This is a genomic window from Pirellulaceae bacterium, from assembly GCA_019636385.1.
In the GTDB taxonomy this organism is placed as follows: domain Bacteria; phylum Planctomycetota; class Planctomycetia; order Pirellulales; family Pirellulaceae; genus Aureliella.
Genome location: JAHBXT010000004.1, coordinates 230,685 through 288,355, shown reverse-complemented (window position 1 = coordinate 288,355; position 57,671 = coordinate 230,685). Strand labels below are relative to the sequence as shown.

At 54.8% G+C, this 57,671-nt stretch carries 43 protein-coding genes (1 of these 43 only partly in view); 11 read left to right on the top strand and 32 right to left on the bottom strand.

Annotation, left to right across the window (positions count from 1 at the left end):
• Positions 1–173: 173 nt before the first annotated feature.
• The gene (locus KF752_15650) at positions 174–1,400 is read right to left on the bottom strand and encodes a protein-L-isoaspartate(D-aspartate) O-methyltransferase (GenBank protein ID MBX3422989.1); all 1,227 of its coding nucleotides are present in this window, start codon (positions 1,398–1,400) and stop codon (positions 174–176) included.
• Between the two features lie 302 nt (positions 1,401–1,702).
• Here KF752_15650 and KF752_15645 point away from each other — a divergent pair, with 302 nt between their 5' ends.
• Both KF752_15645 and KF752_15640 read left to right on the top strand, forming a co-directional pair.
• Positions 1,703–2,239 (top strand): hypothetical protein, encoded by a 537-nt coding sequence (locus tag KF752_15645; GenBank protein ID MBX3422988.1) that lies wholly within the window; start codon positions 1,703–1,705, stop codon positions 2,237–2,239.
• Between the two features lie 370 nt (positions 2,240–2,609).
• Positions 2,610–2,927, top strand: coding sequence for a hypothetical protein (locus tag KF752_15640; protein ID MBX3422987.1), 318 nt, complete (start codon positions 2,610–2,612; stop codon positions 2,925–2,927).
• A gap of 78 nt (positions 2,928–3,005) precedes the next feature.
• Here the strand turns inward: KF752_15640 and bioA are convergent, their stop codons facing one another.
• The 7 genes from bioA to KF752_15605 all read right to left on the bottom strand — a co-directional run bounded on the left by bioA (position 3,006) and on the right by KF752_15605 (position 9,551).
• Positions 3,006–4,352, bottom strand: coding sequence for an adenosylmethionine--8-amino-7-oxononanoate transaminase (gene bioA, locus KF752_15635; protein ID MBX3422986.1), 1,347 nt, complete (start codon positions 4,350–4,352; stop codon positions 3,006–3,008).
• Between the two features lie 66 nt (positions 4,353–4,418).
• Complete coding sequence (locus KF752_15630) at positions 4,419–4,706, bottom strand: adenosylmethionine-8-amino-7-oxononanoate aminotransferase (GenBank protein ID MBX3422985.1); 288 nt, start codon at positions 4,704–4,706, stop codon at positions 4,419–4,421.
• Between the two features lie 9 nt (positions 4,707–4,715).
• Entirely contained in the window at positions 4,716–6,191 is a 1,476-nt protein-coding gene (gene gatB / locus KF752_15625) for an Asp-tRNA(Asn)/Glu-tRNA(Gln) amidotransferase subunit GatB (GenBank protein ID MBX3422984.1), read from the bottom strand.
• A gap of 57 nt (positions 6,192–6,248) precedes the next feature.
• On the bottom strand, positions 6,249–7,808 hold the full coding sequence (gene gatA, locus KF752_15620; GenBank protein ID MBX3422983.1) for an Asp-tRNA(Asn)/Glu-tRNA(Gln) amidotransferase subunit GatA: 1,560 nt from the start codon (positions 7,806–7,808) through the stop codon (positions 6,249–6,251).
• A 178-nt stretch (positions 7,809–7,986) separates the two neighbouring features.
• The gene (gene gatC, locus KF752_15615) at positions 7,987–8,274 is read right to left on the bottom strand and encodes an Asp-tRNA(Asn)/Glu-tRNA(Gln) amidotransferase subunit GatC (protein MBX3422982.1); all 288 of its coding nucleotides are present in this window, start codon (positions 8,272–8,274) and stop codon (positions 7,987–7,989) included.
• Between the two features lie 176 nt (positions 8,275–8,450).
• The gene (rpmB, locus tag KF752_15610) at positions 8,451–8,717 is read right to left on the bottom strand and encodes a 50S ribosomal protein L28 (protein MBX3422981.1); all 267 of its coding nucleotides are present in this window, start codon (positions 8,715–8,717) and stop codon (positions 8,451–8,453) included.
• 126 nt (positions 8,718–8,843) lie between these two features.
• Entirely contained in the window at positions 8,844–9,551 is a 708-nt protein-coding gene (locus KF752_15605; GenBank protein MBX3422980.1) for a hypothetical protein, read from the bottom strand.
• Positions 9,552–9,725: 174 nt separating this feature from the next.
• Between KF752_15605 and KF752_15600 the strand changes: the two genes are divergently transcribed.
• Together KF752_15600 and KF752_15595 are read left to right on the top strand one after the other, a co-directional pair.
• The gene (locus KF752_15600) at positions 9,726–10,745 is read left to right on the top strand and encodes a putative zinc-binding metallopeptidase (GenBank protein MBX3422979.1); all 1,020 of its coding nucleotides are present in this window, start codon (positions 9,726–9,728) and stop codon (positions 10,743–10,745) included.
• The gene (locus KF752_15595) at positions 10,742–11,764 is read left to right on the top strand and encodes an ATP-grasp domain-containing protein (GenBank protein MBX3422978.1); all 1,023 of its coding nucleotides are present in this window, start codon (positions 10,742–10,744) and stop codon (positions 11,762–11,764) included. The genes KF752_15600 and KF752_15595 overlap by 4 nt, the downstream gene beginning before the upstream one ends.
• 234 nt (positions 11,765–11,998) lie before the next feature.
• Here the strand turns inward: KF752_15595 and KF752_15590 are convergent, their stop codons facing one another.
• The 3 genes from KF752_15590 to KF752_15580 form a co-directional block, all read right to left on the bottom strand.
• Complete coding sequence (locus tag KF752_15590; GenBank protein ID MBX3422977.1) at positions 11,999–12,808, bottom strand: hypothetical protein; 810 nt, start codon at positions 12,806–12,808, stop codon at positions 11,999–12,001.
• A gap of 18 nt (positions 12,809–12,826) precedes the next feature.
• On the bottom strand, positions 12,827–13,555 hold the full coding sequence (locus KF752_15585) for a hypothetical protein (protein MBX3422976.1): 729 nt from the start codon (positions 13,553–13,555) through the stop codon (positions 12,827–12,829).
• 105 nt (positions 13,556–13,660) lie between these two features.
• The gene (locus KF752_15580) at positions 13,661–15,481 is read right to left on the bottom strand and encodes an ATP-binding protein (GenBank protein MBX3422975.1); all 1,821 of its coding nucleotides are present in this window, start codon (positions 15,479–15,481) and stop codon (positions 13,661–13,663) included.
• Between the two features lie 303 nt (positions 15,482–15,784).
• On the opposite strand from KF752_15580, the gene KF752_15575 reads away from it, so the two are divergent.
• Positions 15,785–16,543 carry a creatininase family protein gene (locus KF752_15575; GenBank protein ID MBX3422974.1) on the top strand — a complete coding sequence of 253 codons (759 nt, stop codon included), beginning with the start codon at positions 15,785–15,787 and terminating at the stop codon, positions 16,541–16,543.
• A 312-nt stretch (positions 16,544–16,855) separates the two neighbouring features.
• Positions 16,856–17,620 (top strand): hypothetical protein, encoded by a 765-nt coding sequence (locus KF752_15570; GenBank protein MBX3422973.1) that lies wholly within the window; start codon positions 16,856–16,858, stop codon positions 17,618–17,620.
• 374 nt (positions 17,621–17,994) lie between these two features.
• On the opposite strand, the gene KF752_15565 is transcribed toward KF752_15570, so the two are convergent.
• Positions 17,995–19,176, bottom strand: coding sequence for a class I SAM-dependent rRNA methyltransferase (locus KF752_15565; protein ID MBX3422972.1), 1,182 nt, complete (start codon positions 19,174–19,176; stop codon positions 17,995–17,997).
• A 379-nt stretch (positions 19,177–19,555) separates the two neighbouring features.
• Here KF752_15565 and KF752_15560 point away from each other — a divergent pair, with 379 nt between their 5' ends.
• Positions 19,556–20,401, top strand: a complete 846-nt coding sequence (locus KF752_15560; protein ID MBX3422971.1) for a PEP-CTERM sorting domain-containing protein — start codon at positions 19,556–19,558, stop codon at positions 20,399–20,401.
• Positions 20,402–21,062: 661 nt separating this feature from the next.
• On the opposite strand, the gene KF752_15555 is transcribed toward KF752_15560, so the two are convergent.
• Positions 21,063–23,081, bottom strand: a complete 2,019-nt coding sequence (locus tag KF752_15555) for an endonuclease/exonuclease/phosphatase family protein (protein MBX3422970.1) — start codon at positions 23,079–23,081, stop codon at positions 21,063–21,065.
• Between the two features lie 794 nt (positions 23,082–23,875).
• On the opposite strand from KF752_15555, the gene KF752_15550 reads away from it, so the two are divergent.
• The 3 genes from KF752_15550 (at position 23,876) to KF752_15540 (ending at position 29,136) form a co-directional block, all read left to right on the top strand.
• Positions 23,876–24,856 carry an ROK family protein gene (locus tag KF752_15550; GenBank protein MBX3422969.1) on the top strand — a complete coding sequence of 327 codons (981 nt, stop codon included), beginning with the start codon at positions 23,876–23,878 and terminating at the stop codon, positions 24,854–24,856.
• Between the two features lie 29 nt (positions 24,857–24,885).
• Complete coding sequence (gene ppk1, locus KF752_15545; GenBank protein ID MBX3422968.1) at positions 24,886–27,072, top strand: polyphosphate kinase 1; 2,187 nt, start codon at positions 24,886–24,888, stop codon at positions 27,070–27,072.
• Positions 27,073–27,189: 117 nt separating this feature from the next.
• A complete protein-coding gene (locus tag KF752_15540) occupies positions 27,190–29,136 on the top strand; it encodes an acetylxylan esterase (protein MBX3422967.1) in 1,947 nt (648 codons plus the stop codon).
• Positions 29,137–29,498: 362 nt separating this feature from the next.
• Here KF752_15540 and KF752_15535 read toward each other — a convergent pair whose 3' ends face one another.
• Together KF752_15535 and KF752_15530 are read right to left on the bottom strand one after the other, a co-directional pair.
• Complete coding sequence (locus KF752_15535; GenBank protein ID MBX3422966.1) at positions 29,499–30,662, bottom strand: hypothetical protein; 1,164 nt, start codon at positions 30,660–30,662, stop codon at positions 29,499–29,501.
• Between the two features lie 161 nt (positions 30,663–30,823).
• Positions 30,824–31,030 carry a helix-turn-helix domain-containing protein gene (locus KF752_15530; protein ID MBX3422965.1) on the bottom strand — a complete coding sequence of 69 codons (207 nt, stop codon included), beginning with the start codon at positions 31,028–31,030 and terminating at the stop codon, positions 30,824–30,826.
• 218 nt (positions 31,031–31,248) lie between these two features.
• On the opposite strand from KF752_15530, the gene KF752_15525 reads away from it, so the two are divergent.
• Positions 31,249–32,238: a DUF4339 domain-containing protein gene (locus tag KF752_15525; GenBank protein MBX3422964.1), complete on the top strand. Its 990-nt coding sequence runs from the start codon at positions 31,249–31,251 to the stop codon at positions 32,236–32,238.
• Between the two features lies 1 nt (position 32,239).
• Here the strand turns inward: KF752_15525 and KF752_15520 are convergent, their stop codons facing one another.
• The 17 genes from KF752_15520 to KF752_15440 all read right to left on the bottom strand — a co-directional run.
• The gene (locus KF752_15520) at positions 32,240–32,551 is read right to left on the bottom strand and encodes a hypothetical protein (GenBank protein ID MBX3422963.1); all 312 of its coding nucleotides are present in this window, start codon (positions 32,549–32,551) and stop codon (positions 32,240–32,242) included.
• Between the two features lie 637 nt (positions 32,552–33,188).
• Positions 33,189–33,389: a hypothetical protein gene (locus KF752_15515; GenBank protein MBX3422962.1), complete on the bottom strand. Its 201-nt coding sequence runs from the start codon at positions 33,387–33,389 to the stop codon at positions 33,189–33,191.
• 340 nt (positions 33,390–33,729) lie between these two features.
• Positions 33,730–35,250, bottom strand: coding sequence for a hypothetical protein (locus KF752_15510; protein ID MBX3422961.1), 1,521 nt, complete (start codon positions 35,248–35,250; stop codon positions 33,730–33,732).
• Between the two features lie 219 nt (positions 35,251–35,469).
• Entirely contained in the window at positions 35,470–36,804 is a 1,335-nt protein-coding gene (thiC, locus tag KF752_15505; protein ID MBX3422960.1) for a phosphomethylpyrimidine synthase ThiC, read from the bottom strand.
• 383 nt (positions 36,805–37,187) lie between these two features.
• Positions 37,188–38,345, bottom strand: coding sequence for a DUF3500 domain-containing protein (locus KF752_15500; GenBank protein MBX3422959.1), 1,158 nt, complete (start codon positions 38,343–38,345; stop codon positions 37,188–37,190).
• Entirely contained in the window at positions 38,317–38,811 is a 495-nt protein-coding gene (locus tag KF752_15495) for a hypothetical protein (GenBank protein ID MBX3422958.1), read from the bottom strand. Before KF752_15495 ends, KF752_15500 begins: the two co-directional genes overlap by 29 nt.
• A gap of 197 nt (positions 38,812–39,008) precedes the next feature.
• Entirely contained in the window at positions 39,009–42,212 is a 3,204-nt protein-coding gene (locus tag KF752_15490; protein MBX3422957.1) for an efflux RND transporter permease subunit, read from the bottom strand.
• Positions 42,213–42,223: 11 nt separating this feature from the next.
• Positions 42,224–43,723 (bottom strand): efflux RND transporter periplasmic adaptor subunit, encoded by a 1,500-nt coding sequence (locus KF752_15485; GenBank protein ID MBX3422956.1) that lies wholly within the window; start codon positions 43,721–43,723, stop codon positions 42,224–42,226.
• A gap of 874 nt (positions 43,724–44,597) precedes the next feature.
• Complete coding sequence (locus tag KF752_15480; protein MBX3422955.1) at positions 44,598–46,127, bottom strand: TolC family protein; 1,530 nt, start codon at positions 46,125–46,127, stop codon at positions 44,598–44,600.
• A 310-nt stretch (positions 46,128–46,437) separates the two neighbouring features.
• Positions 46,438–47,718, bottom strand: a complete 1,281-nt coding sequence (locus tag KF752_15475) for a hypothetical protein (protein ID MBX3422954.1) — start codon at positions 47,716–47,718, stop codon at positions 46,438–46,440.
• Positions 47,719–48,310: 592 nt separating this feature from the next.
• On the bottom strand, positions 48,311–50,017 hold the full coding sequence (locus KF752_15470) for a VWA domain-containing protein (protein MBX3422953.1): 1,707 nt from the start codon (positions 50,015–50,017) through the stop codon (positions 48,311–48,313).
• Positions 50,018–50,305: 288 nt separating this feature from the next.
• Positions 50,306–51,712: a magnesium chelatase gene (locus KF752_15465; GenBank protein MBX3422952.1), complete on the bottom strand. Its 1,407-nt coding sequence runs from the start codon at positions 51,710–51,712 to the stop codon at positions 50,306–50,308.
• A 147-nt stretch (positions 51,713–51,859) separates the two neighbouring features.
• A complete protein-coding gene (locus tag KF752_15460; GenBank protein ID MBX3422951.1) occupies positions 51,860–52,930 on the bottom strand; it encodes an ABC transporter permease in 1,071 nt (356 codons plus the stop codon).
• Between the two features lie 259 nt (positions 52,931–53,189).
• Positions 53,190–53,411, bottom strand: a complete 222-nt coding sequence (locus tag KF752_15455; GenBank protein MBX3422950.1) for a hypothetical protein — start codon at positions 53,409–53,411, stop codon at positions 53,190–53,192.
• Positions 53,412–53,967: 556 nt separating this feature from the next.
• Positions 53,968–55,482 carry a sugar ABC transporter ATP-binding protein gene (locus KF752_15450; GenBank protein MBX3422949.1) on the bottom strand — a complete coding sequence of 505 codons (1,515 nt, stop codon included), beginning with the start codon at positions 55,480–55,482 and terminating at the stop codon, positions 53,968–53,970.
• Positions 55,483–55,559: 77 nt separating this feature from the next.
• Complete coding sequence (locus tag KF752_15445) at positions 55,560–56,504, bottom strand: substrate-binding domain-containing protein (GenBank protein MBX3422948.1); 945 nt, start codon at positions 56,502–56,504, stop codon at positions 55,560–55,562.
• Between the two features lie 488 nt (positions 56,505–56,992).
• On the bottom strand, positions 56,993–57,671 hold the end of the coding sequence (locus KF752_15440; protein MBX3422947.1) for a glycine--tRNA ligase. It continues 926 nt past the right edge of the window; 679 of the gene's 1,605 nt are visible here — the last part of the coding sequence; its start codon lies beyond the right edge, outside the window — the gene reads right to left on this strand; it ends in the stop codon at positions 56,993–56,995.

Below are 57,671 nucleotides of genomic sequence, written 5' to 3'. Positions count from 1 at the left end.
GAGCTGGAATGGTAACTGAATAGGTAGGATAGCCAACAAAATGGTTTAATCAAGCGGTTTGGGGGGATTTTAACGGCAGTGCGACCAATGAGCACGTGCCGCTCTGGGTAGTCTAGCTTAGTTTTGACTATCAAGTACTAAGCGGCTGCAATTTTTCGCTCTGCCGAGCGTTTTCAGCGTTCGGTTCGAGCCGGTTCCAACACCACATTGTCAAACGCAGCGGTACCAGTGGCTCCAAAAAGTCCGATGGACACAATGGCCTCGCGTGTCTGGTCAGGAACGCTACAGAAGCGACTTTCCTGATGCCAGTTCTTAGTGCCTTTGAACGGCCCGAGAAACTGAGTTCCCAAGAGATTTCGTTGGTCGTCGTAGAACCGCACAGTAACCGCTGGCAATTCGTCGCGCTCCAAACCGGCGCGTACTTCTTTCACTCGTACACTGGCGGATAATGTGATTCGGCGTACTCGGCGGCCGTCGAGCGCTAAACCTTGCAGCAGGTGCGTTGGACGGCCTCGTACATCGTTGTTGAATTGGACGTAAGCGCCCTGCGCCGAGTTGGGTTTGATTGGCTGCGGGGGATCGTTCTGCAGGGTTAGCCCGCGCTGGTAGTACCAGCCCGGGATGTCCCCGCTTTCCAGAACTGGCTGCTCAAAGTCGCCATTGACGAGACTGGGCCGAGCCGGGTCAGCGTGAATGCGTCGTTGCGATTCGGCCTGGCCCGTCATGGGTACGAACAAGGTTGGGCGCAACGCCTCTCGCTGTAATTTCCCATCCCGCTTTCGCATCATGCACAGCATCTGCTGGTAACGCTCGCCTACGGGGATGATCATCAGACCGCCCTCAGCCAATTGGTCAGCCAGCGGTTGGGGAACATCTTCTGGACTGCAGGTCACGATGATGCGATCGAAGGGTGCGTGCTCTTCCCACCCCAAAAATCCATCGCCGGTTTTGGTGAAGACATTCGTGTAGCCCAAATTGGCAAGAACACGCTGCGCTTGCACAGCAAGTTTCTCCACGATCTCAATCGTGTACACCGCCTTGACCAATGGGCTGAGTACAGCAGCTTGATAACCGCTGCCGGTGCCAATTTCCAAGACTTTATGTTCAGGCTGCGGATCAAGTTCTTGAGTCATCACAGCCACGATGTAAGGGCTGCTGATGGTCTGTGACTCGCCGATTGGCAAAGCGCGATCTAAGTAGGCTTGATCGCGAACCTCAGCTGGCACAAAGTGATGCCGCTGAGTCTTGCCAATCGCATCCAGGACACGGCGATCGGTTATGCCTCCTGGAATTAAAACTTCGTCAATTAGCCGTTGTCGGGCTGCGGCGTCATTGAACGTCGGCGCAATGCCCACCTGCGCAGAACCAATTTCAAACAGCTTACCGGTCAGAATCAGCATCCCCAGTATTGCACGCCAGTCCATAGTTGGCCGGATAATCGAAAAAGTAAAGATTGTTGCCGACAACAGCTCATGGTCTAGTCTAACAGCTCTGGCGAGCCAGCGCAACGTTCCGGCAAACTTAATCACTATTTGCATCTTCAGAAAAGGCTATGCAGGCAGGATTATCCTCACAGTTTACGCAGCGGGCAATCGGCTTCACAGCTTCGCGTTTCAGCCGCCATGCCCGCCAACCGATGTTGCCATTAGGCAGAGATTGGCCAGTTGAACCCAGGAACGTGTGGACCATGGAGGGAATCATAATGCGAGCAATTCGATACCCAGCGGCTGTGGCGGTTGTGGCACTGGGCCGCGGGTTAGGTGTCCTTGTGGCGTTCGGCGCACTGGCCTGCAGTGCGAGCTACGCTGCCGAGCGTCCAACCTTCAACAAAAACACGTGTGATCCTCGGCCCGATATTCTGCCGGAACGCTGGCTAGACTGTTGGGACGATTATCGTAGCAATCACAACCGGCCGCGGCATTTTTCAGGTTGGTTGGCGCACGTAATCGAGCCCAGTAGCCAAGAGGCTATGGTGTGGTGTGAAGCCAAACGTTTGGGACTCTATCAGACCAAGCACTCGCCGCCACTGTGCCGCCGGTACATGCTGCCCAAGCCTTGGGAGCAACTGCAAACCGGTCCACAACCCAAGTCAACCCCAGTGGTACCTTTACCCTTGGCGGAAGTGGGGAATTCAGAAGGGCCAAGCCAACTCGAGTCTGGCGCAGCCTTGCTCGATAATACAGCCCGCCCGGCACCAGTTCAGCCGGCACTTGACTTCCAATTGGGGGCTTCGGACTAGGCTGCATTGGCGCATCCTCTAATCGACCGAGGTACGCCCACCGGCGTGGCGGTGGAACGGGTCCATGGTCTCAGGTTTCCAAGGCATACCAAACCCACATCTACCAGGTATGGATTGGCCAGTTATTGCACAACATTCTGTTGGCCATTCAGTAGCATGAAGCGTTGGTCATTTAGAGGTTGTTTCATTCTATTATCTCGATTCTTGGATTTTATCAATGCTTGGGACTTCCCATTTGAAGCCGCCTTATTAGGATACCGACCATGACACTCAAGTTCACGAGTTTTGTCAGTTCCTTCAGATTCGCCACATGCCTGAGACCGGAGTATATGCCCCAATGCGGACGAAAAAGACTAAAAAAGAAGTGGTAATGAATTACCTAAAGAAGAATCCAAAGGCCACGATGGTCGAAATCACAAAGGCTTGTCAGTGCAGCCAACCGACAGTTAGCCAAGTCAAGCGAAGTATGGGGCTGACGCGGATTCCCAAGCGTTTGAAGGCCGGCGGAAGCAACGGTGGGCTAAGCGAAGCCCAAATGGCACAATTGCACGCGACCATCAAATTGGTTGGTTCGAGCGATAAATTGATTAGCGTTATTGAAGCTATTGAGAGCGTGGGAGGCATTCATGCGGTGCGCGGCGCACTTCATACCTATCATCGACTGCAGGAAGTATTTGGAGGCAAATAGTATTACAACTCTGTGTTGTTACTGATCCCGCTGCGTAAGCCAAGAACGAATATTCGTCCTAGGCTTACGCAGCGGTTTTTATTTACTATTCGTAAACTGCTCAGCCAGCGCACGACGAATCGCTGCAACCAGAATGTCGATCTCGCTGCTGGTAATGCGCAACGGGGGCATGATGACCAGCACGTTGCCCAAAGGCCGCATCCAGACGCCATATTCCAATATTCGCTGGCACATCTGCTGGCCAACTTTGGCTTGCCAGGGAAAGCCGATTTTCAAGTCGCGATGCTGAACCAGTTCGATTGCTGCCGCCAACCCGCATAGGCGAACATCGCCAATATGCGGATGCGCTTTCAGTGGGGCCAAGCTTTCTGCAAGATAACTGGAATTCTTACGGACTTGCACCAATGTTTGTTCTTCATCGAAGACTCGAAGCGTAGCCAAGGCCGCCGCGCTGGCCAGCGGATTTCCAGCGTACGTGTGTCCATGAAAAAAGGATCGCGACTGACTATATTCACCCAAGAACGCATTCCATATTTCTCGAGTCGTCAACGTGGCGGCAATCGGCAAATAACCGCCGCTAAGTCCTTTTCCGGTGCACAGCAAGTCGGGTCGCACATCTTCCCACTGGCAGGCCCACATCTTGCCGGTCCGTCCCATGCCTGTCGCAATCTCATCGGCAATCAAGAGTGTTCCATAGTCTCGCGCCATGTTGGCCAAACCACGCAGGAACCCCGGCGGATGCAGGACCATTCCAGCAGCTGCCTGCAGCAGCGGTTCGACAATCACCGCCGCAATGCGCTGGCCAAAGCGTTCGAACAGCTTTCGGTATTCAGAGAGGTAGTATGTGGTCAGGTCCGTGGCTGACACACTTTCGGGGCCACGATAGGTGTCGGGGCAGGGGCCTCGCAGAACATCGAACAACAACGGCGAAAACATCGCATGAAAGCGCGCCACACCGCCAACGCTGACCGAACCCAGCGTATCGCCGTGGTAAGCACTGCCTAACGCCAGATAGAGGTCCCGCTGCGGTTGGGCAGGCTGAATCTGTCGCCAATACTGAAAGGCCATCTTCAGCGCGACCTCCACTGCGCTGGCGCCATCGCTGCTGAAAAAAACGCATTCCAAACCCTCAGGAGCTACCTCCACCAATTTCGATGTCAGCTCGATCGTCGTCGGATTGCTCATTCCCAACGACGTGACATGGGCAACGCGTTCTAACTGTTGTCGAATAGCTTGATCGATGACCGGATGGCGATGACCATGGACATTGCACCACATACTGCTGCAACCATCCAGCAACCTCCGACCATTGACATCCATCAGCCATACGCCCTGAGCCGAATCAATGATCAGCGGTTCGTACTCGGCCATCTGCGTGAACGCATGCCAATAGTGATGGCGATCGACGTGCTGTTGATCTGACATGTGCGTGGCGTCAAGTCCTGGTGCGTCAAGCTGCTGATGTGCGTATGTGGGATGGAGGTCCGCAGATTACCATTGAACTGAAACTGCTGCACCTACGGACACTCCGAGCATGGCTCGAGCGCTATCGCCGACCAACATGACCGTTAGCGGCTCGCCAGGAGCCACGATGGCGATCAGCGTCATGTCAGGTTGTCCATGGTCTGGCGCGAACAGGCCGAACGTTTCGTGTTCATCGACGGTCACTCGCAGTGAATCATCAGTCGGTGCAGATGTCAGTCTTTCGCTTGGAATGTCGGTAATCAAGTTGCCAGCCTGATCGACTTGAACGATGGTTCCCGCAATTTTGTGTGACACGATGGTTCCTCACATTGCCTGAATCAGTTTCTCGCACAATTCACGTACCTGTTTGGGATCGACGTTCGGATCTTTCTTCTTCGCGGCACCGACCAGGTAGCCTAAGGCTTTGGTATTCCCCTCACGGAATTGAACAACTACTTGTGGATTTTCCTGAAGCAGTAGCTGGCACAAGTCGGTCAGTTGACTGCTATCGATCTGTTTAATTCCCAAAGCCTCGATGGCCTGCGAAATCGAAACATCGTGTTCCAGCAGATATTGAAAGACATTCCTGGCGCGCGCGTTGTCCAGATTCCCTTGGTCAATCGCCTGTAGCAATTCGCCCAGTCGCTGACTGGAAATCGGGAATTGTTCGATGGACCAGCTGTGCTCTTTTAACGTTCGCAGCACATCCTGTTGTAGCCAACTACTTGCCCGCCGAGCGTCCGCGCCGCCACCGACCAACGCATCGTAGTATTGAACCACGGGACGCCCTTGAGAAACTATGACGTCGGCGTCGTAGGCCTTCAGGCCGAATTGATTCTGCAATCGAGTCCGCGCGGCTGCGGGCAGCTCGCCCATCAATTGCCGCTGCTGGGCGAGCATGTCTGCGGTGACTTTGAGCGGTACCAAGTCTGGGTCGGGAAAGTAGCGATAGTCAGCAGATTCTTCTTTTTCGCGTTGGGCCTTGGTAACACCAGCATTATCGTCCCAGCCGCGAGTCTGTTTGGGAGCGTCGTGGATCGTCTGGCCAGTGCGTTGCCAATGATCATACTGTCGCTGCGCTTCATAGGCCACGGCTCGTTCGACCGCTCGAAAACTGTTCAGATTCTTGAGTTCTACAATTGGGGTGGCGACAGTCTGGCCGTCGGCTTGTGGAATATGCAAGTTGACATTGGCGTCGGCTCGTAAGCTGCCCTCTTGCATATTGCAATCTGATACCCCCAAGTAGATCAGCAGCAAACGTAGGTCAGTCAAATAGGCTTTGGCAGCTGCAGGGCTGGAAATGTCGGGATAGGATACGATCTCCAAGAGTGGCGTGCCTGCGCGATTGAGGTCGATTCGACTGTCGGCTGTACCTGACGATTCGTCGTGCAGGCTCTTGCCAGCGTCCTCTTCCAGATGCGCGCGAATCAATCGCACAGTCAGTAAGTCACCTGGCGAATCGGGGTCGGGAAACTGCAAGTACCCCTCGCCGCAGATCGGCCGGTCGAACTGGCTGATCTGATATCCCTTAGGTAGGTCTGGATAGAAATAGTTCTTGCGATCCCACTTGGTGACCGGGTCGATTCTACAATTGAGCGCTAATCCCGTACGAATGGCCAGTTCGACAGCCCGGGCGTTCAATACCGGCAGCGCTCCGGGCTGAGCCAAGCAAACGGGACAAACCTGGGTGTTGGGCGGAGCGCCAAATTTCGTTGAGCAACTGCAAAACAGTTTAGTGTTGGTGGCCAGTTGCACATGGACTTCCAAGCCAACTACCAGTCGATAAGGTACAGCACTCATGTCAGCAGGGATCTCATTACGGTTCTTTACGACTCGGGCCAGCCCCCAGCCTTACGATCAGCCAAGCGGTGCAATCTGCGGCTCAAATAGGCCCGCGCGTTGGAGCTGATGCGCAGTAGCCAACAATCGCGATTCTTGTAGCTGGGGAGCCTGCAACTGAATCGCCAGCGGCAAGCCACTATTGCTCATGCCAGCCGGTAGCGACAAGGCAGGTAAGCCGACTAAATTGGCCTCCACCGTAAACAGATCCCCCAAATACATTTGTACCGGATCGTCAACCTTTTCACCGAGGACGTAGGCCGGAGATGGTGCGACCGGTCCCAGTAGTACATCGACCTGTTGAAAAGCCGATTGGTAGTCTTGAGCGATCAAACGGCGAACTCGCAACGCCTGTTTATAATAAGCATCCGCGTATCCAGCACTGAGTGCAAACGTGCCCAGCAGGATGCGACGTTTGACTTCATCTCCCAATCCCTGACTGCGGCTGGCGATCATCATCCGCTCCAGTGGCGATGGCTCGTTTGAACCTAAGTTGCTGGCGGATTGGCGGCCTGCAGCGTCTCTAATGGTCACGGATTGGTGATCGGAATTTTTGGGGGCGCGAAAGCCATAATGCGCTGCCTCATAACGTGCCAAGTTGCTGCTGGCTTCACAGGGCGCGATCACATAGTACGCAGCCACCGAGTGTGCGCTATGCGGAAGGTGAATTTCAACCAGCCTAGCCCCCAGCTCTTGCAGCAGCCTGCAGGCCTGCTGCACAGCTGACACGATTTGGCTGTCCAGCGAACCATGGTGCAGGTGTTCGCTAACGATGCCCACGCGCAGTCCATCCAGCGGTTGGTCAAGCTGCTGCACATAGTCTGGTAGAGCTACATTCAGCGAGGTGCTGTCGCGCGGATCGTGACCGGCCATAATTTGCAAGAGAGCGGCCACGTCTTCAACGTGATGGGCCATCGGACCGACTTGATCCAAACTGCTGGCATAGGCAACCAGTCCCCAGCGACTGATCAGGCCATAGGTTGGCTTCAGGCCACATACGCCACAAAAAGCTGCTGGTTGGCGAACCGAGCCACCCGTGTCCGATCCTATGGCCAGCGGCGACATGCCAGCCGCCAATACGGCTGCGGAGCCGCCACTGGATCCGCCCGGAGTGCGGTCGAGCGCCCAGGGATTGCGAGTCACACCCAACGCGCTGTTTTCCGTACTGGAACCCATCGCGAATTCGTCCATGTTGGTCTTGCCCAGCACGACCAGTCCCGCCTGTTGCAGCCGGTCGACGGCAGTCGCGGTATATGGCGGACGGTACTCTTTTAACATCCGCGACCCGCAAGTCGTTGGCCAGCCTTCCAGGCACAGCACGTCTTTGATGGCTACGGGTACTCCGGTCAGGGGCGACTGCTTCGCCAGAAAATTGTGAACTTTGCCAGACAAATGCTGATCGACACGTTGTGCTTCTGCCAATACGGCGGACTCATCCAGCAGGCTAATGTAGGCACCAACCTGTGGGTCAAGCTCTTGAGAGCGTTGGAGAAAGTAGGCCGTGGCCTCCCGGCAGGATATCTCCCGAGCAGCGATCTTCTTGCCCAATGCAACGGCGGATAGATTTTCAAGCTTCATAGGCAGCCAGCTTACGCGAGCCCGCTGGCCGCTGCAAGGACTGTGGCTACAGACGCCAGAATGCAGTTTAAAGAGGACCTGAGAGCCACTCTTTTAAAAGGATAGCTAGCGAGAAAGTATCCGCAGCTTTGATGGCAACGCGCTAACCTGTAGTACCCGTACAGCAGTGTCGCTGGGTTTATCCCAATACCGGAGGCACCAGGAAGAATTCGCCGTCGGTTTGTGGCGCGTTCCTGAGAGCTGCCTCGCGCGGCAACCCGGCCTGAATTTGGTCGCCACGAGTCACTGAATGCACGTCTACCGGGTGTGCCATCTCCTCCACGCCCGTGGTGTCGACTTGACTCAGCTGGTCGACTAATCGCAGTACATTCCGTAGCTTTTCGGCGACATCATCCAGTTGGCTATCGCTCAGCTCCAATTTGGCAAGCGCTGCTACCTTACGTACGTCATCACGCGAAAGCTGCATATTCGGCATTCCGACTAGTGAGTGTAGCGAGCGGTGCCATGTAGTTACCGTCGCTAGACGATGGAACTCACAGCTACCGTCCTCAGACGGTGGAGCTTGGGATTTCCCAATCTAATCCTTAAAAGCGCAATTCACGCTCTGGCGAGCGTAGCTACCGCATGGATATCGGCCTAAATCTATTTGGCCGCCGGCACTGCAAATGGCTTCTGCCTGACGACCTTGCGAACCAGGCCGCTACGAATACATTGCGTGCAGACCCTCAGCCGACGATGCTCACCACTGGGCAGTTCGACCCGAATGGACTGCAAGTTCGGCTTGAATCTACGGCGAGTAATCCCAGTTACCTTGGTACCGACGCCACCCAAGTACTTGGCCTTACCCCGAATTTCGACGCTGTTTCCGACAACTGGTTTCTTGCTGCAAATGGCACACTGACTGGCCATGTCTGACTCTCCAAAAATCAACTGAAATCAAGTTTGCGTGGGCGAACAAATATAGCCGGCCCGCCGGTTTCCACAACGGCAAATGATTCGCCAAGTTGGAGGCTACTTACCGTTCTTCTGGGTGGCTCATTCCGGGGCTAGGTCCGCTTTTTTCCAGCGATCCCGGTGGGGCTGGTCGATATGAACATGCAGTTCTGGCCGCCGATAACTCAGAGTTTTCCAGGCTGCCGGGTCTAGGTTACAGTCGTCCAAATAAAAGGACTGTAGCCCCTTGGTTTCAGCTATTATGTCGAGTGCCTGGTCCGATAAACTGGGGCCAATCAGGTGCAAACGCTTGAGTGACGGCAGTCGTGCCAGTTCAGCCAGGGCAAAATCGTCGATTTGGCCCCCACCTAAGCGCACTTCCTCCAGCAACCGCAGTTCCGCCAACTTCCTGATTCCGGCTACCGTCAATCGACATTGCGGCAAATTAAGGATGCGGAGATTTCTGAGTTTGCATAAATACACGGCACCAGGGTCGCCGATCGGGCTCAGCCGCAGTCGCAAATGCTCCAAGTCGGGGCATGATTGCACAATGAATTTCAGCCCCTCATCGGTTACTCGTCCGTCATCAATCAGGAAATTTCGGGCCGACAGGAGGGTGGGGAGGCGTTCAAGCTGTTGCCGCCCAATTTCTGCTCCCGACAGTTGGACGGTATCGCTCGTTCCTCGATAGGCTGGGCGTAGACAGTCGTCCCAGAGTCTCGCTGAGTCGGCCACGGACTGGGCCTGTACCGCCGAAAGCAGGCAGGCGGCCATTGCCGGCAATGCCAGGCAAGTGTCGAGAATCCTCATAAATATTTCCAGTGCTCCGGTGAGCGCCAGCGGCAGCGTAGATTAAATTGATTCCTAGGCTATAGTTGGCACATCCTGGTGGGCAAGCTAAGCTTCCAAAGCTGACGCAAAATTACGGTGGTTGATCGACGACAACAACGACGGGCAACACGAGTGGCTGTACAAAAAACGCGAATGATTAGTTCGCGGAAATTAGAGCGAATGACGGACGCCGAGTTGTTTCAAGTGCGTATGTGCGACTTGAAGTTAACATTGCGTGGCTCGATGGTCCAGCAGTGTCTCAAACAGCTTTACCAGGAGCTTGGCCAACGCGGGTTGCGGTTCCGCCCACACGTCTGGCTGTCCGATGAATGGTTCTCGCCGGATGGCGTGCCGGGCATCGCCATCCCATTCTACTTGGCACATCCGCGTTTGATGCGTCTAGAACGCAAGCAGATGTTAGAAGTCGAAGGCGGTAACAGCGAATGGTGCATGAAGATCTTGCGGCACGAGGCGGGGCATGCGATTGATACCGCCTATCGACTGAGGCGTCGCAAGTCTTATCGCCAGGTGTTTGGTCGCGTATCCACACCCTATCCTACATATTATCGGCCCAAACCGTACAGCCGCGACTATGTGCTTCATTTGGATATGTGGTATGCACAAAGCCATCCGACGGAAGATTTTGCCGAGTCGTTTGCCGTCTGGTTGCGTCCTCGATCGCGATGGAATACCCAGTACAAGAACTGGCCAGCACTGAAGAAATTGGAGTATGTCAATCAAATCATGGCCGAACTAGATGGTCGCAAGCCACTGGTCAACTCGAAGGTGCACATTGATCCGCTGAGTACAATCACTACTACGCTGGGCGATCACTATCACCACAAACGGCAGTATTATGGCGTCGATCATCCCAACTTTTACGATCGGGATTTGTTGCGCATCTTCTCCGACAAGAACGAGTATGCCAGTAAATCCTCGGCTTCGCAGTTTTTACGGCTGATTCGTACCGAATTGCGGGGCTGCGTGTCGAAATGGACTGGAGAGTCGCAGTACACCATCGACCAGGTATTGACTGAGATGATTGACCGCTGCCGCGATCTCCGGCTGCGGTTGACTGGTAGCGAAGCTGATGCGAAACGGGATATGATGTTGCTGTTGACCGTTCAAACGATGAACTATCTGCATCAAGGCTATCATCGGGTGGCCTTATGAAACCGCTCCGCGTGCTCACGCTGGTCAATGCCAGTTTCATTCCACCGGAAACGATGGATGGCAAGTCGGAGCGTGAAATCAATGAGTGGAAGACTGAATTTGATGTGGTCTCGACCCTCAAAGAGATGGGGCACGAAGTCGAAATTCTCGGTCTGAACGACGATATCTCGCCGTTGCGTCAGGCGATCCTCGAAAGTCAGCCGCACGTTGTCTTCAATCTTCTGGAAGAATTTAGCGGTGTCGTGACCTACGACAGCGCCATCGTCAGCTTTTTAGAACTGAAGCGCCAAGCCTACACGGGCTGCAATCCGCGTGGTCTCCTACTTTCCAAAGACAAAGCCCTGTGCAAGAAGATACTGTCGTTTCATCGCATACCATCTCCTCACTTCACGGTCTTTCCCATCGGTCGTAAAGTTGTTCGGCCGGTTCGCTTAAAATATCCCATCTTCGTCAAGTCCGTCGTAGATGACGCCTCACTGGGAATCGCCCAAGCTTCCGTAGTTAACAACGACGACGAATTAAAAACCCGCGTGGCCTTTATACACGAGCATACTCAAGCCGATGCATTGGCTGAAGAGTTCATCGAGGGCCGCGAACTGTACGTCGGCGTACTGGGCAATAAGCGCTTGCAAACGATGCCAATATGGGAATTGAAATTCACCAAGAGCGATACGCCGCTGATTGCCACACGCAAAGTCAAGTGGGATCGCAAGTACCAGGAAAAGCTAGGTGTTATTACCGGACCCGCCACAGATTTGACCGATACGCAACATCGCGAAATAGCTCGACTATGTAAACGCATCTACAATTCATTGGACCTCACCGGCTATGCGCGCATGGACCTGCGTTTGCGTCCCGATGGCCGGGTATTTGTGTTAGAAGCCAATGCCAATCCGAATTTGGCCTACGGCGAAGATTTTGCTGAATCGGCTGAGGTAGCTGGCATCAGCTACGAAGAGTTGCTGAGCAAGATTATCGGCTTGGGCATGAGCTATCACGCGCCCTGGAAAAATCGGTGAAAAAATAGGCAACCAGGGTGCGTGGAACGCGCGCCCCAACGACACCACGTCGAACATGGATTACCGTGATCTATCTGGATTGCATTGGTCGCTTACCGGCGCTACCACGAATCATTGCCACATCTGGTGTGTTGCGTGGCCGGACCAATGCGATGGCTGGCGAAATTGTTGCGTGATGATGCCCGTATAGCCATGAGCACACGCTGCCCCCGACCGCTCACACACCCGACATCACTATTCTGGAATTTTTGCGTCGCGCTGCGGTTCGGTTGGCTGAGCGGCATCTTTTTGAGTCAAACCGATCAAGGCATCGAATTCATTGTCCGCTTCGCTGGCTTTGGCGTATTCCAGAAAATCTGCTTCGACGCGACTGGCTTCCATTCCGGCCAGTTCGCGACTGATGCGTGCTCCGGCGCGTGCCTTGGAACGAACCTCGCGCAGCTCACGCAATTCTTCGCTGGTGCGATCGTTGGTTAAACCGGTCATCATATCGGCGATCTGCTTTTCTTCGTTGGCCGAGAGCACTTCGGCAACCGCATCGTGCTTTTCTTCCTTCAATTTTTCCAGTTCGCGCATCAGAGTTTGAATCTGGGTCTTATGCCCGCCTACGTTGACAATCAGTTGCTTGAGATCGGAGTCCAGTTCCTCAGCACGCTTCTGTTTTTCAGCCAGCGTGCTGGAAAAGTCCTTGAAAGCTGACTGGCACTTCAAGTAATCTGGGTCGCGTTTGACAGCTTCAGCGTCGCCGTTGTATTTCTCTACCAGCTTCTTGGCCTTAGCCGCCGCACCTGAACGAAGCTTTTCCAGGTTCTGAATTTCTTCAGTCAACTTGACCAGCGACTGCTTCTTGCTCTCTTCCTGAGCGATCATGGAAGCCACGGCGTCTTTGTATTGCGTCAGCCGCTTACGCTTTTCGTCGATGACTTTATCGTAGTTGGCAGAAATGACACCGGGGTTCAATCGCAGCGTCTCGCTGGCCTTGGTGACCCGGAAGGTCATGAGATACCAAGTAGCCCGCAGGTATTTGCCAATCGCCTTAAACATGTCGTCAGTTCCTTAACGTTATTCTTTTACAAACGATTCGTAATTCGCACTGGGATTCTCGATCTCGCGCATCCGCTCTTCGGTGCGTCGAGCCACTTCTAAGCTGAGTTCTAATTCGTGTTGCAGCGCCGATAAGTCGCGCTCCGGATCATCCTCGATCAACTCGCGAAACTGCTGGATCACCGACTTCAGCCGATCCTGAGTGGTCAATACTCGATTTACGATTATTTCGCGCTCCGCCATGATCTGCTCACGCTGCTGGCCAACTTGTCCTTCAGCCTGTTCCATCAAACGCAAGGATTCCCGTAACTGCTCTACGGCAACCTGAAAAACTTGCTGGACCTGCTCGGCAAAACGAGCGCTACGTCGCTCGACACCAGGTTGTCGCGCCAGTCGCATGAAATCCTCATGCAGGTTGCGCAGCATCCGCAGACAATCCTGAGTTCGATGATCGCGGTCGGTCAACAACTGTCGGCCCAAAGCGTCCAGCCGAGCTTCCCGAGAGTCAAGTTCAGCTTGACGTTCGATGGATAATGCCTGTTCTGTAACGCGTTCTACATTCAACATCGTGCTGATCCACAGCCACGCCACACCACCGGCAATACCAATGATCGATAGACCGGTCAGCCAGGTCGAGCCGCCACTCGTCCAGGCTGCCAAGCCTGCGGCAATTCCAGCCAGAATCGGCAGGATGACGCTGGGTCGCAACACGGTTGAACGCAGTACGAATCGTCGAGTCGAATTCACTTGGTCGGTCTCGTTGTTCTAGGCTGAACAGCCGCCACCCATTCTACCGACGCCTGCTCTCCGAAAACAGAGGCCACGGCACAGCCAGGCTTTCATCCTCGAGGATCAGCGAATGCCTTGGGCTTCAAGCAGGCGGATTTCCTGTTCCCAAAGCGCCCGCTGCTGGTCGGTCACCGATGGATCGGGCAATAGGCTGCGGCGCGTGCAGTTAATCAGCGCTTGCAGCGTTTGGTAGCGTCGTGTAGGACCAATGGCTGGCTGAATAAAATCAGCGATCCTCAGTTTCAATTCGTCGGCGTTGCTCGGTGGTAGGGCTCGGATCTGGCTGCGGAGGGCGGCAAACCCAGCCGCTGAAAAATCGTGCGGCAAGCCCGTCGCGTCAAGCCATTCGACCAACCCCTCACCGGCTTGTCCCGCAGGTTTGAGTAGCCAGCGAATGAACTCGCGCCGGTCATCGCCGGTCGGATCCAGCACCGGGATGATCAAATCGCCTACGCGGCCCGGTCGCCGAATGTCTGGCGATAGCAATTGAATTCGAGCGGTCATGAGCAGCCAGATGACTTTGCCGCGTAAGCGCGGGTCGCTCATCATCGCCTGAATCTTACCCGTCAGACGTCGCTCGGTCTCATGTGTCCCTTCGCCGACACCACCAAACTGCGTGTCGGCTTCATCGACAAAGATCAGTACTTTCCCCAACGCCTCTAGAACCCGTTTCAGCCGCTCGAAGATCACGTCCGTTTGCCCAAACCACTGGCTGCGGATGCCCTTGAGCACTAGTACCGGCATGTCCAGCTCAGCCGCAACCGCTTCAAAGATAAATGTCTTGCCACCGCCAATGGGCCCGGCCACCGCTGCCCCAGGTAAGGCGCGATCATCGGACAGTTTCAATCGGGGTATCATATATTCGGCCAGAAATTGCTTGAGGTTGCTGAACCCCATGACGTCGCTCAGTCGATGCGATGGCTTGCTGAATTCGACAACATCCTCGCCCAGCTGTGCCTGAATGAACTGTTCGACCTGCTCCACCACATCTTGTCGTGATACTGGCTGACGTTGATACAGCGCTTTGAGCAGCAACTGTCGTAATGCGTGAATGCTTAGCCCTGCGGTTGACTCCGACAGTTCGTCGATCTCTGGATTAGCGAGTGCTGCGGTGGGGTTTGATCCGACGGCGTCGGCTTCAGGAATGGTTGTCCCGACCGGCTGCCTGCCCTGCCACTGGATGTAGTGTTTGCGAGTTTCGTAGTCGGGCGCTGGTATATCGACATTCAGGACTTGGGGTAGCCGAGCCACGCGCGGGTGAATCTGCGATCGCGACTCTGCGATCAAACACACAGTGTCTTTGCCTGCAAAAAAATCGGGAGCGCTGAACCAATCAGTCACGATGGCTATACGGCGAAGCTGCATGTCATTTAAGCGAGACAAGTCGCCATCTCCGGCCGGCAACAACATGTCAGCGGCCTCAACGAAAATCAGCAGTTTGTCGCTCAGCGTGGTCCGCGAGCAGATGCACAACTGCCGCAGGAACTCAAGCGCCTGCGTGGCATTGCCGATCGAGTCGCGTAGGTACTGATCGAATTCGCGTCGGCGGAGTTCGATATTGCTTCGGTCGGCACCCACTTCCTTGATCGGCAACGAACCCAGGTCAACGCCTGTCTTCCAGGCTGCCCAAGCCTCACGCAACTTGCCGCGATCAGCGTCCGTGATGCGCACCGGGCCATTCAACTCGTAGACGACCTGAATTAACCCGGCAATAGTAGTCTTCTGTAGCAAAAATTGAACCAGTGGAACGTACTGTCGACCATCGAAGTACAGATCGTTCACGTTGCCTGCCAATGTGATTGATCGCGACTGCCCCGAGTTGATAATGCGCGCCAACTGTGAAAAAAATTCATACTTGGGCAGCGGTGATTCAGCAGTGCTCATCGGCGTTGTTCTTGAACAATACGAGATTCGGTTCGGGCCACAGTCATCCGTCTCACAGACGTCGCACTACACGGTTGGCCAGCGGCAGTCGTCCGGGTAGTGCAAAAGGCCTGATTGTATCGCAATTGCATGCGGTTCAGAACAAGCCTCTGGTAGTGATGACCGATTCTACGACTTGAATTGCTCGACTATGATTCTGTGAGATCTACTGGCTGGCGGATACAGCCGACAACGAAACTTTACGTAAGACGGTTGAAGAATATGACCCAACAGTTGCCTGCCAATTCGGGATTACTTGAAGAGATGACTTTGGCTGATGTGCGGTCATTGGCGCCCACTGTGGCCGTGTTGCCGATGGGAGCGACTGAACCGCACAATCTGCATTTGCCCTACGGCACCGATTCCTTGGAAGCCTGGCATTTGGCTCGTCGGTGTTGTCAGCGAGCCAACGAACAGGGCGGTCGAGTCATTCAGTTGCCCGTAGTGCCGTACGGTACAGAGTCCAATCTGCAGGCCTTTCCATTGGCGATGAATTTGCAGCCGACGACTGTGGGATTGGTGCTGCGTGATTTGGTGGAGAGTTTAGCGAATTCCAACATACATCGCCTGCTGATCTTCAATAGCCACGGCGGCAACGATCTAAAGCCAGTGTTACGCGAGTTGTATGGCAGGACTCCCGTGAACCTGTTTCTGTGCAACTGGTACCAGATGATTCGTGATCTGGCCGGTCAAATCTGTGAGCATGCGGATGACCATGCTGGCGAAATGGAAACATCGTTGATCTTGGCCTTTCGGCCGGATTTGGTGCAGCAGGCCGACGATGGCAGCTTTCAAGCTGACGAGGGCCGGCAGCGCCAGCTTCGGTTCCAAGCTCTCCGCGAAGGCTGGGTCACGCTAACTCGCCCTTGGCATCTGCTGACCACCAACAGCGGATCAGGCAATCCACATGCTGCTACCGCCGACAAGGGCCGTCGACTTGGTGAAGCCATCGTCCAGCGCGTTGCTCCATTCTTGGTGGAACTGAGCGGCTGCCAGTTGGACTCAGACTTTCCGTTCGCCTGATTAGCAGTGACTTCAACCGGTAAGTTTTCCTAATCCGCACCGGTTAGCTTATGCCAATAAAAGGACGACTTTCATGCTTTGCAGTCAAAACTTGGCAGTGGATGATTTGCCTGTCGCTGTTTACAGCGCATGATTGACTAGAGCACCAACGATGCCCACCGCGACACAGGCCTCGCGGTTCAGGTGGTTCATGTTACCACGAAACGGGTTTGGTTCGTGGTGCCCTTATGAAATCGAGACCGCTACCACGGATTTGGGTTTCGCATCAGACGATCACGGATACGATCATCGCTCGCTATAAGGGTACCAAGCATGAAATTTTACCACTTCCTCACCACCGTTGCATTGGTATGCTGCGGCTTGGGTTCGTCCGCACAGGCGCAGATTTTCGTGGCGCTCAGTAGCAGCGATCAGAACGCAAGTTACACCGGCGATGCATCCGACACAGGGCCGTTCGATTTCTTGGCCCAGCAGGAAGTCGCGGCGGTCGCCGATACTCAACCCGCTGCGCCTTCCGAAGCAGATCCTCAAGCCCTCGGTGTTGGGCACCATCATCGGCATCGCAGTCCCGTCGACCAAATTATCCATAACTCATCGACACAGCCTGAATTGTCCGTCGAACATCAGGCTTATCAAGGAATAGGTTACGGACGGCCCACGAACCTGATTGCCGACTATATGCGATTACAATGGTGCGCCGATGATAGCCTGTGGGCGACCCACCCAGCCGAACGAGCGCGGCAATGCGCCAAACAAGGCCAGCGAATTTCAGGGGCTCACAAGCACCACTGTGGTCCCTGCACCCAAGCTTGCAATACCTGTCCATCCGACGCTACAGGCCCGGTAAGCTGCGGAGTGCGTCCCTTCAATCGCTACCGCGCCGCCTGTCAGAACTGCCAGACAAGTTGCGATCAGGGAAGTTGCGGTCAATCTACCGCTGCTGCCGGTTGTAGCTCATGCGGGCAATGCGATGGCTCTGCTACTGATCATTCGGCTATGCAACCCGCCGCCTCACCGATGGCCAGCGTTCCGCAGCACTATAAAGTTGCCAGTTGGCCGCTGTCAGGACAGCGCTAAGGGCCGACTACGAAATTTGTCAAATTCGATTTCGAAAAAACCAGAGAAAAATTCGTCGCGGAGTGTTCCTGCAACCGATAACTCTAGTAACCACGGATTGGGAGGGTGGAACGGAATTCTGACACAGATTCTGTTCCAGCGACATTTTGGTCATGGTGTGACGATGGAGCGGCATACCATGGCCATTTTTGTTGGCTAATCGCGAACCCCGCGCGCGAGTTGTGACCGTCACACAGACCTTGTTGGCTGCCAGGGTCGGACAAGCGGGACTGATGGCCAGAGTCGTGAACCGCCTGGCAAGTTGCTGGCCAGCAGGTTCGCGGATTGGATGTTAACTCTGGTCCCGCGCCGGCCAGCTTCTTTGACTGACAATTTCATTCAACGCGGCAGATCAGACACTTCAGATATTCACTCTCTGGACAGTGCGCCGCGATGGGATGATCAAAATCGGCTCCCAGGCTTTCCACGACCTGAATCCGCCGTCGAGTCCGCCTGGCAACCGATGCCAAGACCCCCATCAAGTCCGCGCGACTAATGCGCCCCGAGCAACTACAGGTAACCAACATGCCGCCAGGCTGCAGCAGATTGACCGCGCTTAAATTCAGCCGGTGATACGCGCGTAGTGCCGCCTGAATCTGCCCACGCTGGCTGGCCATGCGCGGTGGGTCCAGAATCACTGTCTCAAACCGCCGGCCTTCATCAACCAAAGCGCTGGTGTAGTCAAAGCAATCGGCCTGGACAAAGTCAATTTCGGCACCGTTCAACTGAGCGTGGTGTTCGGCTTGTTGCAATGCTCTCATGCTTGAGTCGACCGCCGTGATGCTGGCTGGCTTGGCTTGAGCATGAGCTGCCAGCGAAAATCCGCCAAGATAGCAGCACACATCCAGCACCGGTCCGCTCCCCATCCACTGGGCTGCACGCATGCGATTAGCGCGCTGATCCAGATAGTAACCGGTCTTTTGACCAATTCCCAGTTCGATACTCAAGTGAACGGGGCCCTCACGCAGCTTGATCGGCCCATCTGGCGGACGACCCTGCACCCATTCTTCTTGTGGTTGCAACCCTTCTGCCCGCGCTGTGGCTGCGTCGATGCGCACCAGGATGCCTTGCGGCTTCAGCCGCTCGACTAGCCAGTCAATCACTGCAGGCTGCCAGTGGAACATCGCCAAAGCTGTGAGTTGCACCACGACAAATTCACCGAATTGATCTACCACCAAACCACTCAAACCATCGCCTTCACTGTTAACCCATCGCACGGCATCCAATGTTCCATGTCGCGACATCCATGCCTGGCGCAGCTGCGCTGCGCGATCCAGCTCTGACTGTAACCACGTTTCGTCCAGTGCTCTATCACGCTGCCATTCGTACAATCGCACGCGAATGCGGCTTGCCGGGTTATAGACGCCGCGTCCAATCCAACCTTGCCCGTGCGTTAGTAGTTCAACGATCTGGCCAGGCTCAGGGGGAGTCGTCGGCTCCGCGAGTGAATGTTGCAGCACCCACGGATGGAATCCATCAAAGCTCCGCGAAGATTTGGGGTTCAAAAATAGTTGCATGATGCGTCGCACTACGAGTCTACTGGGGCCAAACCGACACAGCAGTCTAGTCGGAAATGCCAGCTAGCCCAATTTTTTACAAGCCAAAAATGCTCGCCTGGATCGTCAGCCTGACCGTTTTCGTCAGCCAGATAACCCGCCCTCTCATCTGGGCGGCAAGGTCGCGTTCCGATGGATGTACAGCCTGGGTGTATACGCGCCCTCACAAGGGACGCAAGTGCCTAGGCTCCTGAGATTTACAGGTGTAACAGGCTAAAATCTAATGTGCAGTTGCAACTCTATTGCAAATGCAGTCAGTGTGCGTTATTATGCGAGTCCGGTTGCGTGGCGACGTTGCGTGGCAACCATGTTTTTCAACTTTGAGGAAGGTCAAGAGATCATGAATTTGAGAGAAGCAAAGGCAAAATTCCGTTGCATGGCTATGGGGCTACTGACCCTGGTTGGCGCAGTCTGCACATGCAGCAGTTCGCTGGCTGCCGGGCTGGATGATGTGGAAACCTACTTCATCGGACGTGATAAGATGGCTGTTTTTACATCCGGCGCTTACAACGGACTGCCCAATCCAAACTTCAACAGGCTGACCTTATTGCTGGGCCATGGCAGCCACTATCATGCAAAAAGTAGCTACGTTTACACTGGAGCACAACCAAATCAACAGGTTCGAGCATGGCCCAATGGGTTCTTTCTACCAGAGGACCGTCCGGCCTTCGATCTGGTAGCTGGGACAGGTGCCTTTGCTGGCAAGAACCGAAGTGGATTTGGAGCCCCAGGCGAGGAGCAATGGGATTTCCGTATCCGTGCCGTGGACCATCTATCGAGTTTTAATCCGGGGGACCCGGAACTTGTTCTGTTCAACAGCTCGAGTGGACGCTGGAACACCCCAATCAGCGGCAATAACATTTGGCTGCACTTGCATAGTATTTCGCCTGAGCTGAAGGTCGCCGATCAATTGGGGAATATTCTGCTTCAGAATGCAGGTGACAGTGTGGCGCTGGGTTCAGCCTCACTTATGGACTTTACGCCAGTTATGTTTGTCGATCAGGCGGCACCTATGGGAACGTATTTTGCTCGGTTCATATTGAGCGAGTTCGAAACTCTGGGTGGAGCCACCGACTCGGGCCAGTTCGAGTTTCGGTTTAACCAGGTCCCTGAGCCTGCCTCCAGCGGCCTTGTGCTGATCGGTATGCTTGCCGCCAGCGGTCTGCGCCGCCGACGTCAACGCTAATAATTGAAGGCCGGGCCTTCGTGTGCTTAAGAACAGACCTCATTCAATGGTTGTCGGCGCACAATGTTGGCAAGTGCAGGTCTTCTGAGGCAAAATGGTCAGAATTGGATATTTGCTTGTCCGCCAGGCAGGTCAATACCCGTACACTGTGTTCGCAACTATGTCGTACGGAAGCACCTCGTCCAGCCACGCTCGTTGGTCTGTTGGTTCATCGGCAAATACGGGTACAAAGGCCATCGATGTTTGAATTGGGCACAGGCATACGCAGCTTGCGCTGGCTTCTGGAACCAGGAGCCGGCCGGCTGCGGAAATCATATTGATCCAGCATCCCGGACGGCTGGGCGATAAAGCGGTAAATTGACCGCCGTCGCCCGACTGCAGATTCAGCACGGCGGGATTGTGGGCTCGAAAGTACAGACTGTAGCCGCATCCTGACAGGCTACCACAACTGTGTCCGGGCCGCCGGAGCGACCATTTCTGCGAGGCACCGTCGGAGAAACACGTATGACGAGTCTTGAGATCTTAGAGACCAGGGCACTATTACCAGCAGAGTCCGACCACTAGGCTGTTGCAAAATAAGCGGATGATGCACCTGCTCGCCGTGATACAGGCCCTTCTTAACGTGCGGGTAACCGTGTTTCCAAATCAAGCCACCGTCCAGCTAAGGGACGGTAATATTTGATAGTTGTGTCGAAATATTAGAGCGCATGGCGGTGATGTCAGCAAACGAGATGGTGCCGTTCTTGTCGATGTCTGTTGAGCTGGACGCATCCACTGTTTGCCCAATGTTACTGCGGATGTCATTGATGTCTGCAAAAGATACTGTGTAAACGCCTAGTTCGGGTCCTGTCATTTCACCGCACAACTGGGCAATATAGTAAATCTCCGGTTCAGCCAGCCCCGTTCGCTCGTTGGCTAACACGGTGACTCGTAGCCATCGACGCTGGATGGCGGCGGCTGTCCAGCGTATCAACACGCGCGTCGGTTCGCCTTGATAGACGTTTACCGCAATGGGTGCTGGAGCGCTGGTCCATTCAGATGGTGGATTGACTTCCGTGTCAAAGATTCCTTGAGGGCTCATTTGAAACACAAAGTCATTCACGCTCAGGTTTGATGGTTCCCAGGCTCCGGCAAGGTCAAACACCACGCCGCTGACACCCGAGGCGGTGCTGATCACGTTGTCTAGCCCCAGCGTCTGAGGGTTGGAGGTCTGTTTGGCCAGAGTCTTCTGGGTGTCGATAGCGTCCCACTGTCCGTTGGGGGACTGGCCGGACCAGCCCCAGTGGTAGATATAGTGCCCCGCAATCGTTCCCGGCGGCGGAGCGGGCAGGCGATAGTCCGCTACAAAGGCCAAATGATCTGAGGCCCAGGAGTCGTTCCATTGCAACCCATACTGATTCAATCGCGCAGTACTCATGGCCTGGGTGTTGACGATGAAGTGATGTGCCGCTTGAAGCACCGAGCTACTATAAATGTGGTAGTCCAACATGCCAGGCGCGTAGCGAGACGTAGGACTGATCCACGTGTACCCCATTCTCTGGTCGGTATGCCGCGACATGATATTCACCAATGGGCCACCATCCCAATCCGTCGCAAATGCTGGTCCATAAGTCGCTTGATCGACGATTTGACCGGTGAGCAGTGTTTCGAGTTGGCTGGCATGCGTGACGAGATTCATGTCACCGGTGATGATAATTGGTGTTTCGCTAGGTAGAGTCACCACGCCGCCAGACGCTTTGGCAGAGCGAATGAACGACAGAATGTGATCGATTTCCGCTTGACGCTGGCTGTCGTTGCTGCAGCATGGCAAGTGTGCATTGATCAACAGCAGTTGCTTGCCAAGTTTGGCGGTTGTATCAATCAGCGCAGCATGATTGCCAGACAGGTTCCACGAGCCCACGATGGGGTACAGACTTAGCGTCTTGCAATCAAACGCCTCTGCCGCATTCCACACATTAGGCGGAGAACTGGGGATATACCAGCTCGCAACCTTGGCTGCCGTCTGCGAAGCAGAATTGCTGTAGATTTCTTGAAAGGAAATGATGTCTGGCTTAGTCGCCGCCACAATCCGCGCGAAGCGTGGGTTCTGCGTGGCATCCCAAGGACTGTCCTGCAGTACGTTCCAGGTCATAATTCGCAGATCGGATGCATCCAACCGGTCCAGCGGCAGCGGGTCAATAGGCACAATACCGGGTTGAATCGTATAGGACACTGTCTGACCGGTCAGCGGTATTCGGTCCCCCGAAGTTCCATTACGAAAAGCGATGCGCATGGTCGGGCCAATGAACAACGGTAGTCCATTGACCTGAGTGTAGCGGTCGATGGCTATCTCGAATACCGAACTGCTAACGGTGGGGCCCGTGTGCAGGCCGATATCGGATCGATAGACGGTGGTCGTTTGATTATTGAGCCGCGCTGTACCGCTACGGTTGCCAAAGCTCCATATCAGCTCGGCTCCCAGTCCATTAAAGAACGTGCCCGTGGACTGGTTCATGTCGCTGTCGATCAACAGTTGCAGCGAGTTGGTTTCCTGAAGTATGATTTCCTGGCCCAGTTCAATTCGCAGAAACAGATACTGGGAGTCGTTGGTGACTTGCAATTGTCCAAAGTCGATTTGTCCAGGCTGACCAGTACCGGGCGGCGAGCTGTAGAGCACGGGGACACTGCTCCAGTCAGTCATGGAGCCGTCTATCGAGATGGCTGATTGAGCAGACGCGTTCGGCTCCAGCCAACCTGCGAAAATCAATACTAGCAGACAGAACAGCGATGAACTTGGGGCACGGTAACTCTGGCGACCGACGTCCGGGGTGACTCGATGCAGCACGGATTGTGCCTTTCCAAATACGGAGGTGGCCGACAACCACTGTTGCGATGAAAGAAAAATCCTAAACTGCTACTCCACGAATCGGTTTCCTCCGGCCAGCGCCGACCAGGACATCGCCCAATTTTAGTGGCAACCGCACACCTGTCAAATCAGCCCCACTGTGTTAGCCAGGGAGAACTGTGTTAGCCAGGGCGGAATGGCATGATCTTGCAGAAGCATTATGGAGTAGTGATAGTCGGTCCGGCATTGCACGGCTACTCGGGTGAAATGGCGCTCGCGTTGGTAATCGAAACACACGAATCGAGCACTAGCATGAGTAGCACCAAGAGTCGAGCGTGAGTCAGAAAACCCCGAAAGTGAGACATTCGTTGACTCTTCAATTTGAGACCCTTCAGTTTGATATGCGCAATCTCAAGGCCGCCGCCGAAGGTTGCCACACCACGTGGGTGCAGCCAAGCGGCCAATCATGGGCTCTTGTAGAGGCGTGTCCAGAGTCCGTAAAGAATTCGGGTCGATGCATGTCAATTAGACTACGTTAAGAGGAATCAGTCATCATGGCAAAAGTTGAGCCGCCTGTAGAACCGCAATCGGCTACCGATCCCGTGGTCGACGCCACTGCCGACCCAGCTCCACCGTCGGCAGCTCCCCAAATGTACTGGTTAGGCTTTGACCTGGGCGGTACCAAAATGCAGTGCGCTCTGTTCGATGACAAACTGAAAAAAGTAGCCGAGCGCAAGCGAAGAACTCGACAAGAGCTGGGTGTTGATGGAGGCGTAGAACGCATTTGTGACACGATCAGCAAGACTCTGGCAGAAGTTGGGGCGGCGTCGACTCAGTTGTCTGGAATCGGAATTGGTTGCCCGGGGCCGGTCGAGTGGGATACAGGCGTCGTGCGCGAGGCGGTCAATTTAGGTTGGAAGAACGTCAAGATTGGACCGTTGCTCAGTAAACGATTTGGCTGCCCTGTCGAAGTCATCAACGATGTCGATGCTGGAGTCTACGGAGAATACACTGCGGGTGCGGGAGCTGGATCGCGGACAACGGTTGGCATATTTCCCGGGACCGGTATCGGCGGTGGCTGTGTTTACGATGGGCAGATTTTGCGAGGGAAACATCTGAGTTGTATGGAGATTGGGCATATCAAGTTGTCGGACTCACATTGGCCATCAGGCAGCAACATGAATGGAACCTTGGAGTCAGAAGCCAGCCGTTTGGCAATCGCCAGCGAACTGGCAAAATTGGCTTATCGCGGTCAAGCCCCCAATCTGTTTAAGCAAAGTGGTACCGATTTAAGTTCAATTCGCAGCAAGACGATCTATGAGGCCATCGCCGCTGGAGACAAAGAGGTTGAGCGCGTGCTCAGTGCCGCATGTGAAATCATCGGTTACAGTATCGCCAACGTCGTGCTGCTGATTTGTCCCGATTGCGTGGTGTTGGGAGGTGGGTTGATTGAATCGATGCCGGATCGGTTCTTGAGACAAATATCCAGCGTGGCCAAGTCCAGCGTGTTCGAGTGTTATCGAGATCAATTTGACATTCGCGTTGCTAAACTAGGGGACGATGCAGGCGTGGTCGGCTGTGCGTCTTGGGTTGCGAAGATGACCAACAACAAAGCCAACAGGAAAACGTAGTCACGTCGGAAGGCAACCACTGGCACATCATGCCGCTGAATCCTGAACAGTACATCAATCGTGAACTCAGTTGGTTGGAATTCAACCAACGTGTGCTTGATCAAGCGCTTCACGCCGCAGTTCCACCCTTGGAGCGTCTAAAATTCTTGGCGATTACCGCCAGCAATCTAGACGAATTTTTCATGGTGCGCGTGGGCGGATTGCAGTTGCAGCGCAAGGCAGGCTTAGCGTCGACAGATCCGTCGGGCATGACGGTGCAGCAACAACTGGAGGCTGTCAGTGAGCGTATCGCCCAGATGCTGCACGCACAGTATCAGATTTTTGTGGATGATATCGAGCCGACTTTGGCGGCTAGCGGTATCGTGCGCGTGCGTATGAAGACGGCTGGCTTGCGACATGCCGATGCCGCAGCGCGGATTATGGACGAGGAAATACTGCCCGTCTTGTCGCCAATTTCCGTCTCGAGATTTGATGCCTTTCCGCTGCTGAACAATCACGAGCTGTACGTATGTGTCCAGCGAGCCAGAGTGACGGATCAGGCGGGCGACGCATCTCAGCCGGCTGGCTGGGATGCGCACAGCGATTCGCTGACCGACGATGCGATTGACAACGAGCCCTATCGATATGCCATTATTCCTTTAGGGCGTGTGTTGCCGCGGCTGATTACCATGCCCTCAGATAGCGGCTTTGCCTACGCGCTGCTGGAAGACCTGGTTTGCCATTTTGCCGGACTGTACTTCCCCAACGAGACGATTCTGGCAGCTGCTCCGTTTCGCATTACGCGCAATGCCGATTTGAGTTTGCAAGAGGATAGCGCAGCAGACCTGTTGCACGGAATGAAAGGCCTGTTGCAGCAGCGCAGAACCGCCGACTATGTGCGGCTGGAGGTCGTCGAAGACGCTCCGCCGGAATTGGTGGAATTCCTGCGATTCTCGTTGCATGTACATCCTTATCGCGTCGTCAAGGCCCGCGATCCGATGGACCTCTCGGCACTCATGCAACTGGCCTCGCTGGATGGATTCGATCATTTGCGCGACGATCCCTGGACGCCGCAACGCAGTCCGCAAGTCGACCCTACACACTCGATGTTCAGTACGTTAGCTGAAAAGGATGTAGTGCTCTTTCATCCTTACCAAACATTTGAACCAGTCGTGCGGCTGATTGAGGAAGCTGCCGAAGACCCTGATGTGCTGGCTATCAAGCAGACGTTGTATCGTACTAGCCGTCGCAGTCCCATCGTGGCCGCGCTGCGCAAGGCTGCCGAGCGCGGCAAATATGTTACGGTGATCGTCGAACTAAAGGCGCGTTTTGACGAAGCCCGCAACATCGCCTGGGCTCAAGAGCTGGAACGGGCGGGAGTGCAAGTCATTTACGGCGTCAAGCATCTCAAGACACACGCCAAGGTGTGTGTCATTGTTCGCCGGGAGCCTCAAGGAATCGTGCGCTACACACACTTCGGGACCGGTAACTACAACGAAGTGACCGCGCGCATCTACAGCGACGTAAGCCTGCTGACTCGCAATACGGAACTAGGTGCGGATGCCAGTTCGTTTTTCAACGCCGTTACCGGTTACAGCCAACCGCAAAAATTCTCGGCCATCGAAGCTGCTCCGCTGGGATTGCGCCATCGACTCTTAAGTCTCATTGAAGCCGAAATCGACAGGAAAGAGCAGGGTGCGCCCGGGCGGATCGTGGCCAAAATGAACTCGCTGGTCGATCCCGCGCTGATTGAAGGTCTATATCGCGCGTCACAGGCCGGTGTTGAAGTCCGACTGAATATTCGCGGTATCTGCTGTCTCAAGCCCGGCGTGCCAGGCTTGAGCGATAACATCTCGGTAATTAGCATCGTGGATCGGTTCTTAGAGCACTCGCGACTGATCTATTTTTGTCACGGCGGAGAAGATTTGGTATTTATTAGCTCGGCAGATTGGATGCCGCGCAATTTAGATCGACGCGTGGAATTGTTAGTGCCCATTGATGACCTGGATGCCAAACGCGCCTGCATGAGCGCATTGGACGCTTACTTCCAGGACAATCAGAATGCCTGGGCCCTACAGGCCGATGGTAGCTACCAGCGTCTGCAGCCAGGCGACGCAGCTCCCTTCCGGGTCCAGCAGCATTTACATCAGCTGGCCGCAGAGACCTTGAGAGAAGCTGAGCGGATGAGACGCACCATTTTCGAACCTCACCAACCCACGGCGCAGCAGATCGACTGATTTTTTTGTCCGGCTCGGCGATTGGCCAGTAGTTGGTCTACAATGGTTGATCGAGGGGCCTGGTGTTCTAGGAACAGTTTGTCGCGTTGAGTGGTTTCGCAGAGGTCAGATATGTTCGTGCACAGGATATCGCATCGTTCGCAGTACGGATCGAGAGTCATGGTCAAGGGCTGCCTGCTGGGGCTATTGCTAACTCTGCTGCCCGGCTGGGCAGCGGCAGTGGAGCGAGTTTCGCTGCGCAACTTGGATTCGCACTGTCCGTTTGTGCCCCCGCAGTCATTGTCGCAATGGCAAACCCGGGCGGCAGACCTGAACCTGCAACTGCGGGTCGCCTTAGGATTGCTGCCTGCCCCAGAATTGGACTCGGTCAGGCCACAGATTTATGGCCGTCGCGACCTGGATGGCTACAGCGTTGAAAAATGCGTGTTCGAATCGCTGCCGGGACTGTACGTTACCGGATCGTTGTTTCGACCCGCAACCGTGGCGGCCGGCAGTAAGGTACCGGGAATCCTCTGTCCACACGGCCATTGGGCCAACGGCAGATTTTACGAGGCCAGCGATGTACCGCAACAATTGGCTTCGGGAGCTGAGCGGTTCGAGTCAGCAGCCATCAATCCTATTCAGGCTCGCTGCGTGCAATTGGCTCGCATGGGCTGCGTCGTCTACTTGTACGATATGCTGGGCTATGCCGACAGCCGTCAAATCAGTTTCGCGCGGGCACACGGGTTCGCCAAGCAGTCACCGGAGCACGAAGTGACTGACGACGGCTGGCTGCTGTTCAGTCCCTCAGCCGAATTGCATACTCAGTCGATCATGGGCTTGCAGACACTGGCCACACAGCGCGCAGTCGACATGCTGTTGTCGCTGCCTGAAGTGGATGCAGCCCGAATCGGCATTACCGGTGCCAGTGGTGGCGGAACACAATCGTTTATCGCAGCCGCCATCGACCCGCGAATTGCCGTTGTCTTTCCGGCGGTGATGGTCAGTACCGGCATGCAAGGTGGCTGTACCTGCGAAAACTGCAGCTTATTGCGTACAGGCACAGGCAACGTCGAGATGGCAGCACTGATCGCCCCCAGACCGATGGGGCTGACCGCCGCTGATGACTGGACACGAACGATGGCCGTCGATGGCTATCCGCAGTTGCAACAGGTCTACGAGTTGTTTGGTCATAAAGACAAGGTTGGTTTGTTTCCAGCTTTGCACTTTGGACACAATTACAATCATGTCAGTCGCGTGGCCATGTATGGCTGGATGAGCGATCATCTACGGCTGGGATTGGCCAAGCCCATATTGGAGACTGATTTTCGGCGGCTAACTCAAGAGGAATTGACCGTCTGGGACGATCAGCACCCACCGCCTGCGGGTGGTGAGGATTTCGAACGACGACTACTGAAGTTTTGGGCCGATTTGATCGAAGCTCAACTGAACGGCATGTTAGTCGGTGATCGCCAGCAGAATCAGCAATTGGCTCAGACATTGCGAGATGGCTGGCGAGTTGTATTAGGCTTGACCACTGGCCACGCGCTGATCTCATCCGCTGTTCAACTAAATCCCGCCTTGGCTGAAACCACAGATGAAATCGTAATTCAAGTTGGCGAGCAGCGGTGGAGTTACCTGCCCGAGTCCAAGCAGCAAGAGTTGGTCAACTACAAGCGGTTGGCTGCTGGATATACCTACGGCTACAACCATTGCCAATTCACTCAGCAGTCACAAGGATTGGCTCGCAGTCTGTTGGAACTCGCTGCCCAGCATCCCGGCCAAACGGTGCACATCAGCGGCCACGGCACCAGCGCTGCGCTGGCCGCTGCTGCCACGTTTTGTGCCCTCGAACTGGCTAAAGAGCCAAGTGCCAGCACTCCACCGCAATTGAGTCTCAACTTAAGCGGTGGCGACTTTCGTTTTGCTCAGGTCACAAACATTCGCGATGCGGTCTTTGTTCCGGGAGCGGCGCGTTACGGCGATTTTCCTGGCTTGGTCGCCTGTTTGCCACAGGCTCCCCAGTGGTCCGATCAAACCGACACCACCGCTTTTGCACGTTTGGCGAAACTACGCAGCCAGTAGGTTCCTGCCATCAGCAGAGCGGCAGGCTCAAACATCCGAACCGCCCAAGCTCTCAAGCATCATCTTAGTGCTTAGGGCATAGTGCAACGCTGCAGACCTGAAACGCACGCCTTGATTAACGCCACCCGCGCACTGCTTCCAAAGTACCAAAAGTGCACTGCCAGTATTTCCAGCAATATCATCAATCCTACGGCAACGCAGCGCGACTCATTGGTCCAATCAGAAACGCGGCACCGCCACGGCCGCAATACTATAAAACGCAAAGACGCTGAGAGCGCCGAGAATATCAGGCCAGCATCCTCTCTGCGCCTCAACGTTTCAAAGTGGCTTTTTACGCGCACCCCGGTTGGAACATTCAGCCACTACGCAAAACACTCGCGCACCTGAGCCTGACCGCGATGCCAACGCTTGCCATGACGCTCAGCCTCTGCCGACATCGAACCGGGCGAACCGGCACAACTGCTCTTGCCAAAGTACCTCTTGAAATTCCACACCAGGTCCCGCCACATCGAGGCTTCAATACCCAGTTGGCTCAGCACCGACTTTAGCGACTCCGGCACCGCTTCGGTAAACTCCTTGACCCGCTGTCTGGCCGTCCAGCTCAACAGCTCCAGGTACTGCCTCCAACTGATATTCAAAAACCCCTTGTCGCTGGCTCGCAGGCCCGTCCTACTGGTCTGTGCATCCTGAGCCAACACTCGATCATCCATCGTCAATGGCGATAACCAGCTATCGCGCAGCACTCGGCGGCCTGTCGGACTACGCCGTTTGGCTTGGCGCGCCTTCCGCAACTGCTGGACCGGTGTTTCCTTGCGTGCCTTGGCCACATCGGTTTGCGGTATCGCCTGTAGTTCAAAAGCTGTTGACTGAATCTTCACGCCCAGCTCGGCTTGCAGCCGATCATAGGCCGAAGTGTGTACCGAATCTTCAGGCGAATCGGCCATGGCGGCTCGTACCGGATTCAGGTCCACATACATAGCACATGCCAACAAGCCCGCCTCATCGGTAATGCGCTGCGCCTTAAAACGGCCTTCCCAAAAGCGCCCCGTGCATTGATCCTCCGCATTGGCCATGCGCGCAATCGGCTCGGCCAGAGCGCGCATAAACCACGAGATATCCGATAGCCGCCGCCGAATCTTTTTAACCTCATCCTGATTGCCCACCAGCGTTGCCACTTGAACATCGGTTGGCTGAGCCAAATGCAGTTCTTCCAGCCGTAGACCTGGGAAGACGCTCAGCCAACGCAGCGCCACCTGCTCATCCGTCCAGCCCGCCACCACATCGGGTCGGCTGCGCAAGATAGTATGAATGTGATTGCTCATTACAGCGTAGGTCAGTACATCAATCCCAAACACCGAAGCCAGCGACTCTAGCCGCCGACGAATCCACTCACGCCGATACGAATAATCCTTGCCCGACTGCTGATCCTGCCCTGCCAAAAAAGCCCTGCGCACACACCGCTGTACCGTGTGCACGATGGCTACTTCATCCGGGCTGAACTGCTCGCTTCGATTGGGTCTGACCATGGTTTGCACTCATCATTTCACTCGTTTCCCACTCCCCATATTATGCCAATCCCGGCTCCGTCTGTCACAGATGGTGGGTGGCACCATCCAACTATCACCGCTCATTCAATGCACGGGGAAACCAAAGAAGCCAAGAGCACCCACTCTTGGCTTCAACTTTTTTACTTTGCGTCAGCTTGCGCGGACTCTCTATCTAGCAACCACTTTCGGACACTCTCCAGCCGATATCGTCGTCGGCGACCTATCAAAACGTGCGGCAGGTGGTCATGGATCGACAAATGCCGGACTGTCTCTCGTGAAACGCCCAAAGCCCTAGACAGGTCGCTTGTAGTGATCAGTTTTTCGATAGTCCTTGCAGTCGAGGTCATTAGATTCCCTTTCAAAATTGGTGATGAAGCTGACTTACCTTTAGAGACTAAATCGCGGTCTGGACTTGGCGCGAATTGGCTTTGATTTTCGGAATTTGGCAGACGTTGGAACCAAGTGCAAGGTTTGGCGGGGGTTGCTTATTGAAAAATTCTTAGATCAAATAGATGGGAAAGCGAGAATCCTAGAATTTGGTTCCAACAAAGAGGTAGTGTTTACGATGCAGTGGTATGTTCGATGCAGCGACTTGGAACAAGGGCCGCTTAACTCAAAAGCTCTGAAAATGATGGTTGCAGACGGGCTTGTGACTTCCGACTGGGAGATACGCGCGGCCGAGAGTCAACGTTGGCAGCCAATCAAGAATGTGAAGGGCCTTGTCTTTGCTGCGAAAGCCCTGCCAGAATTGTCCGACTCAGAACAACTAGTGGATTTAAGGCGATGTCCATACTGTGATGAACTGATTCGATCAGCCGCGTCTAAATGCAAACACTGCGGAGAGAAGTTGGAATCTATGAATAGTCAAAATGAACCAACTACCCCACCTCCATTACCGCCTTCGGCTATGCCACTTCAGCTTGCGACTCTAGCGGAGCATACAACAAGCGAAGAGACGCGGATTCGAAATGAACGAACTACAATTGTTATTTTGACACCGATCTTTTTTGTAGTGTTCATTGTGCTTAGCGTCATTTTTCTTGAGACCATTCAGGGAGCGATTGAGAATGGCTTAGGAAAGGGTGGGCCTGTAAAAACTCATCCATTTACGTATCCGTTCTCATTCTTTGTTGCAAGCGCATTATGTGCATTCATAGTTAGAGCGACTTGGCTCGGCAAATTGCGGTTCCCTCAAGCTAAAAACCAAACGTTTCCAGCAGCGGTTCAGCCGAAGCACGTAAGTGAATCGAGTAAAACGGCTTGCAAATATTGCGGTAATTCAATTGCCCCCAATGCTCAAAAGTGCGGGCATTGTGGGGAATGGATTGTTCAGACTAGCCACTCAGATTCGCTGGCGGCAGTTCTTGGGGTGTTGTTTGGTCCAGTTGGGCTTTGGTACAAAGGGCATTGGGCCGCCGGATTCGCGTGGATAATGTTTATGCTGATCGTGTATTTGAGCATTGGCGATTTCGTTTTGCTGTTATCTCCCTTGTTCTGGATCGGCATGGGCGTTCATGCAGCGCTGGTTCCCGGCACACGGCCAGCGCGTAATTAAGTCATTGTCCGCCAAGGACTTGCTCAAGGATGTCGGTATTGTAGGCTGTCAATTCCATGCGACCGACGATGCTCTCGTTCTTCTTCTGCCCGCGTTTAAGCAGCGAGATAGCGAAGCGTCGTAGCCAACTGAGGTTGTTGACTAAGGCCCGCTCACTGGTCTGCTGCGCGTCCTCGCGAAAGGTTACGTCCAACGTCCAGTGCATCGACTCGATCGACCAGTGACCGCGCACGGCAGCAGCAACCGCAGATACTGTCAGCAACCGGCCAGAGGATGAAGTAGCGTGTCTGGAATGTCTCTTGTTGGTTGGCATCTGTACTGACGCGAACCGCATAGCTGATGGCTTTAACCGAGGGCCAGGCTTTCTTGATTGGCGAATCTTGCTTCAGCTTGATCATTGCGTAGCTGCGTTCATCAATCCGCCCGTGTGACTGATCGGTGGTTTGGAGGCTGCGGCAGTACAGGTCTTCCCGTACTCCCTCCAGTACATCAAAGACCAATTCTTCTACCCGTTTCAAATAGGTTCAGCTGATTGGCTTTGACACTTCACGTAGGTTCCCTGTCGCTTGTCGATCTGCAGGCTTACGATCTGCTTTTGACATCCCCATGGCGTCGATCGTGACGATCAGAGTTCTTCAAGTCGATCTGCTCAGTAGCTCTAGAATCGCTCTGATTTCATTAGATTTCTCCTGCGTGCAATCTGTCCAAGTGCCATGCCTTGTTCACTGGCCCATGCAGCTCACAATGTGCAGCGGCCCCAGTCCTTGCGAGCGATCGTGTGAACCGCGACAGGTCTTGCCATCGGGTGGCGATTAGCCGGGCTGACCATCTTCCTGTTTTTGCTCCATGTGCGAGGCCAGCCAGTGCATGAAGCATTTTCTGAAACGCTTCAGGCTCAACGCGATGGCACCTGCGAATACAATCTCGCGATGGCGAGGCCACCGGGAAGCTCAAGAAGTTTTTCCAGAAAGTCTCGCTTGCCCTTGTGAACCGGGTGCCTGTCGGACCTTTGGCACCGGATAATCGCGCGAAATGCAGATCACGATCAGATCAGTCAATTTGTGTTTGCGGTTCTTGGTGTTTCTCGGATCGGACAAGCTCTCGAAGTAGTGACTGACCAGTTCGACTCGAACTGCTTTTGCAGTGGACATGATCGGCTCTCCCGTAGACCAAGCAGCGACACAGCTTCCACGGCCTTCGCAGGAAGAATCACGTCGCGCATGCCTATGGTCTACCAAAGAAATCAATATCGCGCTAGGCTACCTAGACCACCTAGCATTGCGCGCTGGCCGTAGGAAATGGACTACGTCGAATCCCACGGGGCTGGTGATTGGAAAAGTCTTCAGGGTGCTCCATCCTATCGCATCAATAGAGCGTGGCTGGCATCACATGATCCACGGTAGTGGTTCACCTTTCGTTGACTTCATTGACGATTGTTCGCGGTGAACCAGGGCATTCGGCAAATGATTCGTCGGTTGGTTTTGCCCCTGATCAGATAACAGATATCATTGGCCTTCGATCTTTCCAGGGACGTGCTGCCTCCAGCTCGTAGGCCAGCGCCAAGAGCATCGCATCGCCGCCACGCCAGGCTGAAAAATGGCTACCGATTGGCAGGCCTTCCTTAGTCCATCCTAAAGGCACTGACATTCCAGGCGTGCCGCACGCATTGTTCAACGGTGTGTACGCGACACGATCCAACGTCTGCTGCATCAGTTGGTCAAATGGCAGTGTAGGCGCGTTCGTACCGAGCTGGTACGGTGGGTGGCGCAGCACAGGCGAGAGGATTACATCGTAGCTTTGGAAGAACGTTTCGCACAGCGCCGCGGCCTCGTCGAAAGCTTTCTTTACATCCGTCATTATCTTTACCAGGCCGCGTTGGCGACCGATTTCCATCAGACCAATTGTCCATGGTTCCAAAACCTCCGTCCGCGCTACGTTTTCGCCCAACAGCTTTTTGATATCAGCATCCAGACTCAAGGTAGCCGCCGCCCAATAGCCAGTGAATGCATCGGTCAGCGCCTCGGTGTTGATCGATAGCTTGATTTCTTCGACGTCGTGTTTCAGCGACTCGCACAGTTTGGCGGTCGCACGAATAGCTTGTTCCACTTCGGGGCTGGGCATCATGCCATTAGAGCCCTCTAGGACTAAGGCGATCTTGAGTCGCTTGTCCGATGGGCCACGGACCATGCCAACCGCTGCGTCGTCTTTACGTTCGACCAGATTCAAAAATGCGGCCGAATCTCGTACCGTACGGCTTACGCAGAACTCAGCATAGATCCCCATCAAATCCAGAGCAAATCCGCCCTCAGTAAATGATGTCAATTCCCGGCGTCGAGTGAGCTTCATGCCGAAAACGCCACACTGCGAGGCAGGAATACGAATTGAACCACCACCGTCACTGGCGTGCGCCAATGGCACAATGCCCGCCGCGACGGCCGCAGCAGAGCCTCCGCTCGAACCGCCCGTCGTGTAAGCCGGATTCCACGGATTGTGGGCCGCGCCCCACGCTAATGATTCGGTGTTATCGATCAAGCCGAGTTCTGATGCATTCGTCACGCCAGTCACGATCATGCCAGCTTTTTCAACTGCATTCATGAATGGCGAATTTGTTTTAAATGGCCGCCCGTTCTTGGCATTGGACAGTTTGTTCAATCGCGAGCCAAAGTCGATGTTCGCATCCTTGTACTGCACGATGTTCTTGATCAGAAGCGGCACGCCACTCAAAGCACTTGACCCCAATGGCTCTTGAGCACGAGCCCTGGCCAGTGAAGTATCAAACAGTTCTGGCAGCACAGCATTGAGCTGAGGATTGACCTGGTCGATGCGCCGTAACACATCGTCGACCAATTCGAGGGGCGTTATTTGTTTTTGACTGACCAATTCTGCTAAAGCCGTCGCGTCATAACTGGCAAGTTCGGCTGGCTGGATCTTCGATTGCGAAAACACAGACGGTGAGACGGTGGCCGATACAGCGCAAGCGGAAAGAGCATTCAGGAAGCGACGGCGGTACATGATTGAAGTTCCTCGTGGATAACTGATATTCCAGGTACATGCTATTGGCAAAGGCTGCTGGAGCCGCCACGGTCCATGTCGTGCGAATGTGGCAGATTGTCAATAAAACTGCCCTGAAGGCGATCACTTATTTCAGCAGCTTGACCACAGATGCCCCATCAACGACGCCTAGCACATATCCCCCCTTCATTATCCAGGCCATCAATGCCAGACGATCGGCTAACTCTTCGGTGCGGCGATTTCCACCAATTCCCCGTGTTCGGCCATCTGGCGAATTTCTTCGGTGATTTTCATCGAGCAATACTTAGGACCGCACATGCTGCAGAAGTGGGCACTCTTGAAGGTGTCCTGCGGTAGCGTTTCGTCATGATAACGCTGCGCCGTTTCAGGATCCAGTGACAATCGAAACTGCTCTTTCCAATCAAATTCAAATCGGGCCTTGGATAGCGCGTCATCGCGGTCTTGAGCACCTGGGCGCCCACGGGCCACGTCTGCGGAGTGGGCTGCGATTTTGTAGGCGATCACACCCTGCTTGACGTCTTCTTCGTTCGGCAGCCCCAAGTGCTCCTTGGGTGTAACGTAGCACAACATGGCCGCTCCGTGCCAGCCGGCCATGGCCGCCCCGATAGCACTGGTAATATGGTCGTAACCAGGAGCGATGTCAGTGACCAGTGGCCCCAAGACATAAAACGGCGCGCCATCACAAACTTCGATCTGACGCTCGATATTCATCTGGATTTGGTGCATGGGGATGTGACCGGGGCCTTCCACCATCACCTGTGTTCCGTTCTGCTGGCCACGTCGAGTCAACTCGCCCAGCACATCCAGTTCAGCAAATTGAGCTGCATCTGAGGCGTCAGCAATCGAGCCTGGGCGCAAGCCATCACCCAACGACCAAGTCACGTCGTACTGTCGCATGATGTCACACAATTCATCAAAAGCTTCGTACAGCGGATTCTGCTTGCGATGTGCCACCATCCACTTGGCGATCAATGATCCGCCTCGACTGACGATCCCGGTGACACGCTTGGTTGTCAAATGCAAGTGCTCAAGCTTGACGCCGCAGTGTACGGTCATGTAGTCCACGCCTTGCTGGGCTTGATGTTCGACCATGTCCAGAAAGTGTTGGGCCCGCATGTCTTCAATGTGGCCGCCCAGTTGTTCCAGCATTTGATAAATAGGCACAGTTCCAATGGGCACTGGTGAAGCTTCGATGATTCGCTTGCGAATGTTGTCGATGTCCTTGCCGGTCGATAAGTCCATCACGGTATCGGCACCATGGTGTACGGCCGTGTGCAGTTTGCTCAGCTCCTCGCCGGCATTGCTGGTCACGGCGCTGTTGCCAATATTGGCGTTGATCTTGCATTTGGCGGCGATGCCAATGCACATCGGCTCCAAGCGCCCAGCCAAGTGAACTTTGTTGGCGGGAATGACCATCCGGCCCGCAGCCACTTCGTTCCGGATTTGTTCGGCCGGCAACTGCTCGCGCTGAGCAACAAATTCCATTTCCGGCGTAATCTCTCCCTGGCGGGCACGTAGCAATTGAGTTGTCATGTGCGGTACTCCAATTTGTTCAGAATCGAGCCTAGCCAGTGACCAGTCTCGGGATATTCCTTAAGGATTAGATGATCGTTAACAGGTTTGTAGGGTGGGACGCACGGGGCTGTGGAATTTCAGGTAACTTAGCCCAAAAATAATCGGTTACTAGCGTTCTAACTTGAATGGGGTTAGCTCGCTCCAGTGCTGACCCAGCATGGCTGTTAGAGCCACAATTATCCGGCTTTCGGCTGACAAGAGAACCCTACCGCTACCAGAAATTCGGCAATTCCTGCGTTGCGTCGACGAAGTTTACTGCCAGCAAACCGCTCGCTAGCGCACGACGGCTCCAGGGGCCTGGAACTTTCCAGCTAGTGAAGATCGGCAGTTGGCTAGCAGATTCAGTTGGCCTGACGAGTCAGGGGCAGATCAAAATCGCCCGTTGCATCGCGCCATACGCAGTGAATATGGTTGGCTGGATTGCCCGCCGCATCAGGCTGGACGTTAATAAACTCGACGAAGAAAGTCGGCCCATGAATTACGTAATAGTGCCCTTTGCCCGATTGATCCCCACCTGACCAGCCAAAGTGCACTCGATCCAGGCCGGCCTCTTCGATCAACTGCCAGCGTTGCTCGGCCACCCGACGTTTCATCTTCGAGGTATAGGTGGTCAGCAGTTGCTTGAGAAGCTCGCGTTGCCTTTGGTCCAGCTCGGCTGCTGGCAAGCCTTGAGGCTCAGTTGCCGGTGGTTGCGGAGTGCCAGCCGAATATATCTCGCTAGGCGTCGCGCCCGGTAAAATAGCTCGGCCACGTTGTGTAGCGGTCAAGCTGCGCAGCAGTTCAAAGGCCAACTGTTCTTCGGGTCGCAACACCTCCAGCCCTTGCTTGAGGTCACCAAAATCGGTTTTCAATTGCGCCGGGTTGGCCGCAAAAAACTGTGGTGTCGAGTCAATAATGCGATTGCCTTGAAACACAAAATTCAGTGACAGGTGATGTCCCTCGACGCTCAACCCCCAGCGTTGGTTGGCTTGCGGAGTGCCAAATACGGTGAAGTAGTACTTGACCGGATTGCGTTCCATTGGCCCACCTTCGCCCTCCAGAGATTTCAGCACCTTCTCCAATTCCATGATCTGCTTCGCTTTGGCGTACCCGGCGGGGCTGACGCACGACTTAAGCAAATTCATCGCCGCTTCGCGCTGGACCGGGTTCATCTCCATCAGCGGCAAGCCCTTGCGCGTGGCCATCGGAATGAAATGCCATTGGACGCGTAACTCCGATTCAATGGGCAGTAGCGCCTTGGCGCGCTCGTCGCTCGATAGCGTGGCCAAGAAGGTGTTGGCGCGAGCTACCGGCCGGGCCTGCGGATCGGCAGCCTGCTGCTTGGTGGCGGCATCTTGCGCTGATACCGAAGCCGCTAGCCACGGCAGCATGGCTAGCGAGAACTTCGCCAGCCAGATGGCCCGTTGCCAAATTGCATTACGCCTTGCGCCCCCTGCAGGAGCTTGGGGACGGGCATGAAAACTCAGGTTGCTAGTGTGGGTGAGCATGTTCGTGGCCATGGTCGTGATGGTGTTTGATGTCGCCGCGATAGGCTGTGCCATTGATGATGACCGCCAGCTTAGGACGCGCAAAACTGCGCTCCAGGCTGCCGATCAAGTCCGTGCTGGCGATGACAAATCGCGATGATTTGCCCTCGGGGTCGGCGCTGTCAGGATTGGCAGCTAACTTGAATTGTGCAGGTTGACCGTTGAGCGTCAAGTTGATGACGACCTCCGGTGCGTCGATAGCCACACTATTTTTGGCCGTGCCATCCAGGATATAGATCGTGACAGTGTGATCGTCGTGAACTAACTCGGCGTGAAATTCTTCATTGCCCAACTCAATCAAATCGCCATGATGAGGTCCGTGGCTGGGGTGGTCATGAGTATGCCCCCCTGAGCTTGAGGAAGTCTGCAAGCTAACGTCAGAGCTACTGACAGTAGCCGAATTGCAGCCGAGAACTGCAGTCAGGGTAAGTAGAATCATAACAATTGCCATAATCTTCATTAGAAAGACCCTTTGTCAGATTTAGTTGGTGTGGAGTGAGTCGAGCAAGCTATCGGCACCCGTTTTGTGATACCCAAAAAAATTCTGAATGCAGCCATTGTGGTTCACTTGCAGTAAATTCGACTGGCGAGGGCCTGCTACTAGAATCAGTAGAGCTTCGTGTGAGCAGTTGCGCATCAGTGACTGAGCTTACCGGCTGGTTCGGTGGCTGTTGCCGGCAGATCATCCAGTACGATTGGCTGTAGCGATTTCTGCAAGACACGCTGGGCGGCACGAATACCGAACAGCCAAAATAGTGCGGGGTGCACGAAGAAATCCAATAATGTCGAGCTAATGACGCCACCCACAATGACTGTGGCCACCGGATAAAGAATCTCCTTACCCGGCTGACCGGCCGCCATCACCAGCGGCACCAGCGCGATGCCAGCCGTCAGGGCTGTCATCAACACCGGCGCTAAGCGCTCCAGACCTGCACGCACGATCATCGACTTGGTGAACTGTTCGCCCTCATGCTGAACCAAGTGCAAGTAGTGCTGCAGCAGTAGTACTCCGTTACGGGAAGCGATTCCGGCCAACGAGATGAACCCCACCATGGCAGCGATGGTTATCGTCTGGCCGGTGATGACCAGCGCTATGACCGCGCCAATGAACGCCATAGGCAGCGCAGCCATCACTTGCAACGACAAATTGACGGTGCCAAACAGGGTGTAGAGCACCAAGAACACGCCAATCAGGGCCATCACAAACAATACGCTGATAGCACGACTGGCAGACTGCTGGCTTTGGAACTGACCTTCATAGGTTGGATAATAGCCGGCTGGTAAACTTGCTACTACTGGTGCAATGGCTTGTTGAATATCTTGGACGACGTCAACAACTCCCCGATCTTTAACGTTGCACTGAATGACTATTCGGCGACGTACGTTGTCACGATTGATCGTGTTGGGGCCGCCTGACTCGTAGATTTTGGCAACGCTCGATAGAGGTATAACTCCGCCATCTGGCAGATACACGGGCAAGCGTCTCAGTCCAGCGATGTCCTCGCGATAACTGTCTTGCAGGCGAACCACCAAATCAAAGGTCCGCATCCCATCCAGCACTTCGGAAACCAACGATCCATTCATGGCGGTCTGAATATAGCGATTGACTTCGGCCACGCTCAATCCGTGTTGCGATAGCAAGTGCCGGTCTAATTCGATGCGCAACTGAGGAACGATTACTTGTGGTTCCACCAACAGGTCGGTAACGCCCGAAACGCCCTGCATTGCTACCTTAATCTGCTCAGCTTTGTTGCGCAGCACATCCAGGTCATCGCCAAACAGTTTGACCCCTACCTGTGCTTTGACACCTGACAGCATGTGAGAAATCAAATGAGCGATCGGTTGCTCGGTGGCCGTCACGATACCGGGAATCTGATCCATGGCCTGTCGAATCGCCTGCAACTGCTGGTCGCGCGAGAGTTCCGACACCGGGTCCATTTCAATCAAGAACTCGGATAGATGGACCCCCTCGGCATGTTCGTCCAGTTCAGCTCGCCCAGTGCGGCGAGCAAATTTTTGAACATCGGGCAATTGCTGCAGCGAGTGTTCAACAGTGCGGCAAATGTCGTTTGATGCCGCCAGCGAAGTTCCAGGCGGCATGATGACATTCAGCTGGATGGTGCCTTCATTAAAGGGAGGTAGGAAGTCACGTTCCACTCTAGATAAGAACACAGCCGCCAACGCCACCAAGAAGGCCGTCACCGCTAAGTTTTGCCAGGGAAATGCCAGACTGAAGCGAATGACCCGGGCGCCCAGCCATTTCACTGCTCTGAGCAGCAGACTGTCATGATCATGCGCACCGCGCTGACCACCCAGCAACCAAAATGACAATACGGGCGTAACGGTCAACGACACAATAAGCGATGATACGATGGAGACGATGTAGGCAATTCCCAGCGGGGCGAACAGCTTGCCCTCCATGCCGCTGAGTGCAAACAGCGGAACGAATACCAGAATCACGATCATGGTGCTGAAGACGATCGATCGGCGAACTTCGCTGCTGGCACGAAACACGACTAACAGTGGAGGCAGTCTGCTTCCAGCCAAGCGGTTTTCTCGTAAGCGGCGAAAAATATTCTCCACATCCACAATGGCGTCGTCTACCAATTCACCCATCGCCACAGCGATGCCGCCGAGCGTCATGGTATTGATCGATAGTCCAAATCCCGCAAACACGATAGCCGTCATCACCAGCGACAGCGGAATGGCGGTCAGTGTAATGAGCGTCGTGCGCCAATTCATTAGGAACAGCAAGAGGATGACTATTACCAAAATGGCTCCATCGCGCAGCGCCTCTTCAACATTGGCGATGGCTCGGTCGATGAACGCCTTCTGCGAATAGGTCGGCTCAATGTGGACGCCATTGGGGAAAGTTGGCTTTAATTCCTCGATGGCCTGCAAAATCGCATTGGTTACGAAGCGGGTATCAGCACCCGATTGCTTGTTGATGGTCAGAATGACTGCGGGACCACCGCTAAAGGCGGGTTCCGAACCGGTTCTGACGAAGGCCGAACTATCGCCGCGTTTGATTTGTGCCCCTTCGCGAATCTCAGCTACCTGAGCCAGCAGAATGGCTCGACCGTTGCGGTGTGCGACGGGGACTTCGGCAAGGTCGTCGATCGAAACCAATCTGCCCAGCGAACGCACCAACAGTTCATTCGGCCCCTGGCGATCTAGGTATCCGCCCGTACCATTCTCGTTCGTGGCCTGCACGGCAGATTCAATCTGGTCCAGGGTAACGCCCAGCTGCGTCATGGAATCCAGATTGACCAAGACCTGAAACTGCTTGCGCTCGCCTCCCATCGTGAACACTTGGGAAACGCCGGGAATGGTTAGAATTCTTTGCCGCAGTGTCCAGTCGGCCAGAGTTCTCAACTCCATTGGTGAAACGCTGGCATCGTCACTCCACATGCCCAGCATCAGAACTTGACCCATGATGGACGAAATGGGAGCCAGTTGAGGTTGAATACCCGCAGGTAGTTTGTCTTGAACCATCTGCAGCCGCTCGTTGACAATCTGACGATCAGTGTAGATGTCGGTTCCATACCCGAATTCAACGTACACCACAGAGATGCCAACACTCGATGAACTGCGGACAGCTTCTACGCCGCTGGCTCCATTAATCGCTGTTTCAATGGGTAGCGTAATCAGCGACTCGACCTCTTCAGGCGCTAGGCCAGGTGCCTCGATCATAATCACAACTCGAGGTCGGTTAAGATCCGGAAAGACATCCACTGGCAATCGCCACACCTGCCAACTACCAACACCAACCAGCAGACTAGCCACGGCCAAAACCAGCAGTCGATGTTGGAGTGAAAACCGGATGAGACTATTGAGCATCGTGGTGGAGCCTAGTGACTGTGGCCAGCGTGAGGGTCCATGGCGCCACCGCTTTGATTCTTCAGCGCCATCTGCAACTGATGCGCGGCGCGCATCGCGATAACATCGCCAACAAATACCGCTCCATCGTTTGCAATTACCGCTTGAATTTGATCTCGGTGAATCAAGTGCACCGGGATTCGCACTAAATTCATTCCATTGCGTTGAAAGATAAACCAGTCTCCACCATCTTTCGTGATAGCTTCGATGGGAACTACTATCTGCTGCTCCCAGACTTCAACGGGAACCTGCAGCGTCAGTCGTTGACCAACGCGATATTTCCACGTAACAAAGCGTTGTCCCTGCTGATTGATTTCGTCACGGACGATCGCGTTCGGCAGGTGAGTGAAGAATGAAAGCGTTCTGGCCTGGGCATCGACCGAGTTGGCGACGTAAGCCAGCCGCAAGTCGCGTAAAGTCTCCTGACCGTTGGCCGTTGCCAGAGTGGCCGCCAGCGGCCAGTCCTTCTCAACTGCTTGGCTGATAGCTGGAATGTCTTGCTCGAACGCCTGGCCCTCAATGTACAATCGCGACACATCGGATAAGGTGCACAGCTCTTGACCAGCTGTGACGCCTTGACCTTTCTGGACCACTAGCCGCTCAATAATCCACGGTGATTGCTTGTGAACGGCGATGGCTCGCGACGAGTTGATGACTGGTCCTGCCCATGAATCATCGACCACAAATCCAGTTGGACGAACGATCGGACCGCTCAGCCGCAATTGCTGGTCGCCGGTCGGTCGTCCCGGTTCTGGTGCCACGATCGACAACTGGCGCAACAGTCGGCGCTCTTTTTGAATCACGGCGATTTGTGCGTCACTCAAGCCGTGTAGCCGCAGTGCTTCGCGTTGCGAAGCGATGAGGCCTTCCAGCTTCTGCTTCGTGTATTGGCGGTCTAGCAACACTTTGCTGGCCACCGCTCCCGATTGCGTGACCTCGGTCAACCGCACGATCTCGCGCTCTTCGACTTGTAGATCGTTCAGGCTCTTCAGAAAGTCCGATTGATTAGCAACCAGCTCTTCGTCGGTCAGTCGAACTTCAAACAACAAGTCGCCAGGCATCACGGCTTCACCGGTCACCGCGTGAATATGTTCGATTACACCCGCCAGCAGCGCCGAGACTCGAATCTCGGTTCGCCCCGGCATCGGCGACACCACCGCCGGAATGCTGACCGTGCGGCGGTAGTCTGTCAATTCGATTGGTCGGAGATACTCGGCGGTCAGTCCAAGATTCTTGAAAGCCTGTTCGGTAAGTGTTAGCTTCGATAACTCGGCAGAGGGAGCATGATCGTGGCCTGCATGTTCATGACCATGAGAGTCCTCAGAATCTCCGGTCGCGCGGCGCAGGGCTAGCGACTGGTCAACCAGGCGGACCAGCGCCGGCCACCACATGCCACAGGTGGCTCCCGTAACGGCTAGTATTAAAAATAGCAGGGCCCACTGCATCCAACGTTTGCGCGTTGGTTGCTTCATGGGAAGCGGACGATGCATGTTTGGGTTCACTTCGCGTAACAGACCATTCGCCATTAACAACCGTTGACAGTTCGACCTGAGCTAACGTCGGAACGTAGTCGGATGAACATCGCATCAGAATGACTTGGCAAGTCACATAAACAGTCGTGCCAGTCGAGTCAGCAAGCTAAATTCTGCTTGATGAATCTGACTCAGATGACCCAGCACTGAAGAGCCGCGCGCTGCGCAGGCCCAAGCCGGTAGATACACATCGGCGGCCGATGCTCACGAACCACAAGAAGTGGGTGATACTCAGGTAAAGTGCCAGCTATGCCACACGCTGCAGCGGCCAGCAGTTGAGCATCTTGCATCGCGAAATCGAGTTCTAGATTGCAGGGCAAGGCATAGACACATGCCATGTGGCAGCATTGGCCACACGGATGAGGCTGGTCCTGCGGCAAGTTAGAAGCCTTCTGCAGATCCTGGCTGCTTGGCGTTGCGGGGTGATTCGTTGTGACAGGTGTCGAGTGATGACAACACTTACACTGCGAAGTTTTCTTTGAGGAGTCGCTGAGAGTTGGCGATGTGGTAGATTGAGCATTAGCCGCCACCGGGCTTGCCCGATGATCTACTGAGCAACCTTGATGCGCAACGCCCCCCAACACCGCATGAGCGGTAAAAGCCAAGAGCGTTAAAAGTTGCGTTAATACTGGGAATCGCATCAGTCGTTAAGTGTCCCTCAACAATTCAACTATAAGCGAACCGTATTGAACTAGCAACATCGGTTCGCCTTTCAAAGTCGATTGTTTATCACGCAGTAGCTGCGCTCGCCCGAGCGTGGAGATTGCTGCGATTTCCATAGTCTGGCGACTGTAGCAACCGGACGTGAGCGAGGCTATTGCTGACTGAAAGTTAATCCGCGAAGACTGTCGTCACCGCTGTAGTCCGGCACGGGCTGGAGCGCCCCGCTCAGGCCAAATCCCTCCAGTCGAGCCGTCGCGGTGGCCAGCAGCGTTTGTGCTTCTACGAGCTTCAAGCTGGCATCGAAGTAAGTTCGCCGCACGACCAACAACTGAATAAAGTCGATTTCACCCGCTTTGTATGCCTGTTCAGACAGCTCCAAGGCCTCGCGAGCGCTAGCCAGTATCTCGCCGTCGATCAGTTGTAAAGCTGCCGCTGCTTTGGATAGCTCGCCCGCCGCTTCGGCCAGCCGCGCCTGAATTGCATGTTCGATCCGCTGAGCCTCCTGGACCGCGCGACAGTATTCGGCGCGCGCCGCAGCGATATTACCTTGGTTCTTGCTGAACACTGGGATAGGTGCACCTGCCTGCACATTAATCATGCCTGAATCGGTGCCGTTGTCGTAACCGCCGGCAATCTGCAACGTTGGATTGGGAATGGGTTGAACGCAGTGACGACTCAGTAGAGCTACAGCGCGCTGAATGCGAACCTGCGCCGCAGCGTACTCAGGACTGTAGGCGGCTAACGGCATGCACCAGGTCTGCAAGTCGCCGTCCGGGGCTCGTTCGGGAAGCGCGCCATCTAATCGAGAGATCGCGCACGTAGATTGACCGGCCATGGCCATAATCTGATTCCACTTGACTTGCAATTCAGCCAGCCGCTGACGCTCCAGTAATTCGACTTCGCTAGATTGAATACGTGTCTGCAATAGGTCGATCTTCGAACCCTCACCGGCTTGCAGACGTAGAGTTGCAGCGTGACTGCCTCGGTCGGTGATCGACTTGAATTGGGTGATCAGCTCGAGCTGTTGCTGAAGACCTAGAGCTTCGAAGAATGCTACCTGAATATCGGTGCGGACGCGAATCTGTTGCGCTTCCAGCTCTAAAAGCTGGGCACGCAGCGCTTCGTTCAGGACTCGGCGATTAAGATTCAGTTTGCCGCCGGTTACAAATTCCTGTTCAGCAAAGATCAGATGCTGGTCGGTACCGCGATCGGCCAGTTGCACCGATTGCAGACCAATGGTGGGGTTGGGGCGCAGGCCAACTTGAGTTCTAAAGCCAGCTGCCTTGTGGGTTGTAGCTGCCAACTCTCGAATCGCCGGATTATGATTCATCGCCAGTTCGATCAGCTCGTCCAACCGAACTGAGGTTTGCATAGGTTTGATCGGAGGCACTTCATGACTCGCTGCGTCAGCGAGAAACTCTTGATCACCAGGCTCTTTTTTTAAGAGGATCGCTTCGTGGACTGCGCCGTCAGCCACCGCAGGGGCAGGGGCCTGCGTGTGAACCAGCGCCGTGGCGTTAGCCAGGGTAACGTCATCATCGCCCCTGGCTAACGCAGCCGGTTGTGAATGCTGGCACAGCTTAGTCTGAGTCGTTCGCCCCGCCAAACGACCAGCGCAACCGGGCTCTAGCATCAGCAAGCTCAGCGCGCCTGTTAAGACTAGCCAATTGGATCGACCCATAAATGCTCGTCACGATTCCTTCTGTGCGCAACAGCCAGCTTGCACCACAATCCGGACGCACCAGGAAACTACCCGGCCCGCCCAGGTCAGCCAAATTCGGAGCCACTGCAGAGTAAATCGTCACCCACCGCTCAATGCGAAAGAAAATCACCAGCGACCTATCCAATATGAAATCAGAATGCTAGCCAATGGGGAAAACAGTTGGCGACCGAATTGGTGCAAGAGAATTCAAGCTGGGGCATTAGGAGCTAGAGCAGGTGTGCCACAACAAAGTACAAAGGGCGTAAGGCCATTGGCGGGCGATTAATGACTACCTTTCCCACCCCACCGGTTGCGTCCAGGCTTGTTGACGCTGGTTGTCGTAGACGGGATCGGTGGGAGGTAGACTGCTGCGGACTACGGCGCGGACATAAAGTTCTTTACCGGTGAGCTGATAACTGGCGACCTCTCCAGCAATCGTGGCCACGACCTGCGCGGGGGGCATGTCGGCTTCCGTGAGTGATGATGAAGTAGTGGGAGTATTGTCGCTGACCGCATCTGAGGAGGCTGGATTTGACGCGGTAGTTGGAGTGGACTCGGGACGGAGCACGGCGATGAAGTCGGTTTCATAGGTGGCGCCGGGTGCCGAGTCAACATGAATGGTTAGCTTCCGTGCGTCGGTGTCGAACTGAATGTCTTTTAACACGACACCGCTGGAAGCATAAAAATCGGCGGCTTTGAGGGCGCGGATGAGGTGCTCGGGGGTCAAATAACGCGAGCGGACCATGACCCAGCCGCGTCCGGGACGGGAGCCAGGGCGGCCGTGGTATTCGTGGCTGTCGTCAGTGGCAATTCCCAGGATGGGCGGTGCATCCAGCATCAATAGCCGAATGGCGTTGATCACGTCCCACATCGGCTCGATGCCCATGTGATCTTTATCACCCAAATGATGCACATCGGGATGGCCGTTGTAAACTTCATAGAATTGTTCTTCGACCACGCTGGCTAGATCTGAGGCGGTGATGGCGTAGTGGAAGTTGGGGTGATTGACGTGTGCCATCACTTCTCGCCCACTGGTGCGTTGGTGTTCCATGATCATCCGCAAGTTATTGCGAATGGCTTCACGGACTGTTGCGCCACCGGCTGGCTTTAAGACTTGACTGAGGTTCGTGGCGTTCATGTGCACCGGAGCTTTACCAACCTGGTCGCTAATCTCTTCGCCTTCGATCATGATGAATTTACCAGCCTGCTCGACCAGACAGCGGTATTCATCCAATGGCTTGAGGCGCACCTCATCCCGCCCGTCCACCGAGCGCGTCTCCACCCACTCGGGTCCAAACTTGGCGCGATAGCGATCCACGATGCCAGCATCCGCTCGGCTTTCTACCCTTTGCAACGGCATCCAGCGAATGCCTCGGCTGAGAATGTTGTGATCCGACAGCGCCAAGAAGTTGTAATCGCGCTGGGCGTACCAGGCTGCGACCATTTCTGGAAAATCGTTACCATCGCTCCAGAAAGTGTGCGTGTGCAGATTGCCTTTCCACCAGCGCAACGGCTGTTGGCTCGACTCGGTCTGGGCGCTGGCGACGGATGCGAAGCCAGCCAGGCAGATAGCTAGTAGGCCGGTCCAGAAGTAGCGTTGCGCGCGAAGGTGACAGAATGTCTTGGGTGTATGGTGCATCGTAGTACTGCCGTGGCGAGGTAGTGGGTATAGCGTGCGGACAGCGTGTATTGTACCACGTGGGGTGCGAGGCGGTGCTGCGCTTTTAGGCCCCAAATGGCCGACATATCCAATGCCAGGGCTGCAAAGACCCGGATCGAAAAGCCATTGAGTGCGAAGTCACGAATGGGGCGCACCTCAATTGAGGTGTCGGCCCTTTGGGCCTGAATCCTTGATGGTGACTTGGTCACTGGTGCCGCGAGGCACCTGCAGTGGTTGTGCCGGGCCTTTGGCCATCAGGAAAAGTTCAGCTTCATGTTTATTGGCCCAGAAATACCCCATGAACTGGATTTTCGTACTCAGCCCCTCGCGGTACTCGTATCTCCTACTCGAACAATGCTTTCGAGTACGATTACGAGTACCAGTTCATTGAGTACGAGTACGATTCCCGGGCAAGAATCGCAACTTCAAAACTCACGCTGAGCGTTGTGATGCTACGAAGGAATCCCCCAGCGTCTGCGTGACGGTAGCTACCTTTATGTACCTAGCCGAGGATTTCGCGTTTGCGGGCGACATAGTCCCAGACGACGAAGCGGTCGAGATCGCGACCAGCCGTGAAGAAGACTCGACCGCGCGTGTTTTCGGCCAGCCGATAGGCAAAGCGAATGTCTTCTTCGGATTGCGACCAACTGGGTACCAAAAACATATTGATCACCACCCCCTCGCGCTGACACATTGCGGCTTCGCGAAGCGTGGCCTTTTCGGTGCGCGGGTCGGGGGGGTACAGCATGTACAGCATTGAATCCTCAAAATGTGCTGTGGGCAATCCGTCGGTAATCAGAATGATTTGCTTGTTGGGAGTATCCACCGTGGCCAAATTCTGCCGCGCTAGTCGCAAGGCATGTTGTATGTTTGTGAAGTGCGGATGTATTTGGATTTCGCTGACATCGGGGCGGCTCATGTCGGCTCGCAGCCGCACGATGGGGTCGTAGACAGTTACCGGCTTGGGCATCAATTCCACGATTTCACCGGGCGGGCGCAGTCGCGCGAAGGTATACATTTCAATGAACCGCAAGAAGTCGCCGGGGTATTCACTGGTAATCAAGCCTTGCAGGGCTAGCGCCATGCGTTTGACATTGATGTATTGTCCGTCATGGCGCATCGAACCACTCATGTCCATGATGACAACCGTAGCACACTTAGGCGAATTGCGGGTGCGATGGATTTCGATATCGGACGTGGTCAGCCGTACCGGAGATGCGCTGGGATCACGTAGCAGCGCGTTGATAACCGTTTGAGTCGTATCCATCGCGGCCAAACTGTCGCCAAATTCATAGGGCTTGGTCTGAGGCAACTCGACACTGCCCTCGCCGACGATGCGGCCGGTATGCCGTCCGCTGCGTCCGGCTTGCAACTCCGAAAAAATTCGCTGCAACAGTTTGCCCTGAAAGATGCGGTAGGCATGGGGAGTCAGCCGAAAGGCGCCGCTGGTGCCGTCGCGCGCTAATCCCTGACGTTCGGCCAATTCGCGAACCAGCGTTTCAATTTGCTCCCGCATAGATTCCAGGGAACCGAGGTCCTCGGTCGAGGCAAATTGACTGAGCAACTCCATGTCGATCATGCCGATCTGCGCGGTCTTGGCGGCCTGTTCGAGTTGCCTCAGCAGCTCGTCAATCTTCTCCAACTCTTCTTTGATCTCCAGCGCCTGCGGGATAGTGACCGACTGGCTACCGGTGAAATGGTATTTAGAACCCAGCTCTTCAATCTGATACCAGTTGCCCAAGTGCTCGATCAAGCCCACGATCTGACCGGCAAATGGATTGGTGTCGTCGTCTACTTCGTAGTACAGTCGTTCCAGCAAATAAATCTGACGTCCCTGTACGGCGCGATTCAGCAGGTCACGCCATTGACTGGGTGCGCGAGTTCGCCCAGCGGCACGCGTGAACGTCTTCTGGGCCAGTCGCTCGACAGAGACGACCTCGTACGTTTCCAAGATTTTGCGTTTGCGCTGTTCCAGCAATTGCTGTAGATATTCGATGCTGGGCCCAAGGCTGGCCATTTGGCTGGAGTCCAAGCGAATCGCGCGGGCCAATTCCTCTTCGGTCAATTCACGGTATTCGCCATAGGTCAGCGCATGCTCGAAGGCTTGCGATACCAAGTCGGGCGGTGGTTGAGTGGGGCTGGGGAATTTCGCAGGATCGTACTTCTGGTAGGTGTGTACGACACCGCCAAGCCAAGTTGAACGCGTCATGTTGAGTGGTCTCCCAAAATGCCCGATTACTGCAAATTCTGTTGACGGATTTGGTGGGCCATCACCAGCCGAACTAGCAAATATCTAAGTACCATGTGTTTTTCACATTCGCTGGCGCGAACAAACAGTTTGCGTCGGCTTGTGCGACCCACCCTGCCTTTTCTGGTAGACCGCTGCGGGGACAAACAACTAGTACTGGAGCGGACTTCGTTGCATCAGACATTTTTTGGCATTACGACACGCCGCGTACAGGTCCCGCTGGTCCCACCTTACGGTTTGTTGCCCACCCTAGGTCTCATAGACGACTTGGCCGAATTTTTGGTTGCGGCTGATCTTGTCTAGCGCGTATAATCCGGCCAAAACAAATTCTACGCACGAAGCGCGCATGGCGGGTTGTTGACTAGCGTTAACGTCAAACGCCTTCTCCCAGGCTGGCGGTACGGCGCGCAGGCGCTGAGCGTATTGCGAGCTGGGCAGCAGATCGCCGACTTCGACTCGCAGACCCCTAGCAAAGATGTCGGCGATTTCCGCTAGGCCGTGAGCGTCTACGTACTCTTGGAAGACGACTTTGATGGCTTCGGCAATGATCGCGTCTAAGACTTGACGTTCGGACATTTGATGGCTGCCCATCAGGTCCAGTTCCAATTTGCCCAGGCTGGATGAGTACAAATGCCCCAAGTCGCTGATGCGCGGAACAGCGGGTGATTCGCCCAGTACAATCGAGCGTTGCCGAGCGCTGGCGATCATGGCGCGGTAGTTCGACAGACTGAACCGAGCCGAAACACCGGAAGCATGATCGACGTACTTGCTGCGTCGTGCCTGGCGAGTCATCTCTTCAACGATCTCAGCCATAAAGTACGGTACCACTACCGGATGTGGACCAGCTAGGTCGATGCCGGCCTCTTGTTGCATGATCTGAATCCCCAGCTCACGCTCGGTCGGATAATGCGTCTGGATGATCGAGCCGATGCGGTCCTTGAGTTGGGGGATGACTTTTCCGCTGCGGTTGTACGTGCTGGGGTTGGCAGAGAACAGAATGAAAATATCCAGATCGAATCGCACGGGATAGCCACGAATCTGCACATCGCGCTCTTCCAAAATATTGAACAGGCCAACCTGAACCAGCTCGTCCAGTTCTGGCAATTCGTTCATCGCAAAGATGCCACGATGCATTCGCGGTATTAGTCCGAAGTGCAGCGCCTCTTCGGTGCTCATGCTGACTCCGCTGGTCAGTCGCGACGGATCTATTTCGCCGATAATGTCCGCGAACTTGGTGCCGGGGCTGAGGCGTTCGGTGTACCGCTCATCGCGGGCCCACCAGGCGATGGGAACCTCGTCTGGCGGATGTTCGGCCAGGAACCGTTTGGCCGCCGAGGTAATTGGCCGGAGTGGATCTTCATGAATGGGGACACTTGGTATATCCAAGTAGGGAATACAGGGGTCCAAGAACTGAACCAGCGAGCGCATCAAGCGGCTTTTGGCTTGTCCCTTTTCACCCAGGAACAGCATATCGTGTCCGGCCAGTAGCCCGATGCTGATTTCGGGAATGACTGTGTGCTGGTAGCCCACAATTCCTGGAAAAAGCGGTTCGCCGGCCGCCAATTGTCGCACAAAATTGTCGTGCAGTTCAAGTTTGACGGATTTAGATTGCCAGCCGCTATCCAGCAGCTCAGCCAAATTGCTTGGTCGGTTCATCGCGTGGTGATGGTACTTGTCGAAGTGGAGTGCTGTGTGAGCGAGTCAGCCAATGGCTGCTTTCATGCATGATATGTTTTCCCATGGCCGGTGATTGACAAGGGACATGGGCCAAAAAAATGTGGCAGGTTGGTCGCTGAATACCAGCTACGCTGACCGGGTTGTACCTGGCAACATTCGGAATAGCCATTCGGGCGATCCATGCCGCAGTTGATCGACCACCACGGCGACGATGATGATGGCACCGATGATGATCAGCGTGTAAGTATTGGGAATCTGCAGCAAGGTACAGCCGTTGCGAATGACCACAATGATCAGCGCTCCAATCATCGATCCGACGATCGAGCCGCGACCGCCGCTCAAACTGCCACCGCCCAAAACGACAGCGGCGATAATTTCCAGTTCGCGGCCAACACCGTCTGGCGGATTGCCGTTCTTGACTTCGGCAAAGTACAGAAGGCCGCCGATGGCAAAGAACAGTCCAGCCAACGCATAGACGCTGACGATTGTCATGCCGATGGGCACCCCACACAATCGAGCGGTCAGTCGGTTACTGCCTAGGGCAAAGATATTGCGCCCGAAAATGGTGTACTTCAGCAGTACTGCCACCGCGCAGGCTAACACAATGGCTAGCAGCGCGTTGGTGGGGACGTAGGGGATCAGCAAGTATCTGTCAGGGTTCGATCCGGTGACGCTCAGGTTTTGGAGCCAGGTCGGAATGTGATCGGCTGGAGCGTAGACGGTCGATTGCTGAGCAATGATTTGACCAATCCCCAGAAAGATGGTCATGGTTCCTAGAGTCACGATAAAGGGGATCACCTGCGTCGCACTGATGATGACACCGTTAAACAGGCCACACAGGCAGCCGGTCAGTAGCGTCAAGCCGACGGCCACTGCAATATCGGTTGCAAAACTGGGTTGGCCAGCAGTAACGTGGTATTTCAAACTGCTGGCCAGCACCGTGCCGCAGAGAGTGAGCGTGGTACCGGCCGACAAGTCGATGCCACCGGCAATGATAATCATAGTCATACCCAAAGCCGGAACTGCGATCAGGGCTGCTGAGCTGGAGAGTACGCGCGCGTTGCGCCAACTGGCGAAACTGCCTGAGCCGGATACTTGATCGGCAACAGTGAAGATCATCACGATCACCAGCAGTGCCACCAGCGGACCAAGTTGGCTACGGAAAAGCAACTGAAAAAGCTGGCCGGCGAACTTCATGACTTAGGTTGATGCAAGGGGGAAAGTGGTGCTTGGGAAAGGCGGTCCCTGCGCTTACGCATTTTAAAGTTGCGCGCTTCATGTTTAATGGCCCGGAAGCGCCCCATGAACTGGTTGTTCGTACTCGTACTCAGCTCCTGGCGGTACTCGTGACTCCTACTCGAACAGCCCGTCTCGAGTACGATCACGAGTACCATTTCATTGAGTACGAGTACGATTCCTGGCCAAAACAGTGCTACTTCAAAACTTAAGCATCAGATCACCCAGCGGCAGGAGAAGAATGCATCTCAGAACCAGACGACTCGTCGTTTGGGTGGTGAGTTGGTTTTCTCCGACTCTTTTGGCGGTTCTTGAGCCGATCTCCCAACAGCCGTTCACGCGTTCGCAAGTCAGCAAAAATTTGCGAAATGTCATATCCAAACTGCGCAGCTAGTCGATCGCGAATCGCATGTACCTCTTCTACGATGGGATCATTGTTCACCTGTAATATCCTCCATTAATTCTTCGGGCGTACAGATCGTTGGCATCTCGCACCCGGACTGTCTGCATATAGCCGCGATTCGCTTTGAAATCTATGCGTTTGCTATGTGTTTGCAATTCCATGTTAGCCGGTATTCTACATCGTGGACCGTCGACACGGCAATGTGCGCGGCATCTCGGATAGCCTTAGCCGGAAAACTCTCCTCCTCATGATAGACTCGGTTAGCTGTTCGGCCTTGTTCGTGATTGTTAGCGAGCTAAGCGTCTCCGCTATGGCCAGGCGTTTTTGAATCTCGACCGGGTCACCGGCAGAGATTCGTCTATGACAACTTGCGAAATGAAGCACTCAAAAGCTGTTCGTCGGGTGGACCACCAGTCTTGGGTGTTTGTTGGTGTCCAGCAATCACCACATTCCGCGCAGGATTCGCCACGAGATAACTCAAGATTTGGTTTCGATGTATACGGATTCCAGCATTGTTCAGTCATCCATCTTAATAGGCCCGAACGTATATTGAAATTGCCAGTGTCCGCCAGTTACACCCAACTCAATTCTGTCCCTAATCGTCCGGTGATTGCCCAACAACCTCGCCGCCGACAGCGCAGCGCATGATCTCTTCGTCGGTCCAGTCAGCGGCAGCGCGGATTTCTTGTAGTTGTCCGCGAGCCATTACGGCGATGCGATCACATACGGCAAGCAATTCAGGCAAATAGGAGCTTACAAAAACAATCGTTTTTCCCCCAGCCGCCAATTGTCCCATCATCCGGTAAATCTCGGCCTTGGTACCAACGTCGATACCTTTGGTGGGTTCGTCCAACAACAATATTTGCGCTTGCTGGTGTAGTATGCGTGCCAAAGCGACCTTTTGTTGATTACCCCCCGACAATTGTCCTACCGGCTGATCGGGGCTCTGCGCCTTGACTTCAACCAGCCGCATTTGCTCGGTCGCAGCCTGTCGGCGAAGACGCCAATTTAATAGGCCCCAGTGTCGATACGGTGCCAAGCGGCTGAGAGTGATATTTTCTGCAATGGACAAATCCAGCGCCAAGCCCTCGCCCTTACGATCCTCGGACAACATCGCTAGTCCATTAGCCATGCGGCTGCGAACACGCGCGCCTACGACGCGGTCACCTACGCGCACTTGGCCCGTAAGTTGCCGATCCAGGGCCATCAAGCACCGCACCAGTTCTGTACGACCCGCTCCAACCAAGCCAGCGACGCCCAGAATCTCTCCACGCCGCAGCGCGAGATTGATCGGTGCGGGCAATCGCGAGCCAGTCAAATTCTGTACCCTCATCAGCTCTTCGCCTGGCTGATACGAGACCTTCGGATACAAGTCATCGACGTCGCGACCGACCATCAGCGAAATGATTTGTCGGTTCGAGACATCGGCGATACGCCCCCGGCCAACCTGACGTCCGTCGCGGAGCACGCAATAGTCGTCGGCAATCTGCCGGACCTCCTCCAGGAAGTGACTGATGTACACGATCCCCAAGCCCTCATGTTTCAAGCGACGAATGATCGTGAACAGCGTCTGAACTTCGGCTTGAGGCAACGAACTGGTAGGCTCATCAAACAGGATGATGCGCGCGTTGCTAGCCAGGGCGCGCGCAATTTCGATCAACTGTTGATGGGCTACGGACAACCGTCCGACGATGGCGCGGGGAGATAAGTTTGGCAAACCCACGGCCGCCAGGGCTTGGCGTACGCGGTCGCGTTGCCGCTGCCGCAGCAATAATCCGCCGGCCATACAGGGTTGTCCCAGCAGAATGTTGTCCTCAACCGACAGGTCCGAAGCCAAACTCAATTCCTGGTAGATCATAGCAATGCCGGCCAATTTGGCTTGATGCGGATGTCCCGACGGCTGATAGGACTGTCCCAGCAACTGCATATGCCCGTCGTCGGCGCGATGTGCGCCGCTGAGTACTTTCAGCAACGTACTCTTGCCCGCGCCATTTTCTCCAATCAGAGCCAGAACGCGGCCCGCTTGGACTTCCAGACTAACTTGCTCCAGAGCCTGGGTGGATCCAAATCGTTTGCTGATGTCGCGAATGTCCAGCAGCGGAGGCGGCATAGGCTTAAACGGCGCTCATGAACTCGGGCAATAATCTCGTAGCGATTGGGCCAGTGTAGTTACATCGGTGCGGCAGGCTACTCTTGAAGGGGCGGCGTGAGCAACTTGGAAATTACAGGGTCATTGAGTGTTTTGAGCGATGCAAAGTACTCTCCGGTAGAAATAAATGCCGGAGCTGGCTGGCCGTTAATGGCTGCCACCAGTGTCATCACGCTTTGGTAGCCCATCTTAACCGGGTCTTGCAGCACGATGCCAGCGCACGATCCCGACTTGATGGCCTCGATCAGCGCATCGCTGGGATCAAAGCCGATAAATCTGACCCGTTTGTCGATACCAGCATTTTTCAGCGCTTCCAGAGTACCGTTGGCGTTGGGTTCACAAACGGCGAAGATGCCGGACAAATCCTGTTGATGCACCTGCAGCAGTTGATCAACTTTTTGTTTAGCGCTGGTGGTGTTGTCGCCGCCGTATTGGTCGGACGAAACGACTTTGATGTTCGGATACTTTTTCATGCCGTCCAAGAATCCCAGCTCACGTTGTTCGGTGCTTTCGCTGCCCACCAGATAACGCAGTAAGATTACGTTGCCTTGCTGACCGATGGCCTTGGCCATTTCGTCAGCAGCCAATTGTCCACCGCGAAAGTTGTCGGTGGCCACATAGCTGACAATTTTGGGGCCTTCGTCCAAACCGCTATCGAAGATCACCACGGGTATGCCTTCGTCAATGGCCTCTTCAACAGCGTCGACCAAGCCCCCGCGCTGATTGGGGGCCAACACGATGCCGTCCACGCCCAATGTGACCATGCTCTTAACTACCTCAATCTGACTACCTGTGTCGCTTTCGACCACCGGCCCGCGCCAGATAACCTCTACATTGCCAAGCTTGCGAGCGGCCTGCTGGGCTCCGTAATGAACCGACTTCCAAAATTCGTGGCTGGTGCCCTTAGGGATTACCGCGATACGCAGCCGGCCTTGCTGTGCCGTAGCCGATTGCGGATTGTCCGATGACGATCCACAGCCCATGAAAGTTACCAGCGCCGCTAGTAAGCAGCACCACAGCGCGGGGACGTTGGTGCGGTGAAGCAGGTGAGGGATAGGCAGTTTCATCATACGCATTTCGTAGAGGGAATGGTGGTTGGTTGTGTTGGTTGGTCCCAAGGCAGTTACGCGCATTCCGCACACGAAACTCAAGGTTGATAGTGACAAGATGCGCGCGTCTTGGGAAGGCGTCTGAAATTGAATTCGCTTTCTTTCTTGAAGGTTCACCGGGATGTGATAACCAGAGATTCGATACGGCGCATATAGTAGCCAAGCCGCTGGTGGGTGCAATGTTTGACAAGCCTAGTTTGGCTGAGTTAGTCAATCGGGATCAACGAAGCACCGCAGTAGGGTGATGCGCTGTATAGCCGATCAAACCGTCAGCTAACGAAAGAGCACCAACCTCCTCGTCATCCCGCCTGTCGTTTGCGAATCTGTAACAGCACATGCGGCAGGTGAGATGCTATAACTGGCTAGGTTTCCAACCGCGACTGAATTTCGCCAACGACATCATCGACTTTGACGCGAACTTGTTCCAGCGAGTCGCGATCGCGAATGGTTACGGTGGCATCAGCCAGCGATTGTCCATCGACGGTAATGCAGTACGGCGTACCAGCCTCATCTTGTCGGCGATAACGGCGACCGACGGCACCTTTTTCATCGTAGAAGACGTTCCATTTCTTCTTGAGAGCTCGATAGATATCTTGAGCCACTTCGGGCATGCCATCTTTCTTGACCAATGGAAAAACAGCGGCCTTGATGGGTGCCAAACGCGGATGCAGTCGCAGCACCACGCGCGTCTGCATTTGACCTTGATCGTCCGGAGCCTGATCCTCGCAGTAGGCTTGGCACAGAAAGGCTAGCGTGGCGCGATCGGCACCTGCGGAAGGTTCAATGACGTGGGGTACATAGCGCTCGCCAGTCATTTCGTCGCGGTAGCTCAAGTCTTTCCCACTGCCTCGATACTTGGGCTTGCCGTCTTCGCCCAACTGTACCTGCAATGGGCAGGAGTTTTCGTCCAACTTGCCTTCCATGTGGCTGCGCAAATCAAAGTCGCCGCGATGGGCGATACCTTCCAGCTCCCCGAATTGTCCATCGGCTAGAAACGGAAAGGCGTATTCGATATCAGCGGTCCCTGTCGAGTAGTGGCTG

What these genes read in the sequence shown, in the direction of transcription:
- KF752_15450 (MBX3422949.1), bottom strand. Translation starts at nt 55,482, where the DNA reads ATGCCGCCTCCGCTGCTGGACATTCGCGACATCAGCAAACGATTTGGA.
- gatB (MBX3422984.1), bottom strand. Translation starts at nt 6,191, where the DNA reads ATGAGTGCTGTACCTTATCGACTGGTAGTTGGCTTGGAAGTCCATGTG.
- KF752_15520 (MBX3422963.1), bottom strand. Translation starts at nt 32,551, where the DNA reads ATGCCAACCAACAAGAGACATTCCAGACACGCTACTTCATCCTCTGGC.
- KF752_15480 (MBX3422955.1), bottom strand. Translation starts at nt 46,127, where the DNA reads ATGGGTCGATCCAATTGGCTAGTCTTAACAGGCGCGCTGAGCTTGCTG.
- KF752_15600 (MBX3422979.1), top strand. Translation starts at nt 9,726, where the DNA reads ATGATTAGTTCGCGGAAATTAGAGCGAATGACGGACGCCGAGTTGTTT.
- KF752_15535 (MBX3422966.1), bottom strand. Translation starts at nt 30,662, where the DNA reads ATGGTCAGACCCAATCGAAGCGAGCAGTTCAGCCCGGATGAAGTAGCC.
- KF752_15500 (MBX3422959.1), bottom strand. Translation starts at nt 38,345, where the DNA reads ATGGCCACGAACATGCTCACCCACACTAGCAACCTGAGTTTTCATGCC.
- KF752_15650 (MBX3422989.1), bottom strand. Translation starts at nt 1,400, where the DNA reads ATGCTGATTCTGACCGGTAAGCTGTTTGAAATTGGTTCTGCGCAGGTG.
- KF752_15645 (MBX3422988.1), top strand. Translation starts at nt 1,703, where the DNA reads ATGCGAGCAATTCGATACCCAGCGGCTGTGGCGGTTGTGGCACTGGGC.
- KF752_15465 (MBX3422952.1), bottom strand. Translation starts at nt 51,712, where the DNA reads ATGAACCGACCAAGCAATTTGGCTGAGCTGCTGGATAGCGGCTGGCAA.
- KF752_15640 (MBX3422987.1), top strand. Translation starts at nt 2,610, where the DNA reads ATGAATTACCTAAAGAAGAATCCAAAGGCCACGATGGTCGAAATCACA.
- KF752_15560 (MBX3422971.1), top strand. Translation starts at nt 19,556, where the DNA reads ATGAATTTGAGAGAAGCAAAGGCAAAATTCCGTTGCATGGCTATGGGG.
- KF752_15485 (MBX3422956.1), bottom strand. Translation starts at nt 43,723, where the DNA reads ATGAAGCAACCAACGCGCAAACGTTGGATGCAGTGGGCCCTGCTATTT.
- KF752_15470 (MBX3422953.1), bottom strand. Translation starts at nt 50,017, where the DNA reads ATGACGCGTTCAACTTGGCTTGGCGGTGTCGTACACACCTACCAGAAG.
- KF752_15580 (MBX3422975.1), bottom strand. Translation starts at nt 15,481, where the DNA reads ATGAGCACTGCTGAATCACCGCTGCCCAAGTATGAATTTTTTTCACAG.
- KF752_15565 (MBX3422972.1), bottom strand. Translation starts at nt 19,176, where the DNA reads ATGCAACTATTTTTGAACCCCAAATCTTCGCGGAGCTTTGATGGATTC.
- KF752_15575 (MBX3422974.1), top strand. Translation starts at nt 15,785, where the DNA reads ATGACTTTGGCTGATGTGCGGTCATTGGCGCCCACTGTGGCCGTGTTG.
- KF752_15525 (MBX3422964.1), top strand. Translation starts at nt 31,249, where the DNA reads ATGCAGTGGTATGTTCGATGCAGCGACTTGGAACAAGGGCCGCTTAAC.
- KF752_15590 (MBX3422977.1), bottom strand. Translation starts at nt 12,808, where the DNA reads ATGTTTAAGGCGATTGGCAAATACCTGCGGGCTACTTGGTATCTCATG.
- gatA (MBX3422983.1), bottom strand. Translation starts at nt 7,808, where the DNA reads ATGAAGCTTGAAAATCTATCCGCCGTTGCATTGGGCAAGAAGATCGCT.
- KF752_15550 (MBX3422969.1), top strand. Translation starts at nt 23,876, where the DNA reads ATGTACTGGTTAGGCTTTGACCTGGGCGGTACCAAAATGCAGTGCGCT.
- ppk1 (MBX3422968.1), top strand. Translation starts at nt 24,886, where the DNA reads ATGCCGCTGAATCCTGAACAGTACATCAATCGTGAACTCAGTTGGTTG.
- KF752_15490 (MBX3422957.1), bottom strand. Translation starts at nt 42,212, where the DNA reads ATGCTCAATAGTCTCATCCGGTTTTCACTCCAACATCGACTGCTGGTT.
- KF752_15460 (MBX3422951.1), bottom strand. Translation starts at nt 52,930, where the DNA reads ATGAAGTTCGCCGGCCAGCTTTTTCAGTTGCTTTTCCGTAGCCAACTT.
- KF752_15495 (MBX3422958.1), bottom strand. Translation starts at nt 38,811, where the DNA reads ATGATTCTACTTACCCTGACTGCAGTTCTCGGCTGCAATTCGGCTACT.
- KF752_15555 (MBX3422970.1), bottom strand. Translation starts at nt 23,081, where the DNA reads ATGACTGACTGGAGCAGTGTCCCCGTGCTCTACAGCTCGCCGCCCGGT.
- KF752_15595 (MBX3422978.1), top strand. Translation starts at nt 10,742, where the DNA reads ATGAAACCGCTCCGCGTGCTCACGCTGGTCAATGCCAGTTTCATTCCA.
- KF752_15510 (MBX3422961.1), bottom strand. Translation starts at nt 35,250, where the DNA reads ATGTACCGCCGTCGCTTCCTGAATGCTCTTTCCGCTTGCGCTGTATCG.
- KF752_15570 (MBX3422973.1), top strand. Translation starts at nt 16,856, where the DNA reads ATGAAATTTTACCACTTCCTCACCACCGTTGCATTGGTATGCTGCGGC.
- thiC (MBX3422960.1), bottom strand. Translation starts at nt 36,804, where the DNA reads ATGACAACTCAATTGCTACGTGCCCGCCAGGGAGAGATTACGCCGGAA.
- bioA (MBX3422986.1), bottom strand. Translation starts at nt 4,352, where the DNA reads ATGTCAGATCAACAGCACGTCGATCGCCATCACTATTGGCATGCGTTC.
- gatC (MBX3422982.1), bottom strand. Translation starts at nt 8,274, where the DNA reads ATGCAGCTTTCGCGTGATGACGTACGTAAGGTAGCAGCGCTTGCCAAA.
- KF752_15530 (MBX3422965.1), bottom strand. Translation starts at nt 31,030, where the DNA reads ATGACCTCGACTGCAAGGACTATCGAAAAACTGATCACTACAAGCGAC.
- KF752_15605 (MBX3422980.1), bottom strand. Translation starts at nt 9,551, where the DNA reads ATGAGGATTCTCGACACTTGCCTGGCATTGCCGGCAATGGCCGCCTGC.
- KF752_15445 (MBX3422948.1), bottom strand. Translation starts at nt 56,504, where the DNA reads ATGGGCTGTGGATCGTCATCGGACAATCCGCAATCGGCTACGGCACAG.
- rpmB (MBX3422981.1), bottom strand. Translation starts at nt 8,717, where the DNA reads ATGGCCAGTCAGTGTGCCATTTGCAGCAAGAAACCAGTTGTCGGAAAC.
- KF752_15515 (MBX3422962.1), bottom strand. Translation starts at nt 33,389, where the DNA reads ATGTCCACTGCAAAAGCAGTTCGAGTCGAACTGGTCAGTCACTACTTC.